Genomic DNA, 57,671 nt, shown 5'->3' on the forward strand with positions numbered 1-57,671 from the left:
CAGCCCCAGCGCATCAAATAGCGCCAGCGGATCCTGCGCCAGCAGCTCAGCGGCGCTTTTGCCTTCTATGGCGGTCAACAGCACCGCCAGCATGCCGCGCACGATGCGGCCTTCGCTATCGCCGAAGAAATGCAGCTTGCCCTCGGCGTCAACAACGTGCCCCAGCCAGACGCGGTTTTCACAACCGGCAATCTCTTTGGCTCGCGCTTTCAGGTCGTCCGGCAGCGCGGGAAGCTGCTTACCCAGTAAAATCAGCTGGCGGTATTTATCTTCCCACTGGCTGAGCGGGGTAAAGGTCTGCCGTAGAGATGCCTCGGTGATGCGGGTACCAAAAGGGTGAGAAGTCGTCATTAATCCACCAGTATTTCCAGAGCGCGGTCCACGGCGTGCACCAGCGCGTAAACATCGTCTTGCGTGTTATAAGGCGCGAAGGAGGCCCGTAGCGTGCCGCTGACGCCAAGCGCCGCCAGCAGCGGCTGGGCGCAGTGCTGACCGGCGCGCAGCGCGATCCCCGACTCCGCCAGCAGCGTCACCATATCGCTATGGTGAACGCCGTCAAAATCAAACGCCAGCAGGCTGGCGTCCTGGCAGCGGAAGGAGCGGAAGCCCGGACGTTTCGCCAGCTCGTCCTCCGCCAGCGTCGCCAGGCCGCGGCTCCAGTTTTCCGCCTGCGCGATGTCCGTCTCCTCCAGCCACTCCAGCGCCGCGCTCAGGCCGATCACCCCGGCGATATTGGGCGTTCCCGCCTCGAAGCGCCAGGGGGCGGGCTGGGTTTTGAAGCCATCGAAGGTGACTTCGGTAATCATTTTTCCGCCGCCGAGCCACGGCGACATCTCCGCCAGCCGTTCGCTTTTGCCATACAGCGCGCCGATGCCGGTCGGCCCGTAGAGCTTATGGCCTGAAAAAGCATAAAAGTCGATATCCAGCGCCTGGACGTCCGCCGGGAAATGTACCGCTCCCTGCGCGCCGTCGACCATCACCACCATCCCGGCAGCGCGGGCCTGGCGTATTGCCAGCGTCAGATCCGGACAGCCGCCGGTGACGTTGGACATCTGGCCAATCGCCAGCACCCGGCTGCGCGGCGTGATAAGCGCGCCAAGCGCCGCCACGTCCGGCAGGCGGTTGCCCGCCAGCGGCAGCTTCACCACCCGCGCGCCGGTTTGCCCGGCAACCATTAACCACGGCACCAGGTTGGCGTGATGCTCTGCTTCGCTGACGATAATCTCATCGCCGGGTTTCAGGCGCGGGCGCACGTAGCTCTGCGCCACCATATTAATGGCTTCGGTGGTGCCGCGCGTCCAGACGATATCCTGGCCGGAAGGGGCGTTGAGCAGCGTTGCCACCCGTTCGCGCGCGTTTTCATAGCGTTCGGTTAGCTGACGGGCGGTGGCGAACTGGCTGCGGTGGACGTTACCGGCGCTAAGGCGATAGAACTGGTCGCTGGCCTCAATGACCGCCAGCGGTTTGAGGGTTGTCGCGGCGCTATCAAGATAGACGCCGGCGTCGGCCAGCGCCGGGAACTGGGCGCGAAATTGGACGGGGTTGAATGCGTTCATGAGATTCCTCGTATCGATATCAGGATCGTCGCGCAAATCGGCGGGTGATACAAGGTTTCTGCTAACGACTGGAATTTTCTGAATATGACTTCGGGTGGGTAAAAGATAGTTATGCTGAATAGTGTTGGGTTTGCGTTTTAACCTGGTACAGAACGAATCATAAACAGTATAAATAGTCGAAAGGAGAGAAAGATGAAAATGAATAAGACTGCCGCAATTATTTCTGCCTGTGTGCTGACCTTTGGCCTGAGCGCCTGCTCCTCCAACTACGTGATGCATACCAACGATGGGCGCACCATCGTGACCGACGGCAAACCGCAAACGGATAATGATACTGGCATGATTTCGTACAAAGATGCCTGGGGTAACAAGCAGCAGATTAACCGTTCTGACGTAAAACAGCTGGGCGAGCTGGATAAGTGATTTCGGTATAGCAGGCAAAAAAAAGCACCGCGCAGTGCGGTGCTACATTAAATCACTATGGACAGACAGGGTAAATGTACAGGAAGTGAAAAGGGGTAGCTGAGCTACCATGGTCCGCAAACCCGGACCAATTGCAAACACAACAACACAACATCACAACCGTAAGCCAAAAGCTTGTTGGAACACGCATTCCAAAAAAAGCTCTTCGTTCCGGCTCAGGAAGTGCCGCCACTATAGGTATTTGCTGGTAGAAGCTCAACGGACAAATTATAATAGCTCAGATAAAAAAAACTAATAGGTTAACTATTGTTTCCCGTTTGTTAAATTGCCTTAACATCTAAGCCAGAATAACTATGTCCAAGCGTTTGCCACCTCTGAATGCATTACGTGTTTTTGATGCAGCCGCCCGCCATCTTAGCTTCACTCGCGCCGCCGATGAGCTTTTTGTGACGCAGGCCGCAGTCAGCCACCAAATCAAGTCCCTGGAGGATTTCCTCGGCCTCAAGCTGTTCCGTCGACGCAATCGTTCTCTTCTTTTGACGGAGGAGGGGCAGAGCTATTTTCAGGATATCAAAGAGATTTTTTCGCAGCTCACCGAAGCGACCCGCAAGCTCCAGGCCCGAAGCGCAAAAGGGGCCTTAACCGTCAGTATGCTCCCCAGTTTTGCCATTCAGTGGCTGGTGCCAAGGCTCACAAGCTTTAACTCAGCTTATCCGGGAATCGACGTCAGGATCCAGGCCGTGGACCGTCAGGAGGATAAGCTGGCCGACGATGTCGACGTGGCGATTTTTTACGGCCGCGGCAACTGGCCGGGGCTGCGGGTGGAAAAGCTGTACGCCGAATATCTGCTCCCGGTGTGCTCACCGCTGTTGCTCACCGGCGATAAAGCGTTGAAAACGCCTGCCGATCTGGCGCAACATACCCTGTTGCACGATGCTTCCCGCCGCGACTGGCAAACTTATACCCGCCAGTTAGGTCTAAACCATATTAATGTTCAACAGGGACCGATATTTAGCCACAGCGCAATGGTGCTGCAGGCGGCAATCCATGGACAGGGGGTCGCGCTGGCCAACAATGTGATGGCGCAGTCCGAGATTGAGGCGGGCCGTTTGGTCTGCCCGTTTAATGATGTTCTGGTCAGTAAGAATGCGTTTTATCTCGTTTGTCATGACAGTCAGGCAGAACTGGGTAAAATAGCCGCCTTCCGCCAGTGGATTCTGGCAAAAGCGGCTAATGAACAAGAAAAATTTCGCTTTCGTTATGAACAATAAATCATCGTAGGGTAAACACATGACCAGCCGTTTTATGCTGATTTTCGCCGCGATAAGCGGTTTTATCTTTGTGGCTTTGGGCGCTTTTGGCGCGCACGTTTTGAGTAAAACGATGGGCGTTGCGGAAATGGGCTGGATCCACACCGGCCTGCAGTATCAGGCATTCCATACGCTGGCTATTTTTGGCCTGGCGGTGGCGATGCAGCGCCGCATCAGCATCTGGTTTTACTGGAGCAGCGTCTTTATGGCGCTCGGTACCGTTCTTTTTAGCGGCAGCCTCTACTGTCTGGCGCTCTCGCATTTACGCCTGTGGGCGTTCGTTACGCCGGTTGGAGGCGTCTGCTTCCTTGCCGGTTGGATATTAATGTTAATTGGTGCAATTCGTCTGAAACGTAAGGGCGTTGTTCATGAATAAAGTTGTCCTCTATTGTCGCCCTGGGTTTGAGAAAGAGTGCGCAGCAGAAATTACCGATAAGGCCTCGCGCCTTGAGGTGTTTGGTTTTGCCCGGGTCAAAGACGACTCCGGCTATGTGATTTTTGAGTGCTACCAGGCCGAAGATGGCGAAAAGCTGGTGCGCGAACTGCCGTTCAGCTCGCTGGTGTTTGCCCGCCAGATGTTTGTGGTTGGCGAACTGCTGCGCGACCTGCCGCCGGAAGACCGGATTTCCCCGATCGTCGGTATGCTGCAGGGCGTGGTGGAGAAGGGCGGCGAGCTGCGCGTTGAAGTGGCCGATACCAACGAAAGCAAAGAGCTGATGAAGTTCTGCCGCAAGTTTACGGTACCGCTGCGCGCGGCGCTGCGCGAAGCGGGCGTGCTGACCAACTATGAAACGCCAAAGCGTCCGGTGGTCCACGTGTTCTTTATCGCCCCCGGCTGCTGCTATACCGGTTACTCGTTGTCTAACAACAACTCGCCGTTCTATATGGGCATTCCGCGCCTCAAGTTCCCGTCCGATGCGCCGAGCCGTTCGACCCTTAAGCTGGAGGAGGCGTTTCACGTCTTTATTCCGGCGGATGAGTGGGACGAGCGTCTGGCGAACGGTATGTACGCGGTGGATCTCGGCGCCTGTCCCGGCGGCTGGACCTATCAGCTGGTGAAACGCAATATGTGGGTCTCCTCGGTGGATAACGGTCCGATGGCGCAAAGCCTGATGGATACCGGCCAGGTGACCTGGCTGCGTGAAGATGGCTTCAAGTATCGCCCGACGCGCAACAACATTTCGTGGATGGTGTGCGATATGGTGGAGAAACCGGCGAAAGTGGCGGCGCTGATGGCCCAGTGGCTGGTGAACGGCTGGTGCCGGGAAACCATCTTTAACCTGAAGCTGCCGATGAAAAAACGCTACGAAGAGCTGTCGCGCAACCTGGCCTATATTCAGGAACAGCTGGACGAGCACGGCATCAACGCGCAAATCCAGGCGCGCCAGCTGTATCACGATCGCGAAGAGGTGACGGTTCACGTTCGCCGCCTGTGGGCTGCCGTCGGCGGTCGCCGCGACGAACGCTAGTTTGATCTGTAGGCCGGATAGGGTGTTAAGCCGCTATCCGGCGCTGCCATAGCCGTTACGACTGCGACACGTCCGAAACAATATGCGTCACATCATCCAGATGGCCGATCCGCGCCTCCCCTGAACGATTAAATTTGCTCTTATCAATCAACAATAACGATTGCGACGCTCGCTTAAGCAGCAGCGATTTGAACTCGGCGTTCACCGTATTTGAGTCCCAGAGCGCGCCGTCGCTGTCGATGCCCTCGCAGGAAAAAATGAACAGGTCGATCTCCAGCGCTTTGAGCTGTGAGATAAGCGACGCGCTGACGTAGCAGCCGTATTTTCGCTGGAGCGTACCGCCGGAGCAGGTAAGCTGAATGTTCTCTCGCTTGCTGAGCTCCTGGCAAATCGGCTGGCTGTTGGTAAAGACGTGAAGGTCGATATCCGGCAGCTGGCGGGCCAGATACCAGCAGGTGGAACTGGCATCAAGGGCGATAACCATCCCCTCTTCTATCCACGCAAGCGCCTCGCGGGCGATGTCCGCTTTGTGCGCGTAGTGGCTTTTCAGACGGATATGAAAAGGGTCGCCGCTGTCACGGCTTTGCCGGTGAATGACTTTTGCCCGACCGTGGTTACGCAGCACTTTCCCCTGGGACTGGAGCTCGCTGAGATCGCGGCGAATGGTTTCTCTGCTGACGTTAAGCTGTAGCGATAAGGCTTCGGTGGTCAGGCTGTTATGGTTAATGAGCAGGTCTAGTATCGCTTGCTGTCGTGCCGCTTTCATTTTTCTCACCCTGGCGTTCGCTGAGCGCCCGCATCAGACGGGCGCTCCGGCATGAGATTACGGCGTTACTCCTTTTTTTAAAAGAATATTCCCGTACTTAGCGCGCTCACCTGTGATAACGATCGCAAAGGCTTTTTGCGCCCGCTCGTAGAAAGCAAAGCGGTCGATGCGGGCGATCTCCGGGCAGGGCGCGGGGCCGGAAAGCGCCTCGCGATAGCGCGTTTCTACCTGAGGGTCGAGGGCGTCGCCTTCCACGGCGGCCATCATCACCAGCGGCGGAGCGTAGCTGTCTAACTCAAACAGCGGAATAATCGCCTGCAGCAGGTCGCTCACCCGCAGGCCGTCGGCGCGAATGACCTGTGGCCCCATGCTGTGGGCCGGGAAGTGGGCATCGGAAAAAATAATCTCATCGCCATGCCCCATTTCCGCCAGCACTTTGAGGAGGTCCGGGGAAATCAACGGGGAAATCGTTTTTAGCATCTCATACTCCCTCAATCAGTTCGGGTTCGGTTTGCGGGTAAAAGTAACGATACCGGTAGCTCACCTGCGCTCTGGCCTGCTCCGGGCTGCTGAATTCACCGACGCCATACCAGCCAAACATGGCGGCGCCGGCGACGGTGGTTTCGGCGTCATCGAGTACTTTAATGGGGATCTCCAGCCTGTTGGCTTTGATCTGATTCCACAGCGCGTTGCGGCTGCCGCCGCCGACCAGCAGCAGCTCGCGGGCTTTGAAGTGGCCGATTTGCTGCAGCGTTTGCAGATTGTGCGCTAGCTGTTCGGCTAATCCTTCCAGCGCGGCGAGGTAGAAATGACCGCGGGTGGTATTCAGCGTTATGCCCTGCCAGCCTGCGGTTGGGCTGGATAGCAGGTCGCACTGCATCTTCACCTTCTGAGCGCCGCGGGGGAGGGCCCGGGCCTCTTCAATCAACGTTTGCCACGGCGTCTCAGGCGTCCACAGCAGCTGGCGTATCCATTCCAGCACGCCGGAGGCCAGCCACTGCATGCCGGGGTTATAGCGTCCCGGCTGACAATCCTGCTCGCAGGTGGAGCCCGCATAGTGGCTGAGCAGCGACGTGTCTACCTGGGCGCTGCGCACCATCAGAATTTCCCAGGTGCCGGACGACAGCACCGGTTCATCCTGCTCCGCGCCCGCGCCAAACAGCGCGAACTGGGTGTCGTGCCCGGCGGAGATAACCGGAATGCCGACGGCTAAACCCAGCATTTTCGCGGCATCGCTCCGCAGCGTGCCAATCTGCTGGCCCGCTTCAACGAGCCGGGGAAACAGGCGGCGCGGCAGCCCCGTGGCCTGCAGAATCTGCGCGCTGAAATCCCGCTGGTGGATATCCAGCATCTGGCTGGTGCCCGCCATGGTGATATCGGTCGTGAATTCCCCGGTCAGACGCTGGTTGAGAAGCGAGGAGATGAACAGCCAGGCGTGGGCTTGCTCCAGCAGCTGCGGGTGGTTCTCTTTCAGCCATATCAGCTTATACAGGGTGTTGAAACCAAATGCGCCGACGCCGGAGATCTGCTGGAGCTGCTGCGCGGGCATAAAGCGGCCGATATTGTCCATCACCGACGCGGTACGCGGACATTTCCAGCTGATGACCGGATAGAGCAGCTTGCCCTGTTCATCCACCAGCGCGCCGTCGACGCCGAAGGTGGTGACCGTGATGCCGCGAACCGTGCAGGATGAGAGCGGGTCGGCAATTTGCCGACAGCATTCGGCGAAGCGTTGCAGGATCGCCTCCAGCGACCACTGGTGCCAGGCGCTGTTCTCCACGGCGATATCGCTGGCGTTGGCCGTTGCGGCGCGGGCGATAATGTTCCCCTGGCGGTCAACGGCAATCGCCCGTACGTTAGTGGCGCCGCAGTCGAGGACCAGGATGACTTCATTCTTCATAATCTCTCCCGAGACGTTGCCGGATGGCGGCGTAAACGCCTTATCCGGCCTGCGGGACGGTATCATCCGTAGGCCGGATAAGCGCAGCGCCATCAGGCATTTTTAACGTTTATACAGCGGGCCGTAGTTCTGGCAGGCGCGGTAATCCTGGCCTTCGCTATCCATCCCGTGCGCAGACCAGCTGGAGGGGCGGTAGATTTTCGCCTCTTCTACGTTATGCATGCACACCGGGATCCGCAGCATCGACGCCAGGGTGATAAAGTCGGCGCCAACGTGGCCGATGGTCAGCACGCCGTGGTTAGCGCCCCAGTTCGCCATCACCGAGTAGACGTCGGAGAACGGGCCTTTACCGGTCAGGCGCGGCGCAAACCAGGTGGTGGGCCAGGTGGAGTTGGTGCGGGCATCCAGCTGGTCATGCATCGCTTTCGGTAGCTCTACGCTCCAGCCTTCGGCAATCTGCAGTACCGGGCCGAGGCCTTTGATGATATTTACGCGGGTCATGGTGAACGGTACGCCGCCTTCGGTCAGGAAGCGGGAGGAGAAGCCGCCACCGCGGAAATATTCATGAATCGCCGGGCACCATTCGGTGGCCGCGAGGCAGGCGTCGGCCTCCTGCTGGCTGATTTCCCAGTGCGGCTTCATGGTTGGCTTGCCTTCCGCATCGAGCTGTTTGCAGGCGCCGTCCAGCGCCGCTGAACCGGAGTTGATCAAGTGGATAATGCCGTGTTCCGCCAGTCCGGTGAGCGGTTGGCCGGTGACGCGTTTAACCGCGTCCGGCGACCAGTAGGTGCGCACGTCGGCAAACACCTGGGCGGTGCCGGTCAGCTGGTGGCCCATCAGCATCGCCACGCCGTTGAGGCTGTCGTTTTCCGTGGCGACGACGAAGGGTTCGCGTACGCCGTTCCAGTCGAACGAGCTATTGAGCAGCGCCTCGGCGGTATCGCCGTTAGGGTATTGATCGGTCCAGTGGCGCTGGCCCTGGAAGCCCGCAGCGATGGCGTTGTAGCCCAGCGACTCTTCGACCAGCCCTTTTTCCGCCAGCTTCTTGTTGCCCTGCATCATGTCGCGGATGCACATCGCCATCAGCAGGCTCTCTTTCAGCACCGCGCGGTTCTGTTCGGCGTTGCGCTTATACTGCTGCGCGTTCTGGTCTTCGCCGTAGCGGAAGTTTTTATCCGCCCACGCCAGCGCCATTTCCAGCTCGCTTTCATCATAGATTTTCTGGTCGATGCGGCGGCGCAGCTCGGTCATGTCCACCGCCTGCACTTTCATACCGAGCCAGGACTCGAAGAAGTTGTGATCGACGATAGAACCGGCGATCCCCATCGACACGCCGCCGACGGAAAGATAGCTTTTGCCCTTCATGCTGGCCACCGCTAAGCCGGCGCGGGCAAAGCGCAGCAGTTTTTCTTCGACATCCGGCGGAATGGAGGTGTCGTCGGCGTCCTGCACGTCGTGACCATAAATGGAGAACGCCGGAATACCCTTCTGACAGTGGGCCGCCAGCGCTGCCGCGAGGTAAACCGCGCCGGGGCGCTCGGTGCCGTTAAAGCCCCAGATGGCTTTTGGCCGCAGCGGGTCCATATCGATAGTTTCGCTGCCGTAGCACCAGCACGGAGTCACGGTAATGGTGACGCCGACGTTCTGGCTGCTGAATTTCTCCTCGCAGGCGGCGGATTCCGCCATGCCCGCAATGCAGCTGTCGGCGATGACGCACTCAATCTGCGCGCCGCAGGCGTGACGCAGTTTTTCCACGATCAGCGCGGCGGTGGCTTTCGCCATATTCATGGTTTGCTCTTCCAGCGACTCGCGCACCCCCATGCGGCGTCCATCAATCACCGGGCGGATGCCAATTTTCGGTAAGCTGATTTTTTTCATTCCAGATTCCTCACGTTATTCGGATAAATGTTTAGTTAGCTGCCGTTTGCGAACGGAAACGGGCAAAGATGAAGATGACGGCAAAGCACAGCGCCGGGACCAGCTCCGCGGTGGGGATGTTGCCGGCTGCGTCGCTGACAAAGCCCATCACCGGGGTGACAATCCCGCCGCCAATAATGGTCATGACGATAAAAGAGGAGCCGTATTTGGTGTCCTGCCCCAGGTTTTTGATGCCCAGCGAGAAGATGGTCGGATACTGAATCGACATAAAGGCGCTGCACAGCGTCAGGGCCAGCAGACCCACGTGGCCGCCGGTGAAAGCGGAAATCAGGCACAGGATCATCGAGAGCAGGGCATAGGCTGCCAGCACTTTATGCGGCGCAAAGCGGCTGATGAGCCAGGTACCGGAGAAGCGGCCGATAAAAAAGCACACCATCGTGCCGGTCAGATAGTTGGCGGCGAAACCGGGCGTCATGCCGGGGATCTCTTCGATAGCGTAGCGAATCAGATAGCTCCAGCAGGCGGTTTGCGCGCCGACGTAGCAGAACTGCGCCAGCACCGCCCAGCGCCAGTGGCGAACGCGGACCAGGCGAGCAAGGGAAGCGGAGAAGGAACTCTGGTTGGCGTCACTATGGTCGTCGCTCTGCAGGGCCGGGAATTTGGTCAACATAATCAACAGAGCGACCAGTAAGACAACCGCGACGATGATCATATACGGGGTTTGCACCGAGAGCACCAGGCTGTGTTTATAGGCGCTAAGCTGCTCCGGAGCCATTTTATCGAGCACATCCTGCGATTGATGCGGCACATTAGACAAAATGAGACTTTGCCCAAAAACCACCGCAATAATGGCGCCAAACGAGTTAAACGTTTGGGCAAGATTAAGCCGGAAGTGACCTCCGCTTTCTGGACCTAAGACGGTAACAAACGGGTTTGCCGCGGTTTCTAAACACCCTAAGCCTGCAGCAATAATAAACAGGCCAATCAGGAATAAGGTGTAATTCATAACTTCAGCGGCGGGCCAGAATAGCGCGGCGCCAAAAGCATATAAGAACAGTCCGGTAATAATGCCGGCTTTATAACTTAACTTTTTCATCAAAATTCCGGCCGGAATGGGAATGACGAAATAGCCGAAATAAAAGGCGGATTGAATCAGTCCAGCCTGGAAGTTGGTTAAGGTAAAGGCTTGTTGAAATTGTGGTAATAAAATATCGTTGAGATTATTTGCGACCGCCCAAAGAAAAAACAGCGAGCACAGCAGGGCGAAGGGAATAATGTAGCGCTTGCTTTGCCCTGTCTCTACCGCACGAAAACTCTGCGTTTGTATTGTTGTGTTTCCCATAGCATCCTCATTGGTTCAGAAGCGTGTTCAGCAGCCGGCTTATGCCCACCAGACCGCAAAAATCAGGCGAGCTCTTGTGACGACATCAACAGTGAAATAAACATCACGGAGTGAACTCATGAATTCATTTTCAAATTAAAAAAGCCTTTTAATATGATAGCGGTCACACTTCGTATCCACTCGGTGGTTTTATGTGATTATCATCACTTTAATAATCAGAAAAACATGACCGTTTGAGAAAGTTAATTGTAAAACCCACAGGCTCGATGACCGATTTATTTTATTATGTGGAAAACGGGCAGTTGTTAAAACTATCAGTAAAATGCCCGTTTTTAAATCTATTAGTAAGAACGGGCATTTTTCAGAAAGCAAAAATCAATGAACGGTTGTTTTTATACTGAAATAAGTGAGAGGAATCACAGAACCGGCGGATGTAAATTCCTTTCTGCTTATTCGGGATGATGATGGTGAGTAATTATTTGAGCTATTCAACAGCGTCGGAGCGTCATCTCCGGCGAGCCGTCTGTTGTCGCATTGCGCATCATAAAGAGAGGTAAAGAATGGAACGAAATAGACTGGCCCGGCAGATTATTGATACCTGCCTGGAAATGACCCGCCTGGGGTTAAATCAGGGAACCGCCGGTAACGTGAGCGTGCGTTATCAAGGGGGGATGCTGATCACGCCAACGGGTATTCCTTACGAAAAGCTGACGGAAGCGCACATTGTGTATATCGATGCCGAAGGTCAGCATGAACAGGGCAAACTGCCGTCCAGCGAGTGGCGTTTTCATATGGCGGCTTATCAGACGCGGCCTGATGCTCACGCGGTGGTACATAATCATGCGGTTCACTCTACGGCGGTGTCGATCCTCAATCGTCCCATTCCCGCCATTCACTATATGATTGCGGCGGCGGGCGGTAACTCTATCCCCTGTGCGCCCTACGCCACGTTTGGTACCCGCGAGCTGTCTGAGCATGTGGCCGTGGCGCTGAAAAACCGCAAAGCTACGCTGCTGCAGCACCATGGCCTGATCGCTTGTGAAGAGAATCTGGAGAAGGCCCTGTGGCTGGCGCATGAAGTTGAGGTGCTGGCGCAGCTTTATCTCAGCACTCTGGCCATCACCGACCCGGTGCCGGTTCTTGGCGACGAGGCCATTGCTATCGTGCTGGAGAAATTCAAAACCTACGGATTGCGTATCGAAGAGTGATGCCGTAAGCGAAGGCTTCTGCCGGCTGCGGTTGGGTAGCCTGGACAGATGCGCAGCATCGCCGGCGGGAAATTCAGCGACTCTGCGCGCTGCTCCCGGGGGCGGCGCAGGACGCGCCTTGCCCGGGCTACAGGTATTCAGCCGTCTGCGGTAGCCCGGGTAAGGCGTAAGCCGCGACCCGGGGAATGCGCTCACCGTCTGCGATCCGGTAGCCCGGACAGATGCGCAGCATCGCCTCCGGGGAAATGGTGCCACGCTGCGCTCTGCTCCCGGGGGCGGCGCAGGACGCGCCTTGCCCGGGCTACAGGTATTCAGCCGTCTGCGGTAGCCCGGGTAAGGCATAAGCCGCGACCCGGGGAATGCGCTCACCGTCTGCGGGCCGGTAGCCCGGACAGATGCGCAGCATCGCCTCCGGGAAGCCGCGCGCACCGCGGCCCGGCGCTACCGGGCCAGCCGCAGCTGCTGCAGGTTGCCGTCCAGCTGTAAATCGGTTTGCAGGCGCGCGATGTCCCGGCAGGTGAAGGCCATCTCTTTCTGTTCTTCCAGCTTCTTGCGCCACTTCTCCGGCACGTCCGCCAGCCGCGCGTAGATCCCTTCCAGATTCTGAAAATCGGTTAACAGCTGGGCGGCGCTTTTCGGCCCAATGCCCGCCACGCCGGGAACCTTTGAGCTGCTGATGCCCGCCAGCCCCCAGTAGTCAGGCAGCTGTTCTGGCGTCACGCCAAACTCTTTGGCGATAAACGGCGCATCAAGCCAGCGCTTCTGAAAATAGTCGCGGATGCGGATCGTTGGCGACAGCAGCTGGCAGTAGCCTTTGTCGGTTGAAACGATGGTTGCCTGATGGCCGGCCTGCGCCACTTTGACCGCCAGGGTCGCGGCAAGATCGTCGGCTTCGCTGCCGCTGAGCGCCCAGCAGCGAAACCCGCGCTGCTCAAACGCCGCCCGCAGCGCCGGCATTTCCGCTTCGAGGGTCTCCGGCATCGGCGCGCGCCCGGCTTTATAATCGGGCAGACGCTGATGTCGCCAGCCGTGGCCGCGGTCTTCATCATCAAATACCGCCACCACGTGGGTTGGCTGGCTATGGACCACCAGCTGTTCAAGCGCATGCAGGCAGGTGTCGACGCAGGGTGACCCCTGCACCGCGTGGATGCGGCGAATCAGATTAAGTGCGTCGACGATTAACAGATGAACGGCCACGAATATCCTCATAAATAGGCTCTTATTGCAGTGCCTTTCAGGGTAACATCGCCGCGCGGATGAGGCTATTGGCGCCAGGGAAATCAGGAAGATGACTCGCAGTTTCCGGCTAATCAACGTGCATCAGCAGGCCGAGATCGCTATTGGTGGCTTCGCCGTACCAGACCGCCTCGCGCACCGAAACCGGTTTGTGGATAAGCCCCAGGGCGTAAAAGCGATCGGCGATACTTTGTTGGGCGCGAATCACGTTGAGATCCATCGGCCGCGGACGATGGCTGCGGCGCGATAAGGCGCGCGTCAGAGAGGCGGCGTTAAGCCCCAGCTCGGCGGAGAGCAGTCCGGCGGCTTGCTCCCGGTGCTGGTCAATAAACTGGCCGGTCTGCGCCAGCTCGGCTAACAGGCGCTGCATGATATCGCTATTGCGGCTGGCGTAGTCGCGGCGCGACAGGTAGAACTGGTGGTTATTGACGCGCCCCTCGCCGCTGGCAACAACCCGTAATTCGCCGCTATATTCCGCGTCGCTGAGCAGCGGATCCCACATCATCCAGGCGTCCACCGCCAGGTAATCGCTGGCGGTCAGCGGATATTTCGGCGGAATATAGACCACTTTGACGTCGTTTAATGCCAGCCCGGCCTCTTCCAGGATATGCAGCAGCAGCCAGTGCACGTTAGAGCCCTTATTCAGCGCTATACGCTTGCCGCGCAGGTCGGCAATGGTGCGAATGTCGCTGTGCTGCGGGACGACCATCGCCACGCTTTGCGGAGCGGGCGGTTCCCAGGCGACGTAGACCAGCTCGCCGTTACTCGCCTGAGCGAAAACCGGCGGCGCTTCGCCGGTGGTGCCAAAATCGATCTCATCGCAGGCGAGAGCGTGCAGCAGCTGCGGCCCGGCGGGGAATTCGCTCCACAGCACGCTGACGCCGCGGCTGGCAAAGGCTTGCTCGAGACTTTGCCGCGCTTTCAGGATGCCAAGATTGCCGAAGCGCTGGAAGCCGATGCGCAGTTCCCGGTCGCGAGAGACGCTGTTGACCGCCGGGCCGAAGAGAGGCTCCTGACGGCGGCGGCTTTTAATGATGCCAAAATTGGCCAGCTGCGTGCGCAGCGTGTGGCGGCTAATACCGAGCAGCGCCGCGGCCTGGCTTTGATTATCGTCACTGTGGGCCATCGCGCCGCGTATCAACGCCCCGGTGACCCTCTCCCACAGCGGCTCGCCCGGCAGGGAAAGCTGACGACGAATAAAATCGTCGAGCTCATTATCGCCCGCCGCCGAGGGCTCATTGTTCAGCGTCGTCAGCCGCAGCTGGGCGGGGCCGATCTCCTCTTCTTTACTCAGCAATACCGCGTTATGCAGGGTGTTTTCCAGCTCGCGAATATTGCCCGGCCAGGGGTACTCCATCAGCCTTGCCAGCGTCTCCGGGGCCAGACGACGAGCCGGGCGGCCCAGGCGGCGGGCGTAGAGCGAGAGAAAATGGTCCGCCAGTACGGGAATATCCTGGCGACGCTGGCGCAGCGGCGGCAGCGGGACGAGGGCGATATTCAGGCGATAGTAGAGGTCTTCGCGGAAACGACGCTCGCGGATGGCCTGCATCAGGTCCACGTGGGTGGCGGCGATCACCCGCACGTCCACCTTAATGGCCTTGCGCGAGCCGACGCGGGTGATTTCGCGCTCCTGCAGAACGCGCAGCAGTTTGACCTGAAGCGGCAGGCTAAGCTCGCCGATTTCATCGAGCAGCAGGGTGCCGCCCTCCGCCGCCTCGAACCAGCCGGGATGGCCTTGTACCGCGCCGGTAAACGCCCCTTTTTCATGGCCGAACAGCTCCGCTTCCGCCAGGCTTTCGCTGAGCGCGCCGCAGTTGACGGCCAGAAACGGCCGGTGGCGGCGCGGGCTATGGTGATGCAGGTAGCGGGCGACGACCTCCTTACCGGTGCCGGTTTCGCCGACAATCAGCACGGTCGCCTCGGTGGGGGCCAGTTTATCCAGCAGGCTCTGAAACGCTTTTGACGCCGGGTCGATCAGCGCGGGCGTAGAGGATGGAAATTCAGGATTCAGCATGGTGACCTCCGGTATTTGATGCCCTGAAGTTATCCTGTGCCGGGGACGGAAACCAGAGGGCTAACTCGCCGGTCTGTTGCAAATGCCGCAGTCCGGACGCATTGGCTGCGGCATTTGCAACAGCGGCGTAAGGTTCGGTTTTTTGTAACTCACTGAATTTATACTGTTAATTTTTTATTCACCATTGGCACGATTATCGCTAACACTCATATAACCAAATTAAAACAACTCTTCGATAAATATCGGATATGGTTATATAGGAAATGGATAATGACGCAAAAAACCGACGATAAAATCAACGTGTTCTGGTTTCTGCCCACCCACGGCGATGGCCGCTACCTGGGCACCTCGGAGGGCGGACGCCCGGTTGATTTGCCTTACCTGCAGCAGGTGGCGCTGGCGGCCGATAGCCTCGGCTACTACGGCGTGCTGATCCCAACGGGGAAAAGCTGCGAAGACTCCTGGCTGGTGGCCTCGGCGCTGGCGCCGTTGACCCGCCGCCTGCGCTATCTGGTGGCCGTTCGTCCGGGCCTGCAGCCGCCGACGCTGGCGGCGAGGATGGCGACGACGCTCGACCGCCTGTCGGGCGGTCGGCTGCTGATTAACGTGGTGACCGGCGGCGATCCGGTGGAGAACAAAGGCGACGGTATTTTCCTCAGCCACGGCGAACGCTATCAGGTCACCCGCGAATTTCTCGACGTCTACTCGCGCCTGCTGAAAGGTGAAAAGGTGGATTATCACGGCGAGCATATCCACGTGGAAGGCGCGGAAGTGCTGTTTCCGCCGGTACAGGAAAACGGCCCGCCGCTGTTTTTTGGCGGCTCCTCTGAGGAAGCCATCGACGTCGCCGCCGATCAAATCGATACCTACCTGACCTGGGGGGAGCCGCCGGCGCTGGTGGCCGAAAAGCTGGCGATAGTGCGCGAGCGCGCCGCCGCCCGGGGCCGCACGTTGCACTACGGGATTCGTCTGCATGTGATTGTTCGCGAAACCGAAGAGGAGGCGTGGGCCGCCGCCGATCGGCTGATTTCACACCTTGATGACGAAACTATCGCCCAGGCGCAGAAAATTTTTGCCCGTATGGACTCCACCGGCCAGGCGCGAATGAGTTCGCTGCATAAAGGATCGCGCGACAATCTGCGTATTGCGCCGAACCTGTGGGCGGGCGTGGGGCTGGTGCGCGGCGGGGCCGGGACGGCGCTGGTCGGCAATCCGCAGCAGGTGGCAGAACGCATTCGTGAATATCAGGCGCTCGGTATCACCAACTTTATCTTCTCCGGCTACCCGCATCTGGAAGAAGCCCATCGTTTCGCTGACCTGGTCATGCCGCTATTGCCGCTGGCAGGCCACGATCAGCCGAAGGCGCGTAGCGTCAATACCGGCCCGTTTGGCGAAACCATCGGCGGCGATAAGCGTCCGGTGAAACAGGTCAGCGCAAGCTGAGGAGGCGCGTATGTTACACCGATTTGTGAAGGCGGTGGGCTATGCAAACTGAACCGCACGTGGTGATTGTCGGCGGCGGATTTAGCGGTGCGGCGGTGGCTATTCATCTCCTGCGCCTGGCGCCGGTTGGCGTGCGGGTCACGCTGCTGGAGCCGCGCGAGGTGCCCGGCGCGGGCGTGGCCTACTCCACGACCGAACCGAGCCATCGGATTAACGTTCCTGCCGCGCGGATGCAGCTTGCCGGTGAAGAGGAGGGCGCGTTCGATCGCTGGTACCGCAGCCAGCCCGCCTTTGCGGATGACCCGCATGCTCTGCTGGCAGACGGCGCGGTCTATCCGCAGCGCGGTCAGTTTGGCCGCTATGTCGCCCAGCGTTTCGCCGAGGAGGCGCGCGCCAGCGGCGGGCGGCTGACGCATCTGCGCGAGCAGGCGCTGAGCGTTAATCATGGTGAAGTTGTCACCGACGGCGGGCGTCGGCTGCAGGCCGATCTGCTGGTGCTGGCCATCAGCCATCCGCCGCCCTCGCTGCCGTCGCTGGCGACGCCGTTCGCAACGCATCCGGCGCTCATCGCTAACCCCTGGCGAGCGGGTGTGCTGGCAACTATCGCCCCGGAAGCGAGCGTCGCGGTCATGGGCACCGGCCTGACGATGGCGGACACCGTCGCGACCCTGACGCGTCTGGGCCATCGGGGGCCGATCGCGGCATTTTCACGCCGCGGGCTGCTGTCCCGCAGCAACCTCAGCGGCAGTAGTGAACCCTGGCCTGGCGAATACGATCGCGGAACGCTGCGCCAGCGGCTGCGGCAAATCCGTCTGGATATCGAGCGCGCGGCGGAGCAGGGACAGGCCTGGCAGGTGGTGCTGGACGCGGTGCGTAATCAGGGGCAGAGCATCTGGCAGGGGCTGGCGGTGGCCGATCGCAAGCGCTTCCTGCGTCATTTGCGCAGCTACTGGGACGTTCACCGCTACCGTATCGCTCCGCAGGTCGCCGGGGTCCTTGAGCAGCGCCAGCGCGACGGCAGCCTGCGGGTGCTGGCGGCCAGGCTGACGGCGCTGGAAGGCGACGCGCAAAAGCTGGCGCTAACCCTGGCTCCCCGGCGCGGTGAAACGCTGCGGGTGAGCGCTGACCACTTTATTTTAACCACCGGCCCGGCGCACGGCGGGTTGACCGACAGCCAGCCGCTGCTGCGTCAGCTGAGCCAGCGTGGGCTGATTCGCGCCGATGCGTTCGGCCTTGGCCTGGACGTCGATCGCCGCTCGCGGGCGATTGGCCGGGAAGGGCGGATTACGCCCAATCTGCTGGTTTCCGGACCCGCCGCGCGGGCGTATTTCGGAGAATTAATGGGGCTGCCGCAGGTGGCCGACCATGCCGCCGCCGTGGCCGACGAAGCGCTGCGGACCCTGGGCGTCAAACAATCCGCCCGATGTCCGGCGTTCTGAACGCCTTTTATCCCCTGATTCCTTTAATGATTATGCGCGCGTCCCGACAGCGGGGCGCGCCGTGGAGAGTGCTATGTTATCACAACGTGAAATTCGTCTGAACGCTTTTGATATGAACTGCGTCGGCCATCAGTCGCCGGGGCTGTGGGCCCATCCGCGCGACCGCTCCTGGCAGTATAAAGACCTCGAGTATTGGGTCGACCTGGCGCGTCTGCTGGAGCGGGGCAAGTTTGACGGGCTATTTATCGCTGATGTGCTGGGAGTCTATGACGTGCTGAACGGCAACGGCGATGCGGCGATCCGCCAGGCGGCGCAGGTGCCGGTCAACGATCCGCTGGCGCTGATTACGCCGATGGCGCTGGTGACGGAGCATCTGGGATTCGGCCTGACCGCTTCGCTCTCTTTTGAGCATCCCTATCCGTTCGCCCGCCGTCTTTCAACCCTCGACCATCTGACCAAGGGGCGAGTGGGCTGGAATATCGTGACCTCCTATCTTGAGGCGGGGCGCGTAATATTGGCCAGAAAGCGCAGACCGACCACGACGCCCGCTACGACTATGCCGATGAATATCTGGAGGTGGTCTATAAGCTGCTGGAGGGGAGCTGGGAGGATGGCGCGGTGCTGCGCGACAGGGAACGTAAGATCTTCAGCGATCCGCGAAAAATTCACCCGATTAACCATCAGGGGAACTTCTTCTCGGTGCCGGGGATCCACCTCTGCGAGCCGTCGCCGCAGCGTACGCCGGTACTCTATCAGGCGGGCGCCTCCAGCCGCGGCAAGCAGTTCGCCGCCGGCCACGCGGAGTGCGTATTTGTCGGCGCGCCGTCGAAAGTGCTGCTGAAAAAGACGGTGGCGGATATTCGCCGTCGCGCCGAGGAGGCCGGGCGCGATCCGCGCAGCATCCTGATCTTCAATATGCAGACGGTCATCGTCGGCGAAACCGATCGTGAAGCTCAGGCTAAATGGCAGGAGTATAAACCGTACGTCAGCTACGAAGGGGCGCTGGCTCTGCTCTCCGGCTGGACCGGCATCGACCTTGGTCAGTATCAGCCGGATCAGGTGCTGGAGTATCTGCATACCAACGCGATTCAGTCGATGGTAGAGGCGTTTTCCACCGCCGATCCGAACAGCCAGTGGACCGTGCAGAAGCTGGCGGACTGGGCGGGGATCGGCGGCTTCGGGCCGCTGGTGGTCGGCAGCCCGCAGACGGTCGCCGATGAGCTGCAGTCCTGGGTCGAAGAGACCGACGTCGATGGGTTTAACCTCGCCTATGCGGTGACCCACGAAACCTTCCGCGACGTGGTGGATTTGCTGGTTCCGGAGCTGCAAAAGCGCGGCGTGTTTAAGCAGGAGTATCGCGAGGGAACCCTGCGCGAGAAGCTGTTTGGCGCCGGCCCGCGGCTGGCTGCGCCGCATCCGGGCGCAGGCTATCGCTACGGCGCGCAGGTCGCGGTCGGGAGTGAAGAGAAGGTGAGTTAATTTTGCCGGTCCCCCTCTCCCCGAAGGGTGAGGGGCTGAACTGTGGGGCGGGAGGTTTTTCCCGGAGGCGGCGCTTGACGCGCCTGTCCGGGCTACGGATCCACCGCCGTCTGCGGGCCGGTAGCCCGGGTAAGGCGCTTGCGCCGCGACCCGGGAAGGGAAGACTTACTGCTTATCCAGCGACCAGGTCGCGCTGCGAACATCGACTTTCACCGGCAGCAGGCCGATACGGGTGAAGGTATCCGCCAGCGCCTGCTGTTCGTTATAGACCGCAGGCGTCATACGCTCGGCACCATAAGGCAGACGCGCCAGCGTCTTCAGCCAGATAGCCTTATCCAGCCCGGTTGAGGTGGAGAGGATCCCGGCGGCATCCTCCTGATGACTGTTGGCCCATTCGCTCAGTTTACCCAGCTCATCCACCACCTGCTTTGCGGTATCCGGATAGGTGTCGGCAAATTTGCGGCTGGCCAGGTAGAAGGTGTAGTGCGGCACCAGCCCTTCGGCATTGCCAATCTGTCGCGCTTTGGCGTTCGTTTCCACTTCGGCGAGGAACGGATCCCAGATAACCCAGGCGTCAATAGCGCCGCGCTGGAAGGCGGCGCGGGCGTCAGCAGGCGGCAGATAGACCGGCGTGATATCTTTATAGCTCAGCCCGGCTTTCTCCAGCGCGGTCACCAGCAGGTAGTTTACGTCGGAGCCTTTATTGAGCCCCACGCGCTTGCCCTTAAGATCGGCCACGCTCTTAATTGCCGAGTTTTCCGCCACCACGATGGCCTCGGTTTTTGGGTTCGCCGGGGAGTGGGCTAAATAGACCAGATCCGCCTGCGCCGCCTGGGCAAAGGCCGGCGGCGCATCGCCGGTGGCGGCGAGGTCGATGCTGCCGACGTTCAGCCCTTCCAGCATCTGCGGCCCGGCGGGAAATTCAATCCAGCGTACGGCGATACCCTGCTTTTTGAAGCTTTCATCGAGGGTGCCGCGATATTTAAGCAGCGCGAAGATATTGGCTTTCTGATAACCGATATTCACGGTCTCCGGCGCTTTCGCCAGCGCGGAAGCGGATAAGCCTGCCAGCAGTAGCAGCAGCGCCGGGCGGGATAATCTGAGCATGATTTGTTCTCCTTGAGCGGTTTTTCCGTAAGGTAACAAATCGTCTTTATAACTAATAAATAACTAAATTATCATTTATATAACATAAATGAAGGAGGAGGGCAGGGAAAAGAAGCCCGGCATGCCGCAGCATACCGGGAGGGGGGCGTTAATCGCAGGCGACAATCTTCATTGCCAGGCCGCCGCGCGAGGTTTCACGATATTTGGCGTTCATATCTTTGCCCGTTTCGTACATGGTCTCGATGACTTTATCGAGGCACACCCGCGGCTCGCTGGTGCGGCGCAGGGCCATACGTGCGGCGTTGACCGCTTTAACCGCCGCGATAGCGTTACGCTCGATGCAAGGCACCTGCACCTGGCCGGCAACCGGATCGCAGGTGAGACCGAGGTTGTGCTCCATACCAATTTCCGCCGCGATGCATACCTGACCTGGACTGCCGCCAAGCAGTTCAGCCAGACCGGCCGCCGCCATTGAACAGGCTACGCCGACTTCACCCTGGCAGCCCACCTCGGCGCCGGAAATCGAGGCGTTCATCTTATAGAGCGAGCCAATGGCGCTGGTGACCAGCATATAGCGCGCCAGCGAGTTGGCGTTCACTTTGCGGATGAACTTGTCGTAGTAGGCCAGCACCGCAGGTACGATACCGCAGGCGCCGTTGGTCGGCGCGGTCACGACGCGCCCGCAGGCGGCGTTCTCTTCGTTAACCGCCAGGGCGAACATGTTAATCCAGTCAACGACCGCCATCGGGTCGCTGTTGGTGTTGTCCTGGCTTACCAGCATCCGGCGCAGCGCGGCGGCGCGACGCGGCACCCGCAGCTTGCCCGGCAGAACCCCCTCGGTGGTGATGCCGCGCTCAATTCCGCTGCTCATCACTTCCCAGACCGCGGCAAAATGCTGCTCCAGCGCTTCTTTACTGTGCAGCGCCAGCTCGTTTTGCATCATCAGCCCGGAGAGCGATAGCCCGCTTTCGCGGCAGTGGCGCTGCAGATCGGCGGCGTTTTTATACGGATAAGGTACGGCGACCGGCGCCTCGCGGGTCACGCCGAAATGGTCTTCATCGACGATAAACCCGCCGCCGATGGAGTAATACGTCTGGCTGTAGAGAACCTTCTCGCCGCCGAGGGCGGTAATACGCATGCCGTTTTCATGCCGCGACAGGTTGTCGGCGTGGAAATTCATGCACTGATCGACCGGGAACGCCACTTCCTGCTGGCCGTTTGCCAGCATCAGGCGGCCATGGGTGTTGACGTCCTGGATAAAGCCGGGAATCGCGTCGATGTCGACGGTATCCGGCAGGTTGCCCGCCAGGCCCATAATAATCGCGATATCGGTATGGTGGCCTTTTCCCGTCAGGGAAAGGGAGCCGTAGACATCGACGACGACTTTGGTTACCTCGGAAAGCAGCCCGCGCTCAATAAGATCGTCCGTGAATTGTTTGCCCGCTTTCATCGGTCCAACGGTGTGGGAGCTGGAAGGGCCAATGCCGATTTTAAAAATATCGAATACGCTGATCATGATGCATCCAGTGCTGTCGGGAGCGCCGCCGTCAGGCGGCGCGGGGGATATTAACTAAACAGAGAGTAGAAAATCGCGGAGATAGCAATCAGGCCCATAATCACCACGAAAACGTTGCTGACGTGGCCGCTGTATTTACGCATCGCCGGGACTTTCTGAATCGCGTACATCGGCATCAGGAACAGAATCATCGCGATAATCGGGCCGCCCAGGGTTTCGATCATCCCGAGGATGCTGGGGTTCAGCGTCGCCACAATCCAGGTGGTGACCAGCATGAACAGGGCGGTGATTTTGTTCAGTTTATTGATTTCGATGGACTTGCCTTTACCGCGCAGGGATTTAATCACCATGCCGTTAAAGCCTTCGCGAGCGCCCAGGTAGTGGCCAAGGAAGGATTTAGTGATGGCGATCATCGCAATGATCGGCGCCATCCAGGCGATGATCGGCGCGTTAAAGTGGTTCGCCAGGTAAGACAGAATCGAGATGTTCTGATCTTTCGCCGCCGCCAGATCCGCCGGGGAGAGGCTCAGTACGCAGCTGAAGACGAAGAACATGACGGTCAGCACCATCATGATGTGCGCGCGGGCCAGAATGCTGGAACATTTTTTCTCTGCGCCCTGGCCGTACTCTTCGCGTTTCGCGACGGCGAAGGAGGAGATGATCGGCGAGTGGTTAAAAGAAAACACCATCACCGGAATCGCCAGCCACAGGGTCATCCACAGGCCGTTGCCGGTCGCGGTCGCGCTGCTCAGGGAGAGGGTTTCCAGCGCCGCGCCGTTCCACTGCGGAATCAGATAAAAGGCCAGAATCATCAGCGCGACCACGAACGGGAACACCAGCACGCTCATCGCTTTCACAATCATCTGCTCGCCGAAGCGCACGATGGTCATCATGCCGACAATCAGAATCAGGGAAAGAATGGCGCGAGGCGGCGGCGTTATGTGCAGCTGGTGCAGCATAAAGCTTTCCACGGTGTTGGTGATCGCCACGCTGTAGACCAGCAGAATCGGGTAGATGGCGAAGAAGTAGAGCAGGGTAATCAGCTTACCTGCGCCAACGCCGAAATGCTCTTCGACCACTTCAGTGATGTCTTCGCCCGGATTCTTACCGGACAGCACGAAACGGGTCATCCCGCGGTGGGCGAAGAAGGTCATCGGGAAGGCCAGAATCGCCATGATGATCAGCGGGATCATGCCGCCGACGCCGGCGTTGATCGGCAGAAACAGGACGCCCGCGCCGATAGCCGTGCCGTACAGGCCCAGCATCCACATGGTGTCCGTCTTACGCCAACCGCTACGGGTAGCATCCGAAACGATGGTGCTGGTTTGAGTGGTTTCCATCTGTATCTCCTGGAGGAAGCAACAAAATCTATTGAATAAAAAAGACCAAATAATATGAAATTCGTTTGTTTACGGTTTTTTAGGCATTTTCTCCGTAACAATTGGTGCGGGAAGATACATTTATATGGTGAATGCATCAGTGATCGCGATCTCAAATGCAATAATCCACTTTAAATGTAAGCAATTTTAGTCCAACAGCCTGTTTCTGGTGATCAGCCAGAGATTTGTGGCGCGGAGGCTATCATTTTCAGCATATGAGAGAATAGTGGCGCGACGTAATAACGAGGTTTTTACTGTAAAAATGCGAAGTTCTCGACGTTTTTACGTTAAAAGGCGTTTTTCCTGGTGATATTTATTGCAGTTTTTGGAAACGCAAACGATTGGCTTTTGTAAAGGCGATGCTAAAAATTCATAAAAGGAATGATTTATCTGGAAAGCATACGGGCGAATGCAGAAGCGAAAAAGCGGAGAAAGAGTGCCGCCCGGGCGGGGAGAAATAGCCCGGGGGCGTAAGCCGCCGCCCGGGAGAAGAGCAGAAGAGAACTCAGGAACAGATTTCGTAGCAGGGGATGTAAGCGGTGCCGCCCGGCAGCTTCATACGATGCTGCGCCACAAAGCCCTGCAGCAGATCGTCCATGCGGCGCATCATTGCCGGGTCGCCGTGAATCTTATACGGGCCGAATTTCTCGATAGCCTGGATACCCACCTCTTTAACGTTACCGGCGACGATACCGGAGAAGGCGCGGCGGAGATCCGCTGCCAGCACTTCCACCGGCTGGTCCGGATAGAGCTTAAGATTGGCCATATTCTCATGGGTCGGATCGAACGGCATCTGCAGGTCCGGCGCAATGCGCATCGACCAGTTGAAGCTGTAGGCGTCGCCGGTCTCGCGGCGATTCTCTTTCACCATCGGCATCGCTTTTTTCATCTGGCGGGCCACTTCCGCGGCGTCGTCAACGATAATGCGATAGTGACGACGGGCGGCTTCACCCAGCGTATGGACGATAAACTCATCCAGCACGCGGAAATAATCGGCGCTCTCTTTTGGCCCGGTGAGAATCAGCGGCAGAACCTGCGACTTGTTCGACGGGTGCATCAAAATGCCCAGCAGATAGAGCAGCTCTTCCGCCGTGCCCACGCCGCCCGGGAAGATGATGATGCCGTGGGCGATGCGCACGAACGCCTCCAGGCGTTTTTCGATATCCGGCATGATGATCAGTTCGTTCACCAGCGGGTTCGGCGGCTCGGCGGCGATAATCGACGGCTCGGTCATACCGATAAAGCGGCTGTCTCTGTAACGCTGCTGCGCGTGGCCGACGGCGGCGCCTTTCATCGGCGCTTCCATCGCGCCCGGTCCACAGCCGGTACAGATATTCAGTTCGCGCAGGCCCAGCTGGGTGCCGACGCGGCGGGCGTACAGATATTCGTTTTCGTTAATCGAGTGGCCGCCCCAGCAGACAATCATGTTTGGCGCTTCGCCGACGTGCAGGGCGCGGGCGTTACGCAAAATGGAGAATACCAGGTTGGTGATATGCACCGAGCTTTCAAGATCGAGATTCGGGAAGCGAACGGTGTTGTGGATCTGGCCGTAGACGAACAGGATATCGCGCAGTACGGCAAACAGGTTGGCCTGCAGGGAACGGATAATACGCCCGTCAACGAAAGCGTCTTCCGGCGGGTTGATCAGTTCCAGCTTCACGCCGCGTTCGCGACGCAGCACGTTAATATCGAAGTTTTCAAAACGAGACAGAAGCTCCTTGCTGTTATCGGTCAGGCTCCCCGAGTTGAGCACAGCAAGCGAGCAGTTGCGAAAGAGTTGATACAGGTCACTGCTGGCGGTGCGTTTAAGCATATCCACTTCCAGCTGCGACAGCATATCCATTGAACCAAGCGGGCTAACATGTGTAATCAAGTGAACTCCTTACAGGACGATTATCGTCTTCCTGTGATTACAATAGCCCTGCTGATGGCGTTTTCACAACCTTGCGCGCGGGTTAACGCGCGCAAATTGTGAAAATGTTTACTATTGACGGGCGAGGCGACCGGTGGCCGGCACAAAATCGGTATTGCTGCGCCACGGGTTGATATCAAGACCGCCTCGTCGCGTGTAGCGCGCATAAACGGAAAGGGCTTCCGGCTGGCAGAAACGCTGAATGTCATTGAAGATGCGCTCTACGCACTGCTCGTGGAACTCGTTGTGGTGGCGGAATGACACCAGATAGCGCAGCAGCTTTTCGCGATCGATTTTCGCCCCGCGATACTGGATTTGCACCGACCCCCAGTCTGGCTGGTGGGTAATCAGGCAGTTGGATTTCAGCAGATGGCTGACCAGGGTCTCTTCGACCACTTTGCCGGCCGCGGCATCCTGCAGGTAATCGGCGCTGAACTGGTAATTATCGATTTCAATATCCTGATCGTCGATGCAGGTACCGTGCAGATGAGCGACCGGCTGGCCTTCGAGCTCATCGAGGCGATACAGCGCTACCTTCACTTCTCCTTGCGCACAGGCGCTGAGATCGCGCGCCAGCGTCGCCTCGACCGCCTGCCAGTCGGCAAAGCGCGTCTGGTTGAAGCTGTTGAGATAGAGCTTAAAGCTTTTTGATTCCACCAGGTTTACGGTGGTATCGCTGAGCTCCACGTGGCCCACGGCGACCTGCGGCAGGCCTTTGGCGTTCAGCCAGGAGAGCTCATACAGCGTCCAGATATCGGCACCGTGAAACGGCAGGTTATCGGCGTGCAGATCCAGCGGGTCGCGGTTCAGGCTGCGCGGGACGCCCTGAAGCAGGCTTGCGTCGTAGGTATCGCGGTAATCGGTTGATTTTCCGAGCGTCAGGCCAGCCAGCGCCTGATGATTATCGTAAGAAGACATGTTTCACCATAGTTAAAGCGGTTACACTATATGCCAAGTGTATCCTGTCTAACGTGAAGAGAGAAACCGGTGGACCAGCAAACCGCAGAAGCGCTACAAGCATTTACCCAACGTTATTGTGAGGCGTGGCAGCAGCAGCGCTCCAGCCTGCCGCGCAGCGAAGAGCTTTACGGTATCCCGTCGCCGTGCGTCAACGGCACGGATGATGACGGCGTTTTCTGGCAGCCGCAGCCGTTTTCATTAGCACAAAATATTGACGCGGTTGAACGGGCGCTGGAGATTGTGGTACAACAACCGCTTCATGCTTATTATACCACTCAGTTTGCCGGTGATATGCAGGCGCGTTTTGCCGATGAAACTGCCGATGAAACCATGACGCTGCTGCAAACCTGGAGCCCGGATGATTTCCAGCGGGTGCAGGAGAATCTGATTGGTCATCTGCTGGTGCAAAAGCGTTTGAAGCTGTCGCCCACGCTGTTTATCGCCACGCTGGACAGCGAACTGGAGGTCATTTCGGTCTGTAATATGAGCGGTGAAGTGATCAAAGAGACCCTCGGCACCCGAAAACGGACGACCCTTTCTCCCTCGCTTGCGAGTTTCCTTAATTCCCTTAAGCCAGTTCTGTAATCCACAGTACCCAAACTTTTGTGAGAGATCTCTTACAAGACCTGTAAGAGATCGTCATCATTTAAGCCGATCCTTCAGGGGGCGTATTTTAAGAAATATAATATTTTTCAAGTGATTAATGATTTTCTCATTAAGGATACTGACGATTAATCTTAAGATATTGTCTTAACAAGGGTTGTAAGACAGGGCGGAATCAGGGATTCTATACACATCGACAGGGAGTTGATAAACGAAGTGAACATCAGGATGATGACGCTTCTGCAGGACCCGCCGGGATGGCGTTGCAAGGACAGGCTTCAGGATGAAGCACAGGATAACGCAGGATTGCGTAAAAGGACACCTCCAGGAAGGAGAACGAGAGCCGAGCGGGACGTTCGGTGGATCAGGAAGATCAGGACAGACTTAAGGATGAGTTATTTCGCATCGGGGTGGTGTGAAAGCAGGATGCAACTGTTTATGGATGAACATGGTCAGGAGACCTCAGGAAAAGTTTTCAAGGACGAGCAGGGAGCACCAATGTAGCTGGATTGCTGCAAAACGAACCGGGAGCACTGTTTTATACAGTGCTCCCTTTTTTTATTTCTCGTCTGAATTTGCTATTCTGCGCCGGTTTTTAACTCACCGAGGTTTCCCATGACTCTTGACCATCGCGTGCGCGAGCGCCTGCTCGCCATTGAAGCGCTGCTGCGCGAAACGGAACACTGGCAGGATAGTGCCCCCGATAGCCGCGCGTTTGCCAGCGAACAGCCGTTTTGCCTCGACACCATGGAGCCGCTTGAATGGCTGCAGTGGGTATTGATTCCGCGTATGCACCAGCTTCTGGAAAGCGGAACGCCGCTGCCGCAGAACTTCGCCGTTGCGCCCTATTATGAGATGGCTCTGGATAATGCTCACCCCGTGCGCGAGCGGGTGCTGGCCGAACTGGTCCTGCTGGATGCGCTGTTTGCCGGCGGCGAAGCCTGATGCTGGAGATTTTATATCAGGACCAGTGGCTGGTCGCGGTGAACAAGCCATCGGGCTGGCTGGTGCACCGCAGCTGGCTGGATCGTGATGAAAAAGTGGTGGTGATGCAGACCGTGCGCGACCAGATAGGCCAGCACGTATTCACCGCCCATCGCCTCGACAGGCCGACGTCCGGCGTGCTGCTGATGGGGCTGTCGAGCGAAGCGGGAAGATTGCTGTCGCAGCAGTTCGAGCAGCATCAAATGCAGAAACGCTATCATGCGATCGCTCGCGGCTGGCTGAGCGACGAAGCGGTGCTTGATTACCCGCTGGTTGAGGAACTGGATAAAATCGCCGATAAGTTTGCCCGCGAAAATAAAGACCCGCAGCCGGCGGTGACGCATTATCGCGGCCTGGCGACGGTAGAGATGCCGGTGGCGACCGGCCGTTACCCCACGACCCGCTATAGCCTGGTGGAGCTTGAACCGAAAACCGGACGTAAACACCAGCTACGTCGCCATCTTGCCCATCTTCGCCATCCGATTATCGGCGATAGCAAACACGGCGATTTGCGGCAGAATCGCAGCGCGGCGGCGCACTTTGGCTGCGATCGGCTGATGCTGCACGCCAGCCAGCTCTCGTTAACGCATCCCTTTACCGGCGAACCGTTGGTTATTCGCGCCGGTCTTGACGACGTCTGGATGCGCGCGCTGTCGCAGTTTGGCTGGCGCGGCCTTCTCCCGCTAAATGAAAGGGTTGAGTTTGCCGACGACTGCGGTCAGGATGAAGAGATACAGGTCAATTCAGGGAGATAGTCATGGCAGAAGTCGGAATTTTTGTCGGCACGATGTATGGAAATTCGCTCCTGGTCGCCGAAGAGGCGCAGGCTATTTTGAGCGGGCTGGGGCATCAGGCGAAAGTCTTTGAGGATCCCGAGGTCAAAGACTGGGAGTCGTATAGCGGTAGATATGTGCTGGTGGTGACATCGACCACCGGACAGGGCGATTTACCGGACAGTATCGTGCCCTTGTACGAAGGCATCAAAGATATGTATCAGCCGCATTTACGCTATGGGATTATCGCCCTGGGCGATAGCACCTACGCTAACTTCTGCGGCGGCGGCTTAAAGTTTGATGCGTTATTGCAGGAACAGGGCGGCACGCGCGTTGGCGAGATGCTGATGATTGACGCCAGCGAAGATCCGGAACCCGAAAGCGTCTCTAACCCATGGGTAACGCAGTGGGCGTCGCTGCTCGATTAAAAAGTTTCGCCCTCTCCCTACACTAGAGGGCGCTCCTTTTTTACTGATGTTCAATGCCAGAGCCAGATTAACGGTCAAAAAGATCGTACCAATTCTCCACGTGGCTGGCTTCGGGCATTTGCCTTAAAACCTGTGTAATGCCAGGGCCTTTACCGGGCTATTTCACGGGGTCAAGAGAGTTGATTCACACTCCTGCCTTTTGCACCGCCGTTTCCGCCTCTGAACGCGCGCGGTTTTTCATTTCCGTGAACCATCCCCCATCTCATTAGGCATACGCCATAAATCACATTTACTCAGCCGGTGAAAGCTGTGTATTTGCACGGTGAGCCCGCCAGCCCCTCTTTTTATACTTTCCCTGCCAGTTCCCAATGCAGTGCCAGATATAACGAAAACAATGAAAAACACTAACACGTCATTCTGAGTACCCTACAGGTTGTGCTGTTCAGAATGAACGTAGCTAACGCTATGATTCAGGAGTGCAACAATGAGTTCATTAAGTCAGGCGGCGAGCGGCGCTGAAAAGCGCACCAATGCTCGCTACTGGATAGTGGTGATGCTGTTTATCGTCACATCCTTCAACTACGGCGACCGCGCCACCTTATCCATTGCCGGATCGGAGATGGCCAAAGATATTGGTCTTGACGCCGTTGGCATGGGGTACGTTTTCTCCGCGTTTTCATGGGCCTATGTGATCGGCCAAATCCCGGGCGGTTGGCTGCTTGACCGTTTCGGTTCAAAACGCGTCTACTTCTGGTCCATTTTTATCTGGTCCATGTTTACCCTGCTGCAGGGCTTCGTCGATATATTCAGCGGCTTCGGCATTATCGTCGCGCTGTTTACCCTGCGTTTCCTTGTCGGCCTGGCCGAAGCGCCATCTTTCCCCGGAAACAGCCGTATCGTCGCGGCGTGGTTCCCGGCGCAGGAGAGGGGCACCGCGGTGGCTATCTTTAACTCCGCGCAATACTTTGCCACCGTTATTTTTGCGCCAATCATGGGTTGGCTGACCCATGAGGTGGGCTGGTCGCACGTGTTCTTCTTTATGGGCGGACTCGGGATTATCATCAGCTTTGTCTGGCTGAAGGTCATTCATGAACCCAACCAGCATCCGGGCGTGAACCAAAAAGAGCTCGATTACATCGCCGCTGGCGGCGCGCTGATCAACATGGATCAGGCGGCGGCCAAAGCCAAGGTGCCGTTTAGCGTAAAATGGGGGCAAATTAAGCAGCTGCTGGGCTCCCGCATGATGATTGGCGTCTATATCGGACAGTACTGCATTAACGCTTTAACCTATTTCTTTATCACCTGGTTCCCGGTTTATCTGGTGCAGGCGCGCGGCATGTCCATTCTGAAAGCCGGTTTTGTCGCTTCGGTGCCGGCTATCTGCGGCTTCGCGGGCGGCGTGCTCGGCGGGATTATTTCCGACTGGCTGATGCGTCGTACCGGCTCGCTGAACATCGCGCGTAAAACGCCGATCGTGATGGGGATGCTGCTGTCGATGGTGATGGTGTTCTGTAACTACGTCAACGTGGAGTGGATGATCATCGGCTTTATGGCGCTGGCCTTCTTCGGTAAAGGCATCGGCGCGCTGGGCTGGGCGGTCATGGCGGATACGGCACCGAAAGAGATCAGCGGGCTGAGCGGCGGTCTGTTCAACATGTTCGGCAATATCTCCGGCATCGTGACGCCGATTGCGATTGGCTACATCGTTGGCACCACCGGTTCGTTTAACGGCGCGCTGATTTATGTGGGCGTCCATGCGCTGGTGGCGGTGCTGAGCTATCTGGTTCTGGTCGGCGATATTAAGCGTATTGAACTGAAACCTGTGGCAGGACAATCATCATGACAACGCAATCGAGCCCCGTTATCACGGACATGAAGGTTATCCCGGTGGCCGGGCAGGACAGTATGCTGCTCAATATCGGCGGTGCCCATAACGCGTACTTTACCCGTAATATCGTGGTGCTGACCGACAGCGCCGGCAATACCGGCGTCGGCGAAGCGCCCGGCGGCGAGGTGATTTATCAGACGCTGGTGGAGGCGATCCCGATGGTTTTGGGGCAGGAAATCGCCCGCCTGAATAAAGTGGTTCAGCAGGTGCATAAAGGCAACCAGGCCGCGGATTTTGACACCTTTGGTAAAGGCGCCTGGACGTTCGAACTGCGGGTGAACGCGGTGGCGGCGCTGGAGGCTGCGCTGCTGGATCTGCTGGGCAAGGCGCTCAACGTGCCGGTTTGCGAACTGCTGGGGCCGGGCAAGCAGCGCGATGCGGTGACCGTGCTGGGCTACCTGTTCTACGTGGGCGATCGTACGAAGACCGATCTGCCCTATCTGGAAAGCACGCCGGGCAGCCACGCGTGGTATCGCCTGCGTCATCAGGAAGCGCTGAACAGCGAGGCGGTGGTGCGGCTGGCGGAAGCCGCGCAGGATCGCTACGGCTTTAAAGATTTCAAACTCAAGGGCGGCGTGCTGCCCGGCGAGCAGGAGATCGAAACCGCCCGCGCGCTGAAGAAGCGTTTCCCGGATGCGCGCATTACGGTCGACCCAAACGGCGCCTGGCTGCTGGATGAAGCCATCGCCCTGTGCAAAGGGCTGAACGATGTGCTGACCTACGCCGAAGACCCCTGCGGCGCCGAGCAGGGCTTTTCCGGCCGCGAAGTGATGGCGGAGTTTCGCCGCGCCACCGGTTTGCCGGTGGCAACTAACATGATCGCCACCAACTGGCGCGAAATGGGCCATGCGGTGATGCTGAACGCCGTGGATATTCCGCTGGCCGATCCGCACTTCTGGACCCTGTCCGGCGCGGTGCGCGTGGCGCAGCTGTGCGATGACTGGGGCCTGACCTGGGGCTGTCATTCCAATAACCACTTTGATATTTCACTGGCCATGTTCACCCACGTCGGCGCGGCGGCGCCGGGTAACCCCACGGCCATTGATACCCACTGGATTTGGCAGGAGGGAGATTGCCGTCTGACCAAAAATCCGCTGGAGATTAAGCACGGAAAAATTGCTGTTCCGGACGCGCCAGGACTTGGCGTTGAGCTGGACTGGGAGCAGGTACAGAAAGCGCATGAGGCGTATAAAAAGCTGCCCGGCGGCGCGCGTAATGACGCAGGCCCAATGCAGTACCTGATCCCCGGATGGACTTTTGACCGTAAACGCCCCGTTTTCGGCCGTCACTGATTTGAATAAGGACTAAATTATGAGCGCACAATTTTCGACCCCCGTTGTTTCTTCTATGCAGGTCATTCCGGTCGCGGGCCACGACAGCATGCTGATGAACCTGAGCGGCGCGCACGCCCCGTTCTTCACGCGCAATATCGTGGTGATCAAAGATAATTCCGGCCATACCGGCGTCGGTGAAATCCCCGGCGGAGAGAAAATCCGCACTACCCTGGAGGACGCGATCCCGCTGGTGGTCGGTAAGACGCTGGGTGAATATAAAAACGTGCTGACCGCCGTGCGCAATACTTTCGCCGACCGCGACGCCGGTGGACGCGGTTTGCAGACCTTCGATCTGCGTACCACAATTCACGTAGTGACCGGGATCGAAGCGGCGATGCTTGACCTGCTGGGCCAGCATCTGGGCGTGAACGTGGCGTCTCTGCTGGGCGATGGCCAACAGCGCAGCGAAGTGGAAATGCTCGGCTACCTGTTCTTCGTCGGCAACCGTAAAGCCACGCCGCTGCCGTATCAGAGCCAGCCCGATGACAAATGCGACTGGTATCGCCTGCGTCATGATGAAGCGATGACCCCGGATGCGGTGGTGCGCCTGGCGGAAGCGGCGTATGAGAAATATGGCTTTAATGACTTTAAACTGAAAGGCGGCGTACTGGCCGGGGAAGAGGAAGCGGAGTCCATCGTTGCGCTGGCGAAGCGCTTCCCGCAGGCGCGCGTGACCCTCGATCCGAACGGCGCGTGGTCGCTGGATGAAGCGATCAAAATTGGCAAATACCTGAAAGGCTCTCTGGCCTATGCGGAAGATCCGTGCGGCGCAGAACAGGGCTTCTCCGGACGCGAAGTGATGGCGGAGTTCCGCCGCGCCACCGGCCTGCCGACGGCGACCAATATGATCGCGACCGACTGGCGTCAGATGGGCCACACGCTGTCGCTGCAGTCCGTCGATATTCCGCTGGCGGATCCGCACTTCTGGACCATGCAGGGTTCCGTCCGCGTGGCGCAGATGTGCCACGAGTTTGGCCTGACCTGGGGCTCGCACTCTAACAACCACTTTGATATCTCGCTGGCGATGTTTACCCACGTGGCAGCGGCAGCGCCGGGTAAAATTACCGCCATCGACACCCACTGGATCTGGCAGGAGGGTAACCAGCGTCTGACCAAAGAGCCCTTTGAAATTAAAGGCGGGATGGTACAGGTACCGGCGAAACCGGGTCTGGGCGTGGAGCTCGATATGGATCGGGTGATGAAAGCCCATGAGCTGTACCAGAAACACGGCCTGGGCGCGCGCGATGACGCGATGGGCATGCAGTATTTGATCCCGAACTGGACGTTTGATAACAAGCGTCCATGCATGGTGCGCTAAAGAAATACCGGTCCCTTCGGGGACCGGTTTCCTGCACGGCGTCGGGTAATCGTTCATTTTAAGGACAGCATATGAAGATAGTGATCGCACCGGATTCATACAAGGAGAGCCTGAGTGCGCTGGATGTCGCAACCGCGATAGAACAAGGTTTTCGGGAAATTTACGCCGATGCGGAGTACGTCAAGCTGCCGGTTGCCGACGGTGGCGAAGGAACCGTTGAAGCCATGGTTGCCGCGACCCAGGGATGCCGGATTGCGGTCACCGTCACCGGTCCGCTCGGTGAACCCGTGGAGGCCTTCTATGGCCTGTCGGGCGACAGGCAGTGCGCGTTTATTGAAATGGCGGCGGCAAGCGGCCTGGAGAGCGTACCGCCGGCGCGGCGAAATCCTTTGCTGACCACTTCATGGGGGACCGGCGAGCTGATTCGCCATGCGCTGGATGCCGGAGTGAGGCAAATTATTATCGGCATCGGCGGCAGCGCGACGAACGACGGCGGAGCCGGGATGGTGCAGGCGCTGGGGGCGAAACTGCTGACCAAAGATAACCAGCAGATTGCCGCCGGCGGACGCGCGCTGGAGAGCCTCGCGCGCATCGACGTTAGCGAACTTGATAAACGCCTGGCCGGCTGTCGTATTGACGTCGCTTGCGATGTTACCAACCCGCTGACGGGACCACAGGGTGCGACGGCGGTATTTGGGCCGCAGAAAGGGGCGACGGCGGAGATGATCCCCTGCCTTGACAACGCGCTGGCCCATTTTGCCGATATTATCCATCGCGATTTAGAACTTGATGTGCTGCATCTTGAAGGCGGCGGCGCGGCGGGGGGAATGGGCGCGGGCCTGTACGCCTTTTGCGGCGCAAAGCTGCGGCCGGGCATTGAGATTGTGACCGATGCGCTCCATCTTGCCGATATCGTGGCGGATGCGGACCTGGTGATCACCGGCGAAGGGCGTATCGATAGCCAGACGGTTCACGGCAAAGTGCCGGTTGGCGTGGCGAGGGTGGCAAAACGCTACAACCTGCCGGTCATCGGCATTGCCGGGAGCCTGACGGCTGACGTCGGCGTCGTGCATCAGCACGGCCTGGATGCGGTATTCAGCGTGATTTATTCCGTTTGCACCCTGGAGCAAGCACTGGAAAATGCCGCCGAAAACGTGCGTATGACGGCGAGAAACGTCGCCGCTGTGCTGAAAATGGGCCGGCTATTATAGGTTTTCCCCCGGTCGCGAAGCGCAGACCGGGGCTCGCGTTTTATATCCTCTAAATCCCCAACAGCTTACAGGCTTCGCGCGCGACGTTGTCCATTTCATCCAGCAGCTCCAGAAACTCCGGCTCCATCTCCTCGGCGGCGGTGCCCGCGCGTAGCTGGCTCTCAAGGGTGTGACACAGTTTTTTCAGCCGCGGCACGCCGCTATAGCTACAGCTGCCGTGAAGCTTATGAATAAGATCCAGCACGCCTTCCGGCTGTTCTCCCACCAGCTGTTCTTCTACCTTGTTACGCACCTCCGGCATAAAGGCGAGCAGCATCTGCAGCATTTCCCGCGCCAGATCCGGTTTCATCGCCGCCTGACGCAGCGCCAGCTGCCAGTCGAGGGTGATGTCATGGTTAACGGGCGGCTCAACAGGCTCCGCGGCGACCTGCGGCGGTAGCGTCTTTCCCGGCTGGTAGCGCAGCAGCAGGCTGTAGAGCTTATCCTCCTCAATGGGTTTCGCCAGATAGTCGTTCATCCCCGCGCTGAGTAATTTCTCTCGCTGCCCTTCCAGGGCGTGGGCGGTCACGGCGATCACCGGCGTTTGCTGTTGATGAGGGAGCTGGTGAATCAGTTCGCAGGCGCGGATCCCATCCATCTCCGGCATCTGAATATCCATCAGAATCAGATCCTGCTGCGTTTCTCTGGCCCGCTCGACGGCGTGCTGGCCGCTGTCGCAGAGGATAACGTGCTGGACTAAATCCTCAAGCAGGGCGCCGATAAGCTTGAGATTCGCCGGATTGTCATCAACGGCCATGACCGTCATCGGAAGCTTCTTACTATCGGAACGCGGCGGCAGAACCGTCGGCTGCGTCTGGCAGGAGGCCGTCAGCGCCGGCAGTAAGCGCGTTGAGGTCAGTGGCTTAAGCAAACAGGCGGCAATGCCGTCCTGGCGCAGCGTTTCGGCGCTGACCTGGGCGTGGCACGGCAGGGCCAGCACCAGATGATCGGCAAGCTTGCTGGCTCTTTCCAGCTTATCGCGATGCTGGCTCAGGTCGCGTATTGATACGGGAATGCCGGCCAGCAGGATATCGTAGTGAGCATCCGGTAGGGCGGTCATCGTCGGACTGTAAACCACCTCCAGCGGCGTTGTCGCCAGTAGCTCCATCGTACACTGCGCCGCCGCCGCGTTGGCCTCGATATAGGCCAGCTTTTTACCCGCCAGGCACTGGGTTGGCACGCTGTCGGGAACCGCGTTGGGGTTGAGGTCGAGGCTGATATGGAACCAGAACGTCGAGCCGCGATTAGGCTGGCTATGGAAGGAGATATCGCCGCCCATCTCTTTCACCAGCCGCTGGGTGATGACCAGCCCAAGTCCGGTTCCGCCGTGGCGACGGGAGATGCTGGCGTCGGCCTGGCGGAACGCCTGGAACAGACGCGACTGATCGCGTTCAGGAATTCCGATACCGGTATCGTGGATCTGGACTTCGATTTGTACCCTTGAGTTGCTGATGGCGCGCTGTTCCACCAGCACGTCGATATTGCCGTGTTCGGTAAACTTGATGGCGTTGCCCATCAGGTTGGTAATAATTTGCTGCAGGCGCAGCGGGTCGCCAATGACGTTATCCGGCACATCGTTTTTGATATTCAGCGTCAGCTCCAGCCCCTTATCGTGCGCCGAGTGCGCCAGCAGCGTGACCACCTCGTCCAGCGAAGTGCGCAGCAGGAACGGAATACTCTCCAGAATAAGCTTCCCGGTTTCGAGCTTAGAGAAGTCCAGAACATCGTTAATGATGGCCAGCAGATTATTCGCGGAACGCTCAATGGTCGTCAGGTGATCGCGCTGGGTGGTGTTTAAGTCGGTCTTCAGCGTCAGGCGGGTAAAGCCAATGACGCCGTTGAGCGGTGTGCGCAGTTCATGGGACATGTTGGCGAGGAATTCGGATTTGATTCGCGCCGCTTCCTGCGCGCGTTTTTTCGCCAGATCCAGCTCGACGTTCTGGATTTCCATCTGTTCAAGCGTTTCCCGCAGATCCGATGTCGCCTGATCGACGTTATGCTGCATCTCTTCGTGGTAGGCCGCCAGCGACATGGCCATGGAGTTGATGCCGTTTTTCAGCATATCCAGCTCGCCGAGCATAAAGCCTTCGACGCGGCTATCAAGCTGGCCCCGGCGGATGCGGTCAACGGTGTTCACCATATTGCGGATCGGCCCGGTCACGTCGCGCATCAGACGCCAGCCGAAGATCAGCGCAATACCGATACAGAACAGCATCATCACGCTGGAGATAAAGATCTCTTTGTACTGCTGTAGCCGCACCGATTTGAGATCCATCTCAAGCGCCACGTAGCCCAGCATATTGTCCGGCATCTTGGCATCGCTTCCCGGCGATTCATCCGGTGAATAGCTTTCCGAGATAATAGGGGTACGCAAAATCATCAAATCGCCGTGGCGCACCACGCTCAGGCGGCGGGGAAAGGGTTCCCCTTTTGGCAGCTGAAGTTCGCCGGGATCGAGCTGAAAGTTAGAGGTGACAAACAGCCTGTTGTGCGAGTCGTAGATGGAAATGGCGCGCACAATATCGGAGTGGCGGCGGTGCAGCACGCTGATGAGCTGCCCGATTGACTCGCGGTTTTGCAAATTCATGCCATATTCACTGGAGACCGCCAGCGGTTCGATAATACTGGCGCCGGCATCCTCCAGCTGGCGCTGTAGGTCGTTATAGCGGTGTGCGACGAAGAAAATACTGAGCAGCAGACCGATCAGAACGGTAGGCGCCAGAATAAGAATCATCATGCGGGCACGAAGGCTGTAGTTGGTCATGCGGTTCCATTATGGGAGAATATACACATCATCTTTCAGGCGGCTGGTGCGTTGTTACCCTGGCTCATCCTGACCGAACTCTTATTCAGAGTCAGTATATTTAATTGAGACAAATCTCTACGATGGCGCAATTCTACTCTGCAAAACGGCGTGTGACGACGCGCCAGATCATAACCGTTACAGTAAATGACCTTGACCCCTTCGGCCAGGGCGTTGCGCGTCATCAGGGTAAGGCGCTGTTTATCAGCGGTTTATTGCCACAGGAGCAGGCTAACGTTGTTGTGGTCGAAGATAAAAAACAGTACGCCCGCGCCCAGGTTAAACGCCGTCTTAGCGATAGCCCGCAGCGGCAGGCGCCGCGCTGCCCGCATTTTGGCATCTGCGGCGGGTGCCAGCAGCAGCACGCCAGCATTGAACTGCAGCAGCAGAGCAAACGCGCCGCGCTCGCGAGGCTGATGAAGCGCGAGGTTGATGACATTATAGCCGCTTCGCCGTGGGGCTATCGCCGCCGGGCGCGTCTGAGCTTGAATTATCAGCCAAAGTCCCAACAATTACAGATGGGCTTCCGCAAGGCTAACGCCAGCGAGATCGTCGATGTGGTGCGGTGCCCCGTTTTGGTGCCCACTCTTGGTGCGCTATTGCCCGCGGTACGTGAATGTCTTAGCGAATTGAAATCGGTGCGTCAGCTTGGCCACGTTGAGCTGGTGCAGGCGGATAACGGCCCGCTGATGGTATTGCGCCATACGGCGGCGCTTCCCGCGGCAGATAAAGAAAAGCTGGAACGTTTTTCGCAATCTCACGGTCTTTCCCTGTACCTCGCCCCGCAAAGCGAGATACTGGAACATATTCGCGGGGAAGCCCCCTGGTATACCTCGGACGGTCTACGCTTAGTGTTCAGTCCGCGCGATTTTATCCAGGTGAACGATGGCGTAAACCAGCTGATGGTGCGCACGGCGCTGGAATGGCTGGATATCCAGCCTCAGGATCGGGTGCTGGACCTCTTTTGCGGCATGGGCAACTTTACCCTGCCGCTGGCGAAGCGTGCGGCGCAGGTGGTTGGCGTTGAAGGGGTTCCCGCGCTGGTGGCGAAGGGCCAGGAGAACGCGGCGTTGAACGGGTTGCATAATGTGACTTTCTTCCATGAGAACCTGGAAGAGGACGTCACCCGCCAGGCGTGGGCGAAGCACGGTTTTGATAAGGTCTTGCTCGACCCGGCGCGCGCCGGCGCGGCGGGCGTTATGTTACATATTATAAAATTAGCGCCGCGTCGGGTGGTGTATGTTTCATGTAACCCGGCGACCCTGGCGCGCGATAGCGACGTTTTATTGCAGGCGGGATATACCATTCAACGCCTGGCGATGCTCGATATGTTCCCGCATACCGGACATCTGGAATCAATGGTGTTGTTTGAGCACAAGAATCATTCAAATCGCAGTGAAGCGGCATCCTCAGAAGCAGGTGACTGAGATAAAAGACGAACGCCAGCGTTGACGCGGTTTGAAGGATGAAGTGTAAAAGTTGAGGCTTGCCGACTTCGGCAGGCGGTCCCTTAAGGAGAGGACAATGGTTGCGGTAAGAAGTGCACATTTAAATAAAGCTGGTGAATTTGACCCGAAGAAATGGATCGCGAGTCTGGGAATTTCCAGCCAGCAGTCGTGTGAACGCTTAGCCGAAACCTGGGATTATTGTCGAGAGAAAACGCAGGGGCATCCGCAGGCCGATCTCCTGCTATGGCGCGGCGTGGAGATGGTGGAAATTCTCTCCATGTTGAGCATGGATATCGATACGCTGCGCGCGGCGATGCTTTTCCCGCTGGCGGACGGTAACGTCGTCAGCGAAGAGATCATGCAGGAGAGCGTCGGGAAATCGGTCGTCACCCTGATCCACGGCGTGCGGGACATGGCCGCGATACGCCAGCTTAAAGCCACCCATACGGATTCGGTCTCCTCTGAACAGGTGGACAACATTCGCCGCATGCTGCTGGCGATGGTCGATGACTTCCGCTGCGTGGTGATTAAAATCGCCGAGCGCATCGCCCATCTGCGTGAAGTGAAAGATGCGCCGGAAGATGAGCGCGTACTGGCGGCAAAAGAGTGTACCAATATTTACGCGCCGCTGGCCAACCGCCTGGGGATCGGCCAGCTGAAGTGGGAGCTTGAAGATTACTGCTTCCGCTATCTGCATCCGGCGGAATATAAGCGAATCGCTAAGCTGTTACACGAGCGGCGCATCGATCGTGAACATTATATTGATGAATTCGTCAGCCATTTACGCACGGAAATGAAAACCGAGGGCGTCAAGGCTGAGGTCTACGGGCGTCCCAAGCATATCTACAGCATCTGGCGCAAAATGCAGAAAAAACATCTCGCCTTCGACGAGCTGTTTGACGTGCGGGCGGTGCGTATTGTCGCCGAGCGCCTGCAGGACTGCTATGCCGCGCTGGGGATCGTGCATACTCATTACCGCCATCTGCCGGATGAGTTCGATGATTACGTCGCCAATCCCAAGCCTAATGGCTACCAGTCAATTCATACCGTCGTGCTTGGCCCCGGCGGAAAAACCATTGAAATTCAGATCCGTACCCGCCAGATGCATGAAGATGCCGAGCTGGGCGTGGCCGCGCACTGGAAGTATAAAGAGGGCGCCAGCGCAGCGGCCAGCGGCGGGCGCGGCTATGAAGATCGCATTGCCTGGCTGCGTAAACTGATCGCCTGGCAGGAAGAGATGGCCGATTCCGGCGAGATGCTGGATGAGGTGCGTAGCCAGGTCTTTGATGACCGGGTTTATGTCTTTACGCCGAAGGGCGACGTGGTGGATTTGCCTTCGGGTTCGACGCCGCTCGATTTTGCTTACCATATACACAGCGATGTCGGCCACCGCTGCATCGGGGCGAAAATCGGCGGGCGTATTGTGCCGTTCACCTATCAGCTGCAGATGGGCGACCAGATTGAAATCATCACCCAGAAGCAGCCCAACCCTAGCCGCGACTGGCTGAACCCGAACCTTGGCTACGTCACCACCAGCCGCGGGCGTTCCAAAATTCACGCCTGGTTCCGCAAGCAGGATCGCGACAAGAATATTCTTGCCGGGCGACAGATCCTTGATGATGAGCTCGAGCATCTCGGCATCAGCCTGAAGGACGCGGAAAAGCATCTGCTGCCGCGCTACAACTTTAACGAGCAGGACGAACTGCTGGCGGCGATTGGCGGGGGCGATATTCGCCTCAACCAGATGGTTAATTTCCTGCAGGCGCAGTTTAATAAACCCAGCGCGGCGGAGCAGGATGCGGCGGCGTTAAAGCAGCTGCAGCAGAAAACCCACGCTCCGCAGAATCGCAGCAAAGACAATGGTCGCGTGGTGGTGGAGGGCGTCGGCAATCTGATGCACCACATTGCGCGCTGCTGCCAGCCGATTCCCGGCGACGAGATCGTGGGCTTTATCACCCAGGGCCGCGGGATCTCGGTGCACCGCGCGGATTGCGATCAGCTCGCGGAGCTACAGTCTCATGCTCCCGAGCGCATCGTTGACGCGGTGTGGGGAGAGAGCTACTCGGCGGGCTACTCGCTGGTGGTGCGCGTCCAGGCCAACGATCGTAGCGGCCTGCTGCGCGACATCACCACCATTCTCGCCAATGAGAAGGTCAACGTGCTGGGCGTTGCCAGCCGCAGCGATACTAAACAGCAGATGGCGACGATCGATATGACCATTGAGATCTACAACCTGCAGGTGCTGGGGCGCGTACTGGCGAAGCTGAATCAGGTACCTGACGTCATCGACGCCCGTCGTCTGCACGGCGGATAAACTCCCACGCTTATGTCAGCCGGGTCAGGCGCTACCGCCACCCGGCATTTTTTTATCAGGACAGACTTATGACTCAAATCGAACGCCTGCTCGGCATTATGCGGCGTCTGCGCGATCCGGAAAACGGCTGCCCGTGGGACAAAGAGCAGACCTTTGCCACCATCGCGCCGTATACCCTTGAAGAAACCTATGAAGTGCTCGACGCTATCGCCCGCGAAGATTTTGACGATCTGCGCGGTGAGCTGGGCGACCTGTTGTTCCAGGTCGTCTTCTACGCTCAGATGGCGCAGGAAGAGGGGCGCTTTGATTTTAACGATATCTGCGCCGCCATCAGCGACAAGCTGGAGCGCCGTCATCCGCATATTTTCGGCGAGGCGAGCGCCGGTAGCAGCAGCGAAGTGCTGGCCCGCTGGGAACAGATCAAAAGCGCTGAGCGAGCGGAAAAGTCCCAGCACTCCGCGCTGGACGACATCCCGCATAGCCTTCCGGCGCTGATGCGCGCGCATAAAATCCAGAAACGCTGCTCGGCGGTAGGCTTTGACTGGACCTCTCTGGGGCCGGTGCTGGATAAAGTGCACGAAGAAATAGATGAAGTGATGCACGAAGCGCAGCAGGCCGTGGTGGATGAAGCTAAACTGGAGGAGGAAGTGGGCGACCTGCTGTTTGCGACGGTCAATTTATCCCGCCATTTAGGGGTAAAAGCCGAAGTTGCGCTGCAAAAAGCCAACCTGAAGTTTGAGCGCAGGTTCCGCGAAGTTGAGCGGATTGTCGCCGCGCGCGGCCTGGAAATGACCGGCGTTGACCTCGATACCATGGAGCTGGTGTGGCAGGAAGTAAAACGCCAGGAAACTGATCTCTAAAGAGTTTTCGTGATCAAGCGCTATTTGTGTGATTTTTTAAATAACAAGCGCTTGATTTACGTCAAAAACATTTCGCCAAAAGCGGCTATTTTCTCACTCCCTGCGTTTGTGTGGGCCTGATGAAAAGGAGGGATAATGAAAGTTTGTGGCGTCAGTCATGATCGGGTATACTGCTTTCCCGTCCTGGTTATTCCATCGTCTTTTAAACCTAACTTCTCAGGTTCAGCATGACAACGAACTATATTTTTGTGACCGGCGGGGTCGTATCCTCTCTGGGTAAAGGCATTGCCGCAGCTTCCCTCGCAGCCATTCTCGAAGCCCGCGGGCTTAACGTGACCATGATGAAACTGGATCCGTACATCAACGTCGATCCGGGCACCATGAGCCCAATCCAACACGGGGAAGTGTTCGTTACTGAAGACGGCGCTGAAACCGATCTGGACCTGGGTCACTACGAGCGTTTCATTCGCACCAAGATGACCCGTCGCAACAACTTCACCACGGGTCGTATTTACTCTGACGTCCTGCGCAAAGAGCGTCGCGGCGACTATCTGGGTGCCACCGTTCAGGTTATTCCGCACATCACCAACGCGATCAAAGAGCGCGTGCTGGCCGGCGGTGAAGGCCATGATGTGGTGCTGGTTGAAATCGGCGGCACCGTTGGCGATATTGAATCGCTGCCGTTCCTTGAAGCGATTCGCCAGCTGGCGGTGGATATCGGTCGTGAAAACGCGCTGTTTATGCACCTGACCCTGGTGCCGTACATGGCCGCCGCGGGTGAAGTCAAAACCAAGCCGACCCAGCACTCCGTTAAAGAACTGCTCTCCATCGGTATTCAGCCTGACATTCTGGTCTGCCGCTCCGATCGCGCTATTCCGGCGAACGAACGTGCCAAAATTGCATTGTTCTGCAATGTGCCGGAAAAAGCCGTTATTTCGATGAAAGATGTCGATTCCATTTATAAAATCCCGGGCCTGTTGAAATCTCAGGGTCTGGACGATTATATTTGTAAACGATTCAGCTTAAACTGTCCGGAAGCGAACCTGGCCGAATGGGAACAGGTTATCTACGAAGAAGCGAACCCGGCAGGTGAAGTCACCATTGGTATGGTCGGCAAGTACATTGAACTGCCGGACGCCTACAAATCGGTGATTGAAGCGCTGAAACACGGCGGTCTGAAAAATCGCGTCACCGTCAACATCAAGCTGATTGATTCGCAGGATGTGGAAACGCGCGGCGTCGAAATTCTGAAGAATTTAGACGCAATCCTGATTCCTGGTGGCTTCGGCTATCGCGGGGTTGAAGGTAAGATTGCCACCGCGCGCTACGCGCGTGAAAACAACATTCCATACCTGGGCATTTGCCTGGGGATGCAGGTCGCGCTGATTGAGTTCGCGCGCAACGTAGCGGGGATGGAAAACGCCAACTCAACGGAATTTGTGCCAGACTGTAAGTACCCGGTCGTGGCCCTGATTACCGAATGGCGTGATGAAGACGGTAATGTCGAAGTCCGCTCTGATAAGAGCGATCTCGGCGGCACGATGCGCCTCGGCGCGCAGCAGTGCCAGCTGGCTGAAGATAGCCTGGTGCGCCAGCTGTACGGCGAGCCAACCATTACCGAACGCCATCGTCACCGCTACGAAGTCAACAATATGTTGCTGAAGCCGATTGAAAATGCGGGCCTGCGTATTGCGGGCCGTTCCGGGGATGATCAGTTGGTCGAGATCATCGAGGTGCCTAACCATCCGTGGTTCGTCGCCTGTCAGTTCCATCCGGAGTTTACTTCGACGCCGCGTGATGGCCATCCGCTGTTTGCTGGCTTTGTGAAAGCCGCTGGCGAGTACCAGAAGCGTCAGGCGAAGTAAAAGAGTTAGAACGGCAATGCACCCATCCGGGTGCATTGTTTGTCTGGAGTTTTAGTTTAACTTGTACTGAGGAAAACCTAATGTCCAAAATCGTTAAAGTCATCGGTCGTGAAATCATCGACTCCCGTGGTAACCCGACTGTTGAAGCCGAAGTACACCTGGAAGGTGGTTTCGTCGGTATGGCAGCTGCTCCGTCAGGTGCTTCTACTGGCTCCCGCGAAGCGCTGGAACTGCGCGATGGCGACAAATCCCGTTTCATGGGTAAAGGCGTACTGAAAGCTGTTGGCGCGGTTAACGGCCCGATCGCTCAGGCAATCCTTGGCAAAGATGCCAAAGATCAGGCTGGCATCGACAAAATCATGATCGACCTGGACGGTACTGAAAACAAATCTAACTTCGGTGCGAACGCCATCCTGGCCGTCTCTCTGGCTAACGCCAAAGCTGCCGCTGCTTCTAAAGGTCAGCCGCTGTACGAGCACATCGCTGAGCTGAACGGCACCCCGGGCAAATACTCCATGCCGGTTCCGATGATGAACATCATCAACGGCGGCGAGCACGCTGACAACAACGTCGACATCCAGGAATTTATGATTCAGCCGGTTGGCGCTAAATCCCTGAAAGAAGCCGTACGTATGGGTTCTGAAGTGTTCCACAACCTGGCTAAAGTTCTGAAAGCTAAAGGTATGAACACCGCTGTTGGTGACGAAGGCGGCTACGCGCCGAACCTGGGCTCCAACGCTGAAGCGCTGGCTGTTATCGCTGAAGCGGTTAAAGCTGCTGGCTACGAGCTGGGCAAAGACATCACTCTGGCGATGGACTGCGCGGCTTCTGAATTCTACAAAGACGGTAAATACGTTCTGGCCGGCGAAGGCAACAAAGCGTTCACCTCTGAAGAATTCACCCACTTCCTGGAAGAGCTGACCAAACAGTACCCGATCGTCTCCATCGAAGATGGCCTGGACGAATCTGACTGGGACGGTTTCGCATACCAGACTAAAGTACTGGGCGACAAAATCCAGCTGGTTGGTGACGATCTGTTCGTAACCAACACCAAGATCCTGAAAGAAGGCATCGAGAAAGGCATCGTTAACTCCATCCTGATCAAATTCAACCAGATTGGTTCTCTGACCGAAACTCTGGCTGCGATCAAAATGGCGAAAGACGCTGGCTACACTGCCGTTATCTCTCACCGTTCTGGCGAAACTGAAGATGCGACCATCGCTGACCTGGCTGTGGGTACCGCTGCAGGCCAGATCAAAACTGGTTCTATGAGCCGTTCTGACCGCGTTGCTAAATACAACCAGCTGATTCGTATCGAAGAAGCGCTGGGCGAAAAAGCACCGTACAACGGTCGTAAAGAGATCAAAGGTCAGGCATAAGCCTGTCTTAATCTGATATGAAAAAGCCAGCCTTCGGGCTGGCTTTTTTTATACCTGCAAAAGCGGCTACTTAAAATCTACCGCCATTTGCTGCGGGATAGAAAGCCCGCGCGTGGTCTGTACGCAGCGGTCAATGTAATCGGTAAAGCGCGGCGGTTTTGGCATACCCATGCTGAGCAGCTTGTCGTTGCTGAATCGTACGTTAAGCGTGGCGAAGGCGCCGTATAGGCGCATGGCTTTTAGCATCAGCCGTTCGTTGCAGGGGCCAAAAATAGCCTTCAGCTCACGGCGCATTTTGACCAGCGTTTCATAGCTGACCTGCGCGTATTTATCGCCGACCGGCGCCTGCTCGAGGGCGGAGGCCATCGCGTTATCGATATCCGCAAACCTTACGCTGTTTTCCTCTCCCGCGGAAATATGCACCACCTCTCCGCGCGCCAGCGGGCTGGTAAGCAGCATCAGCAGCGCATCGGCGCAGTAATCGACGGGGATTACATCGATGCGGTCTTCCATCGAACACATAAATTTTTGCAGCATCAGCCCCATGCTGAACACCCAGAAGATGCTGCTGGAGGGCTGACAGCCGTGATGAGTGTGGCCAACAACAATAGAGGGACGGGCGATCGCCAGCGGTAGCGTTGGGCACTCCTGCCGCATGAGACGCTCAATTGTTGATTTAGAGTGGGTGTACTCGACCAGATGCTCGGCGCGTTCACGAAACGCCGTGCTTTCCGCTACCAGCGAATCGGGGTCTGGCGAGCAGGACATCGCGGTGCCCACGTGCAGAAAGCGCTCAAGGCCGCCGACCTGAGCCATCCGCCGGGCAAACTGCAGCGTGCCTTCGACGTTGACCTTCCAGATAAGCGGATTATTACCAAATGAGGCGACGGCGGCGCAGTTGAGCACGTGGGTAACCTGATTCAGGCGCGGGTCGTCGAGAAAGGGCTGCGGATTGGCCAGATCCCCCAGCAGAATGTTGCCGGGCGTCAGGGCCGTTAATCTCTCTTCGCTAATATTGAATTTTCGCAGGTTTTCCTTTACCCGTTCTACGGCAGCTACACTATTATCTGCACGAACTAACAGTAATAGATTAGGCGCATTCTTTTTATTCAGAATGCTTTCTAACACTGCTCCACCGAGAAAACCGGTCGCGCCAGTAATTAATAATGTATTCATGAATGCAGTCTCATTATGGTTGGTTGACTGGATTCTAGGCGCGGAAAATTAAACGGATATTAAATGGAAAATGAACATAAGGTGCGGTTTATTAAGGTTATTTTAAGATAATTTAGCGTCGTGGATCGAATTTGACCCTAAGCTATGACAATAAATTCATTATTTCGTGTATCCATTTGTACATCGTTGAAATTTATTATTTTTAAGTTTGTTATTTTATTTTTGGCTTTCAAAATTATACATGTTTTGTTACACCAAAAATTTTAGCCGTGCCGCTTAATAGTCGCCTGATGATTATCAGGCTAATTAAATCAGCCGGTGCGGGATAATGGAATCGGCCAGCTGCCGGAGGTTTATCATTAAGGTTTAGGTTCTACCCACCACGCGGCGCAGCGCGGGACAAGATCTGCGCGGGCAAATCTGCGATAATGCGCGCTCACAACCCTAAGCAGAGATGATTATGCAGTACCCGATTAACGAGATGTTCCAGACCTTGCAAGGCGAAGGTTACTTCACCGGCGTTCCCGCCATTTTTATTCGTTTACAGGGATGCCCGGTTGGTTGCGCCTGGTGCGATACCAAACATACCTGGGATAAGCTTGCCGATCGGGAAGTGTCGCTGTTCAGCATTCTGGCAAAAACCAAAGAGAGCGATAAATGGGGCCCGGCGAGCAGCGAAGATCTGCTGGCTATCATCGGGCGTCAGGGCTGGACGGCCCGCCACGTGGTCATTACCGGCGGCGAGCCCTGCATTCATGATTTAACGCCGTTAACCTCTTTACTGGAGCAAAACGGATTTAGCTGCCAGATTGAAACCAGCGGCACCCATGAAGTGCGCTGCACGCCGCATACCTGGGTGACGGTGTCGCCAAAGGTGAACATGCGCGGCGGCTATGACGTACTCTCTCAGGCGCTACAGCGGGCTGATGAAATTAAACATCCGGTTGGACGCGTGCGCGATATCGAAGCGCTGGATGAGCTGCTGGCAACGCTGGCCGATGAAAAGCCGCGTATTATCGCGCTTCAGCCGATTAGCCAGAAAGATGACGCGACGCGCCTGTGCATCGAAACCTGTATCGCCCGCAACTGGCGCTTATCGATGCAGACGCACAAGTACCTCAATATCGCGTGATATAAAAAACCCTGATAGCGCAGGGCTATCAGGGTCTTATTCAGCTAAAGGCACTATCACTCGCCGCGATAGACGCAGCCCGCGGTGCAGGTTTCTTTGATCATCACCGCGCTCAGCAGCGGTACCCGCGGTTTCATCTGCTCCCAGATCCATTTTGCCAGCACTTCGCTGGTCGGATTGGACAGCCCGGGAATATCGTTTAGGTAGTAATGGTCGAGGCGATCGTAGATGGGTTTAAACGCGGCCTTCAGCTCGGCAAAATCCATGATCCACCCGGTATGGGGATCGACTTCACCGGTAATCTCCAGGCGCACCATAAAAGAGTGGCCGTGCAGGCGACCGCACTTATGACCTTCCGGCACGTGCGGCAGGTGGTGAGCGGCTTCAAAGGTGAAATCTTTAAACAGCGTGGTGGACATCTTTTCTTCTCAATATGGCAAAAAACCGCCGTAGGGTACCGGAAAGCACATTTTTTCGCATTAACTAAAACGGCCCTGAGCGGAAAATAGCCACATTCATCCAGCCTGTTCAAATTAATTGCCTATATTTCATGGGCTTATTTAATCGATTTTGTTGTTAATAACTATAACTAAAACAGGTTAGTCCATTTGGTTATTTGTTATTTCCATCCTTTATTTAGTTGTTACTATTTGCACCGTTAACCTACTCACTCGTCATACTTCGAGCCGCATGTGCGTTGGCAATAACTCGGCCCAGCCTTGGGCTTTGCCCTGATGGGCGCTGTGTCGCTGCCTGCAACTCGAATTATTTAGAGTAAATACATTATCTTCTGTTTATCACGCTGACAGGGCGTGAATCACAGCTTTGCTTACTGGAACATAACAACGCATGACGACACAGGCCCCACCTTCCAATTTGCTACCGCTGAGTCCGGAGCAAATGGCGCGCCTTCAGGCGGCCACGACTGACTTCACGCCCACCCAGCTGGCCTGGGTTTCCGGCTATTTTTGGGGGGTGCTGAACCAGCAGCCCGGCGCGGCGGTTGTTGCGCCAGCCCAGGCGGCTGAAGTACCGTCCATTACCCTGATTTCGGCATCGCAAACCGGCAACGCCCGCCGCGTCGCTGAAGCGCTGCGCGACGATCTGCAGGCCGCGCAGCTGAACGTGAAGCTGGTCAACGCAGGCGACTATAAATTCAAACAAATTGCCTCCGAAAAGCTGCTGGTCGTGGTGACGTCAACGCAGGGGGAAGGTGAGCCGCCGGAAGAAGCCGTCGCGCTGCATAAATTCCTGTTTTCGAAGAAAGCGCCGAAGCTGACCGATACCGCATTTGCCGTGTTTGGCCTCGGCGATACCTCCTATGAATTCTTCTGCCAGTCCGGCAAAGATTTTGATAATAAGCTGGCCGAACTGGGCGGCGAACGCCTGCTCGACCGGGTTGATGCTGATGTAGAGTATCAGGCCGCCGCCGCCGAATGGCGCGCTCGGGTGGTTGAGGCGCTGAAAGCGCGCGCCCCTGCCGCCGTCCCGTCTCAGCTGATTGCCAGCGGATCGGTGAACGAGATCCACACCAGCCCCTATACCAAAGAAGCGCCGCTGACCGCGACGCTGGCGGTGAATCAAAAAATTACCGGTCGCGATTCTGAAAAAGATGTGCGCCATATTGAAATCGACCTCGGCGACTCCGGCCTGCGCTATCAGCCGGGCGATGCGCTGGGCGTCTGGTACCAGAACGATCCGGCTCTGGTGAAAGAGCTGGTAGAGCTGCTGTGGCTGACGGGCGAGGAGCCGGTCACGGTTGACGGCAAAACGCTGCCGCTCGCCGAAGCGCTGGAGTGGCACTTTGAGCTGACGGTCAACACCGGTAACATCGTGGAAAATTATGCCACCTTAACCCGCAGCGAATCCCTGCTGCCGCTGGTGGGCGATAAGGCACAGCTCCAGCATTACGCCGCGACCACGCCGATTGTCGATATGGTGCGTTTCTCCCCGGCGCAGCTGGATGCACAGGCGCTGGTCGACCTGCTGCGCCCGCTGACCCCGCGACTGTACTCGATCGCTTCTTCGCAGGCGGAAGTGGAAAGCGAAGTCCACGTCACCGTTGGCGTGGTGCGTTATGACATCGAAGGCCGCGCCCGGGCCGGCGGCGCTTCCAGCTTCCTGGCTGACCGCGTCGAAGAAGATGGCGAAGTGCGCATCTTCATCGAGCATAACGATAACTTCCGTCTGCCTGCCAACCCGCAGACGCCGGTGATCATGATTGGCCCCGGCACCGGCATCGCGCCGTTCCGCGCTTTTATGCAGCAGCGCGCGGCGGAAGGCGCGGAAGGGAAGAACTGGCTGTTCTTCGGCAACCCGCACTTTACCGAAGATTTCCTTTATCAGGTGGAGTGGCAAAGCTACGTCAAAGAAGGCGTGCTGAGCCGCATCGACCTGGCCTGGTCCCGCGATCAACAACAAAAAGTCTACGTTCAGGACAAGCTGCGCGAGCAGGGGGCCGAACTGTGGCGCTGGATTAACGACGGCGCCCATATTTATGTCTGCGGCGATGCCAATCGTATGGCAAAAGACGTTGAGCAGACGTTGCTGGAAGTGATTGCCGAATACGGCGCGATGGACGCCGAAGCGGCGGACGAATTTTTAAGTGAGCTGCGCGTTGAGCGCCGTTATCAGCGAGATGTCTACTAATGAGCGAAAAACATCCAGGCCCGCTGGTGGTCGAAGGTAAACTGACTGACGCCGAGCGCATGAAGCTCGAAAGCAACTACCTGCGCGGCACCATTGCGGAAGATTTGAACGACGGCCTGACCGGCGGTTTTAAAGGCGATAACTTTCTGCTGATCCGTTTTCACGGTATGTACCAGCAGGATGACCGCGATATCCGCGCCGAGCGCGCGGCGCAGAAGCTGGAGCCGCGTCACGCAATGCTGCTGCGCTGCCGCCTGCCGGGCGGGGTGATCACCACCAAACAGTGGCAGGCGATCGATAAATTCGCCGCCGATAACACCATCTACGGCAGTATCCGTCTGACCAACCGTCAGACCTTCCAGTTCCACGGCATTCTGAAGAAGAACGTCAAGCCGGTGCACCAGATGCTGCATTCGGTCGGGCTGGACGCGTTGGCCACCGCCAACGATATGAACCGTAACGTGCTGTGTACCTCTAACCCGTACGAGTCCCAGCTGCATACTGAAGCCTACGAATGGGCGAAGAAGATCTCCGAGCACCTGCTGCCGCGCACGCGCGCCTACGCCGAGATCTGGCTGGATCAGAAGAAAGTCGCCACCACCGATGAAGAGCCGATCCTCGGTCAGACCTATCTGCCGCGTAAGTTCAAAACGACCGTAGTGATCCCGCCGCAGAACGATATCGATCTGCACGCGAACGATATGAACTTCGTGGCCATCGCTGAAAACGGCAAGCTGGTCGGTTTCAACCTGCTGGTCGGCGGCGGTTTATCGATTGAGCACGGCAATAAGAAAACCTACGCCCGTACGGCGAGCGAGTTTGGCTATCTGCCGCTGGAGCACACTCTGGCGGTGGCGGAAGCGGTGGTCACGACCCAGCGCGACTGGGGTAACCGTACCGATCGTAAAAATGCGAAAACCAAATACACCCTCGAACGCGTTGGCGTTGAGACCTTTAAGGCGGAAGTGGAACGTCGGGCGGGCATCAAGTTTGAGCCGATCCGTCCGTACGAATTCACCGGCCGCGGCGATCGTATCGGCTGGGTGAAGGGTATCGACAATAACTGGCATCTGACGCTGTTTATTGAAAATGGTCGTATCCTTGATTATCCGGGTCGTCCGCTGAAAACCGGCCTGCTGAAGATTGCGAAGATCCACAAAGGCGAATTCCGCATTACGGCGAACCAGAACCTGATTATTGCCAGCGTACCGGAAGATCAGAAGGCGAAGATCGAGAAGCTGGCCCGCGATCACGGCCTGATGAACGCCGTCACGCCGCAGCGCGAAAACTCTATGGCCTGCGTGTCGTTCCCGACCTGCCCGCTGGCGATGGCGGAAGCCGAGCGTTTCCTCCCGTCGTTTATCGATAAAGTCGAGGCGGTGATGAGCAAACATGGCGTTGGCGACGAGCATATCGTTACCCGCGTTACCGGCTGCCCGAACGGCTGCGGCCGCGCGATGCTGGCGGAAGTGGGGCTGGTCGGTAAAGCGCCGGGCCGCTATAACCTGCACCTTGGCGGCAACCGCAGCGGGACGCGTATTCCGCGTATGTATCGGGAAAATATTACCGAGTCGGAAATTCTCGATTCGATCGACGAACTGGTAGGGCGCTGGGCGAAAGAGCGTGAAGCGGGTGAAGGCTTCGGCGACTTTACGGTGCGTGCGGGCATCATTCGCCCGGTGCTCGACCCAGCCCGTGATTTCTGGGAATAACATCCAGGTGCCCGGTGGCGAGCAGCGATCCGGGCCTGTGGGTTTTGTAGGCCGGGCAAATGCAGTACCGCCCGGCGAAACAGGCAAGCGAGGTTCTTATGTCCGTACTCGATCTAAACGCGCTGAACGCATTACCGAAGGTCGATCGTGTTTTGCAGCTGGCGGAAACCAATAGCCAACTGGAAAAGCTGAGCGCGGAAGCGCGCGTCGCGTGGGCGCTGGAAAACCTGCCGGGCGAATATGTGCTCTCTTCGAGCTTTGGTATTCAGGCGGCGGTGAGCCTGCATCTGGTCAATCAGGTGCGCCCGGATATTCCGGTCATTCTGACCGATACCGGCTATCTGTTCCCGGAAACCTACCAGTTTATCGACGAGTTAACGGACAAACTCAATCTGAACCTGAAGATCTATCGGGCGAAGGAGAGCGCCGCCTGGCAGGAGGCGCGCTACGGTAAGCTGTGGGAGCAGGGCGTTGAGGGTATTGAAAAGTACAATGATATTAACAAGGTCGAGCCGATGAACCGGGCGCTGGAAGAGCTGAATGCGCAAACCTGGTTTGCGGGCCTGCGCCGCGAGCAGTCCGGCAGCCGCGCCCACCTGCCGGTGCTGGCGATCCAGCGCGGCGTGTTTAAGGTGCTGCCGATCATCGACTGGGATAATCGTACCGTCTATCAGTATCTGCAAAAGCACGGCCTGAAGTATCACCCGCTGTGGGATCAGGGCTATTTGTCGGTGGGGGATACCCACACCACCCGGAAATGGGAGCCGGGGATGGCGGAGGAAGAAACGCGCTTCTTTGGCCTGAAAAGAGAGTGCGGGCTGCACGAAGGCTAATGTAGCCCTGTGGGATTTCCACAACATCCGGCTAAAACAGCAGAACCCTTTTTTGACCTGGTAAGCCATATTGGCGACGATTTTACAGTAAAAAGGGTATCTGCTATCTAATTCTTCCGGCTTCAGCACACTGTTGTCATGGTGAAGCCTGGCGCTATGGTTATCTACCAGAATATAACCGCTGACTTGTCGCCGGGCCTCGTCCTTGTCTGCGTGGAAGGCTGAAAGATGGGCTGCCGGGATTTGCCTCGATTTTCAGCCTCCCGGCGTCATGGATTTTTCTGCAACTACAAATCTGCTTTGACAAAATCTCCATCGATCATGAACTATTATTCCTGGTCTTTTAAACTATACCCATTAAGAATATAAGTGATTTATGTTTAATTACGATATTATCTCATAATTATCCGTTGTGATTGAGGTTCTCATTTGTACCTGGCTTGACACAGGCCACAAATTGTATTTATATTTTTGAGTCAGGGCGAATGCAGAAAGAATATATTTCGGATTTTCTCTCATCATTCGAATACCACAATATTTTCTGAACGCCTCGATTTCCCCGTTTTTACTGGCTGTTGCTGGGGAGTTTTTTCTTAAATAAAGCGCAAGGTAGCGTCATGTCATTAGAAAAGGAAATAGTACCTAAAGGTGATTATCATTCTTCCCTGGAAGTTATAATCGAAAATAGTTACGCCACAAGTACCGGTAAGCTCGTTGTCTACCTCGAAGGCGGTCATTTCAATCGGCAATTTGGCGCAGACGAGTTTGCGCTTAACACGCTATCTGATGCCGTTGCTTTCGGAAAAAAACTTATCAGTAAATATCAAAAAAATATCAAACTCGTTTACGGTATTCTGGTAGACGATCTCGGGATTGCCTGTTCTGAAGATAGCTGTACTCTCCCTCAACTCGAAAAGATATCAGAACCGCAAACGGCTGGAGAACTTCCTGAGGAAATTGAATTTTTTATCCAAAAAAATACTCTCATCAAACGCGATAAATTAATGGTTTTTTCCGAGCGAACCAGTAAAAATCGGTCCATCGAAAGTATAAAAAAGAAACTCAAGGACAATACGGAAGGATTATTGATTACTGAAAATGTATCTCATACTGAAATAAAGTTATCAGTCCCTGATGTCATTCCTTTTGTCTTAGCAAGAAAAAATGGTGACGTTTTTACTGCTAAATGTCCAGCTATCATTTTCCAACACTATAAAGATATACTTTTCAAACTGAAACAGCGATTTACAGAAGCCCGTGACTTTGTGATCATCGACTGGTCTGATTTTTCAGATCACAATAAGGTGGTACAAGGCCGCACCGCATTAACTGTTATGCAAAAACCGCAAAATCATAATCTCACCATCGCTAATATATTTTTTGGCGATGATGAAGGCCACATCGCTAAAATGGAATACAGTGCCGTATCGTCTATAAAAGCAGACCCTATGGTTGTCTAACAGGAAGTGGATATAAACATGATTTATCTGGATAATAACGCAACAACCAACATGGCTCCTGAAGTCCGCGCTACTGTTATACACTGCTTTGACGAATACTTCGCCAATGCATCTTCTGTCAGTCATTATGAAGGGATCAGAGCGCAAAATTATTTAGAAGAGTGCAGGGCCATTGTGGCACAAATGATTGGGGCTAATGCGGAATTTATCACTTTCAATTCTGGTGCTTCTGAAGCAAATAACACGGTTATTCGAGCGGTGTCTGATTACTTCTTACACACCGGCAAGGTTCATATCATTACCAGTTCGATCGAGCACGAATGCCTGCTAAAAGTTTGTGAGTATGTCAGGCGACACGGTGTCGACATTACTTTTCTGCCTGTCGATCGTCTGGGACGCGTCTCCATTGAGGCTCTAAAAGAGGCTATCCGTCCAGAAACTCGACTAATTTCTGTCATGGCAGCGAATAATGAAACTGGTGTTCTACAGCCTCTGGATCAAATTGGAATTATAGCGCGCCAGCACGGTATATTATTCCATAGCGACGCCGCCCAGCTCGTGGGGAAACTCCCCTTCTCGGTGACACAGTCCAGCCCTGATTTTGTCAGTTTTTCAGCTCATAAATTCTATGGCCCCAAAGGCGTCGGCGCACTCTACAGCTCACGGCCTGACATCCTTCGGCACTCGCCACTCATTCATGGAGGAGGTCAGGAGTCAGGCATCCGTAGCGGCACAGTGAATCTTCCGGCTATTGCTGGAATGGCAAAGGCTGCTGAGCTGTTTATCTCCTCATATCCGCAGCGCATTGCGTTTCAAAAAGAGATGAAGAGTTATTTTATCGATCTCCTCGAATCAATAATGCCGGACGTTGTGATAAATGGCTGTAGGACGCAAAGCCTGCCTAATACCGTGAACTTCTCTTTGCCTGGCATTAAGTCCAGTATGCTTCTGAAAAAACTCAAAATGAAAGTTGCGCTCAGTAGTGCCTCAGCCTGTCATTCAACGGAACAAAAACCCAGCCATGTTTTAAGCGCTATGGGGCTGGATGATGCCTTGCTTCAAGGGGCAATTCGCATGAGCTTTAGCCATATGACGGAGCGTGAAGAACTTAAAACAGCAGTGGAGTTGCTTGCCGGTACAGCACAGCGCCTGGGGGGGATTAAATGAAGCCCAGAGTGCCAAAACGCTGGGTTGCCGAGCTATTGCTGGCCGTTGTCGCGGCGGGTTGGGGGATTGGTTTTCCGGTTATGAAAATGGTGGTCAATACCTATCCGGTAATGATGGTGTTAGGGCTACGCTTTCTGCTTTCGGCCTTCTTTTTGCTGCCGTTCAGCTTGAGAGGATTGGGAACATTATCGCGACAAACATTGCTGTCTGGTCTACTACTGGGTCTGCTATTGGGAACTTCATTTGTGTTCCTTATTTATGGTCTTCAGTTAACAACGGCCTCAAATACCGGTTTTCTTGCGGGGCTCAGCGTCATTTGGGTGTTATTGCTCACGGGACCATTGATGGGGAAACGCCCCTCTTTTGACGCGATATTAGCGACATTGTTTGGTCTTGCGGGTTTATATCTGATGGCCGATATCCAGGGATGGCAGCTCCATCTGGGAGATGGGTTGGTCGTTATTGGATCGTTGTTCACCGCCATACATATTATTGCGCTCGATCGTTTCTGCGCGCGTCATAATAATATGACACTAACGTTTTTACAGATCTCTACGATGGCCGTAATCTTTCTGGGACTACAGCACATCAGCGGAGGTGAGATTCTCCCTCGTAACTGGAGTAGCAAGCTTGTCATCGCGTTAGGGATAACGGCAGTCTTTTCTACTGTCATTGCTTTTTGGGTTCAGGCGCATTTCCAGCGGTATTCAACGCCAACGCGAGCCGTTCTGATTTACAATCTGGAGCCGGTGTTTTCCGCACTATTCGCACTCTGGTTATTGCATGAAACGTTTTCCGCCAATGTTATTTTCGGGGAGGATTGATTCTGATAGGGATGTGCCTTCCGGGTATTCTGAAGGTATTTTCGAAGCGCTCTAACGTAAATCCAACGGATCGGTTACGCGGATTGTAGCGGTGTGTTCAGACGGTGCTTGCGCCGTCCAGGCAACAGGACGGTGCCCAGCCAACGGTACAGGAAAACCCCTTTTCCCCGCAGGTTGACCAGCAAGCTGAATGACTTCTGGCAGTGGAGACGGTGAGAGACATACCGCCTGCTGATTGAGCGAGGATTGTTAAAAAAGCACTCCCGGAGAAGTGCTAGCGGTATTAAAAAATGAAAACGCATCATGGCGACAGTCCTTGTTGCCGGATTTTTATCGTTAGTCTATTTTGAGGCGGGTCTCTTCTCCGCCTTCGCCAGCTCTTTCACCAGCGGCAGCATCACTTTCATCACATCGCGTCCGCGATGCTCAATACGCCCCGGCAGCGCTTTATCAATATACTGTAGGTTATCCAGCTGTACGTCATGCCAGCTCGTGCCCTGCGGGAAGCTGCGTGATTTGCTCCGCTGCTGATAACCGTCTTTCTTACCTAATGACCAGTTGGTCGCTTCCACCGACAGTACCGGGATCCCGGCGCTATCAAAAACGCTGGCGTCGTTGCAGCAGCCGGTGCCTTTCGGGAAGTCCCGGTTCATCCCAGGATTGGTGAAGGCCGCGATGCCGTGGCTACGGGCGATAGCCAGCGCCCGGTCGCGGGTGAGCTTGCGCACCGATGCTGGCGTGCTGCGGCCGCTATTAAAGTACAGCTTATCGCCCACGACCAGGTTATCGAGATTAATCACCAGCAGGGTGTTTTTCTTTTCCGCGTCGCTCATGCGCTTAAGCAGATTCTGCGCACCCAGCCGGCCTTCTTCTTCACCGCTGGTGGCGACGAAGCGAATACCGTAACGGGTAGGAACGTTCTTTAACTGTTCAGCAAGTTCCAGCATGACGCCGAGACCCATCGCGTTGTCGTCTATCCCCTGCAGGGTCAGGCCGCCGAGGTTGTTTTCAACATCTTTATCGCTCTGCGGCGCGTAGGTATCCAGGTGCGCCATGATAATAATCTGCTGGCGAGATTGGCCTTCATGAGCGGCGATCACCGTACTGCCGGTGGCGTTATGCCAGTTTTTACGC

The 57,671-nt window shown here is 56.8% G+C and carries 45 protein-coding genes and 1 pseudogene (1 of these 46 running past the window's edge); 28 read left to right on the top strand and 18 right to left on the bottom strand.

Features of this window, described 5'->3' with window-relative positions; genetic code table 11:
• Both csdE and csdA read right to left on the bottom strand, forming a co-directional pair.
• On the bottom strand, nucleotides 1–351 hold a 351-nt coding region (gene csdE, locus CDA56_RS26055), incomplete at its 3' end, for a cysteine desulfurase sulfur acceptor subunit CsdE (RefSeq protein ID WP_104011461.1).
• The gene (gene csdA, locus CDA56_RS26060) at nucleotides 351–1,556 is read right to left on the bottom strand and encodes a cysteine desulfurase CsdA (RefSeq protein WP_014226621.1); all 1,206 of its coding nucleotides are present in this window, start codon (nucleotides 1,554–1,556) and stop codon (nucleotides 351–353) included. The genes csdA and csdE, both read right to left, overlap by 1 nt.
• A 198-nt stretch (nucleotides 1,557–1,754) precedes the next feature.
• On the opposite strand from csdA, the gene CDA56_RS26065 reads away from it, so the two are divergent.
• From CDA56_RS26065 to rlmM, 4 genes are all read left to right on the top strand, one after another.
• Nucleotides 1,755–1,979, top strand: a complete 225-nt coding sequence (locus CDA56_RS26065; RefSeq protein ID WP_014226620.1) for a YgdI/YgdR family lipoprotein — start codon at nucleotides 1,755–1,757, stop codon at nucleotides 1,977–1,979.
• Nucleotides 1,980–2,332: 353 nt separating this feature from the next.
• Complete coding sequence (gene gcvA, locus CDA56_RS26070) at nucleotides 2,333–3,250, top strand: glycine cleavage system transcriptional regulator GcvA (RefSeq protein ID WP_004114967.1); 918 nt, start codon at nucleotides 2,333–2,335, stop codon at nucleotides 3,248–3,250.
• A 19-nt stretch (nucleotides 3,251–3,269) separates the two neighbouring features.
• Nucleotides 3,270–3,665 carry a DUF423 domain-containing protein gene (locus tag CDA56_RS26075; RefSeq protein ID WP_004853688.1) on the top strand — a complete coding sequence of 132 codons (396 nt, stop codon included), beginning with the start codon at nucleotides 3,270–3,272 and terminating at the stop codon, nucleotides 3,663–3,665.
• A complete protein-coding gene (gene rlmM, locus CDA56_RS26080; RefSeq protein WP_014226619.1) occupies nucleotides 3,658–4,758 on the top strand; it encodes a 23S rRNA (cytidine(2498)-2'-O)-methyltransferase RlmM in 1,101 nt (366 codons plus the stop codon). Before CDA56_RS26075 ends, rlmM begins: the two co-directional genes overlap by 8 nt.
• Nucleotides 4,759–4,813: 55 nt before the next feature.
• Here the strand turns inward: rlmM and fucR are convergent, their stop codons facing one another.
• From fucR to fucP, 5 genes are all read right to left on the bottom strand, one after another.
• The gene (fucR, locus tag CDA56_RS26085; RefSeq protein WP_014226618.1) at nucleotides 4,814–5,524 is read right to left on the bottom strand and encodes an L-fucose operon activator; all 711 of its coding nucleotides are present in this window, start codon (nucleotides 5,522–5,524) and stop codon (nucleotides 4,814–4,816) included.
• A gap of 57 nt (nucleotides 5,525–5,581) precedes the next feature.
• On the bottom strand, nucleotides 5,582–6,004 hold the full coding sequence (gene fucU, locus CDA56_RS26090) for an L-fucose mutarotase (protein ID WP_004853682.1): 423 nt from the start codon (nucleotides 6,002–6,004) through the stop codon (nucleotides 5,582–5,584).
• 1 nt (nucleotide 6,005) lies between these two features.
• A complete protein-coding gene (gene fucK / locus CDA56_RS26095; protein WP_064378221.1) occupies nucleotides 6,006–7,424 on the bottom strand; it encodes an L-fuculokinase in 1,419 nt (472 codons plus the stop codon).
• Nucleotides 7,425–7,526: 102 nt separating this feature from the next.
• Nucleotides 7,527–9,302, bottom strand: coding sequence for an L-fucose isomerase (gene fucI / locus CDA56_RS26100; RefSeq protein ID WP_064378220.1), 1,776 nt, complete (start codon nucleotides 9,300–9,302; stop codon nucleotides 7,527–7,529).
• 31 nt (nucleotides 9,303–9,333) lie between these two features.
• Complete coding sequence (gene fucP, locus CDA56_RS26105; RefSeq protein ID WP_004853675.1) at nucleotides 9,334–10,644, bottom strand: L-fucose:H+ symporter permease; 1,311 nt, start codon at nucleotides 10,642–10,644, stop codon at nucleotides 9,334–9,336.
• A gap of 560 nt (nucleotides 10,645–11,204) precedes the next feature.
• Between fucP and fucA the strand changes: the two genes are divergently transcribed.
• Nucleotides 11,205–11,852 carry an L-fuculose-phosphate aldolase gene (gene fucA, locus CDA56_RS26110; protein WP_004853673.1) on the top strand — a complete coding sequence of 216 codons (648 nt, stop codon included), beginning with the start codon at nucleotides 11,205–11,207 and terminating at the stop codon, nucleotides 11,850–11,852.
• A 441-nt stretch (nucleotides 11,853–12,293) separates the two neighbouring features.
• Here the strand turns inward: fucA and xni are convergent, their stop codons facing one another.
• The gene (xni, locus tag CDA56_RS26115) at nucleotides 12,294–13,049 is read right to left on the bottom strand and encodes a flap endonuclease Xni (protein WP_102803704.1); all 756 of its coding nucleotides are present in this window, start codon (nucleotides 13,047–13,049) and stop codon (nucleotides 12,294–12,296) included.
• 109 nt (nucleotides 13,050–13,158) lie between these two features.
• Nucleotides 13,159–15,102, bottom strand: coding sequence for a sigma-54-dependent Fis family transcriptional regulator (locus CDA56_RS26120; RefSeq protein WP_014226612.1), 1,944 nt, complete (start codon nucleotides 15,100–15,102; stop codon nucleotides 13,159–13,161).
• Between the two features lie 270 nt (nucleotides 15,103–15,372).
• On the opposite strand from CDA56_RS26120, the gene ssuD reads away from it, so the two are divergent.
• The 3 genes and pseudogenes from ssuD (at nucleotide 15,373) to CDA56_RS26135 (ending at nucleotide 19,463) form a co-directional block, all read left to right on the top strand.
• Nucleotides 15,373–16,545: an FMNH2-dependent alkanesulfonate monooxygenase gene (ssuD, locus tag CDA56_RS26125; protein ID WP_102803705.1), complete on the top strand. Its 1,173-nt coding sequence runs from the start codon at nucleotides 15,373–15,375 to the stop codon at nucleotides 16,543–16,545.
• A gap of 41 nt (nucleotides 16,546–16,586) precedes the next feature.
• A complete protein-coding gene (locus CDA56_RS26130; RefSeq protein ID WP_102803706.1) occupies nucleotides 16,587–17,984 on the top strand; it encodes an FAD/NAD(P)-binding protein in 1,398 nt (465 codons plus the stop codon).
• Between the two features lie 73 nt (nucleotides 17,985–18,057).
• Nucleotides 18,058–19,463: pseudogene (locus tag CDA56_RS26135) on the top strand (LLM class flavin-dependent oxidoreductase).
• 165 nt (nucleotides 19,464–19,628) lie between these two features.
• On the opposite strand, the gene CDA56_RS26145 reads toward CDA56_RS26135, so the two are convergent.
• From CDA56_RS26145 to queF, 5 genes are all read right to left on the bottom strand, one after another.
• The gene (locus CDA56_RS26145) at nucleotides 19,629–20,570 is read right to left on the bottom strand and encodes an aliphatic sulfonate ABC transporter substrate-binding protein (RefSeq protein WP_042945985.1); all 942 of its coding nucleotides are present in this window, start codon (nucleotides 20,568–20,570) and stop codon (nucleotides 19,629–19,631) included.
• 148 nt (nucleotides 20,571–20,718) lie between these two features.
• Nucleotides 20,719–22,086, bottom strand: coding sequence for an L-serine ammonia-lyase (locus tag CDA56_RS26150; protein ID WP_102803709.1), 1,368 nt, complete (start codon nucleotides 22,084–22,086; stop codon nucleotides 20,719–20,721).
• A 50-nt stretch (nucleotides 22,087–22,136) separates the two neighbouring features.
• The gene (locus CDA56_RS26155; protein ID WP_004124376.1) at nucleotides 22,137–23,426 is read right to left on the bottom strand and encodes an HAAAP family serine/threonine permease; all 1,290 of its coding nucleotides are present in this window, start codon (nucleotides 23,424–23,426) and stop codon (nucleotides 22,137–22,139) included.
• 544 nt (nucleotides 23,427–23,970) lie between these two features.
• Nucleotides 23,971–25,338 carry a nucleotide 5'-monophosphate nucleosidase PpnN gene (ppnN, locus tag CDA56_RS26160; RefSeq protein WP_004853652.1) on the bottom strand — a complete coding sequence of 456 codons (1,368 nt, stop codon included), beginning with the start codon at nucleotides 25,336–25,338 and terminating at the stop codon, nucleotides 23,971–23,973.
• Nucleotides 25,339–25,449: 111 nt separating this feature from the next.
• Nucleotides 25,450–26,295, bottom strand: a complete 846-nt coding sequence (gene queF, locus CDA56_RS26165) for an NADPH-dependent 7-cyano-7-deazaguanine reductase QueF (RefSeq protein WP_004853651.1) — start codon at nucleotides 26,293–26,295, stop codon at nucleotides 25,450–25,452.
• Nucleotides 26,296–26,364: 69 nt separating this feature from the next.
• Between queF and syd the strand changes: the two genes are divergently transcribed.
• The 8 genes from syd (at nucleotide 26,365) to CDA56_RS26210 (ending at nucleotide 34,876) form a co-directional block, all read left to right on the top strand.
• Nucleotides 26,365–26,922 (top strand): SecY-interacting protein, encoded by a 558-nt coding sequence (syd, locus tag CDA56_RS26170; protein ID WP_014226606.1) that lies wholly within the window; start codon nucleotides 26,365–26,367, stop codon nucleotides 26,920–26,922.
• A gap of 633 nt (nucleotides 26,923–27,555) precedes the next feature.
• The gene (locus CDA56_RS26175) at nucleotides 27,556–27,885 is read left to right on the top strand and encodes a YqcC family protein (protein WP_014226604.1); all 330 of its coding nucleotides are present in this window, start codon (nucleotides 27,556–27,558) and stop codon (nucleotides 27,883–27,885) included.
• Nucleotides 27,885–28,679 carry a tRNA pseudouridine(65) synthase TruC gene (gene truC / locus CDA56_RS26180; protein ID WP_032720181.1) on the top strand — a complete coding sequence of 265 codons (795 nt, stop codon included), beginning with the start codon at nucleotides 27,885–27,887 and terminating at the stop codon, nucleotides 28,677–28,679. The genes CDA56_RS26175 and truC overlap by 1 nt, the downstream gene beginning before the upstream one ends.
• Before the next feature lie 2 nt (nucleotides 28,680–28,681).
• Complete coding sequence (locus tag CDA56_RS26185) at nucleotides 28,682–29,125, top strand: flavodoxin (RefSeq protein ID WP_014226602.1); 444 nt, start codon at nucleotides 28,682–28,684, stop codon at nucleotides 29,123–29,125.
• A gap of 484 nt (nucleotides 29,126–29,609) precedes the next feature.
• The gene (gene gudP, locus CDA56_RS26195) at nucleotides 29,610–30,968 is read left to right on the top strand and encodes a galactarate/glucarate/glycerate transporter GudP (RefSeq protein WP_004124361.1); all 1,359 of its coding nucleotides are present in this window, start codon (nucleotides 29,610–29,612) and stop codon (nucleotides 30,966–30,968) included.
• Entirely contained in the window at nucleotides 30,965–32,305 is a 1,341-nt protein-coding gene (locus CDA56_RS26200) for an enolase C-terminal domain-like protein (RefSeq protein WP_014226601.1), read from the top strand. Before gudP ends, CDA56_RS26200 begins: the two co-directional genes overlap by 4 nt.
• Before the next feature lie 19 nt (nucleotides 32,306–32,324).
• Nucleotides 32,325–33,665 carry a glucarate dehydratase gene (gene gudD / locus CDA56_RS26205; protein ID WP_014226600.1) on the top strand — a complete coding sequence of 447 codons (1,341 nt, stop codon included), beginning with the start codon at nucleotides 32,325–32,327 and terminating at the stop codon, nucleotides 33,663–33,665.
• Between the two features lie 71 nt (nucleotides 33,666–33,736).
• A complete protein-coding gene (locus tag CDA56_RS26210; protein ID WP_014226599.1) occupies nucleotides 33,737–34,876 on the top strand; it encodes a glycerate kinase in 1,140 nt (379 codons plus the stop codon).
• Nucleotides 34,877–34,925: 49 nt separating this feature from the next.
• Here CDA56_RS26210 and barA read toward each other — a convergent pair whose 3' ends face one another.
• Nucleotides 34,926–37,679: a two-component sensor histidine kinase BarA gene (barA, locus tag CDA56_RS26215; protein WP_103813888.1), complete on the bottom strand. Its 2,754-nt coding sequence runs from the start codon at nucleotides 37,677–37,679 to the stop codon at nucleotides 34,926–34,928.
• 122 nt (nucleotides 37,680–37,801) lie between these two features.
• Here barA and rlmD point away from each other — a divergent pair, with 122 nt between their 5' ends.
• From rlmD to eno, 5 genes are all read left to right on the top strand, one after another.
• Nucleotides 37,802–39,145: a 23S rRNA (uracil(1939)-C(5))-methyltransferase RlmD gene (rlmD, locus tag CDA56_RS26220; RefSeq protein ID WP_102803711.1), complete on the top strand. Its 1,344-nt coding sequence runs from the start codon at nucleotides 37,802–37,804 to the stop codon at nucleotides 39,143–39,145.
• A gap of 97 nt (nucleotides 39,146–39,242) precedes the next feature.
• Nucleotides 39,243–41,480, top strand: coding sequence for a GTP diphosphokinase (gene relA, locus CDA56_RS26225; RefSeq protein WP_004853643.1), 2,238 nt, complete (start codon nucleotides 39,243–39,245; stop codon nucleotides 41,478–41,480).
• Between the two features lie 68 nt (nucleotides 41,481–41,548).
• Nucleotides 41,549–42,340 (top strand): nucleoside triphosphate pyrophosphohydrolase, encoded by a 792-nt coding sequence (gene mazG, locus CDA56_RS26230; RefSeq protein ID WP_048260291.1) that lies wholly within the window; start codon nucleotides 41,549–41,551, stop codon nucleotides 42,338–42,340.
• Nucleotides 42,341–42,567: 227 nt separating this feature from the next.
• Nucleotides 42,568–44,205 (top strand): glutamine hydrolyzing CTP synthase, encoded by a 1,638-nt coding sequence (pyrG, locus tag CDA56_RS26235; protein WP_004105009.1) that lies wholly within the window; start codon nucleotides 42,568–42,570, stop codon nucleotides 44,203–44,205.
• Between the two features lie 80 nt (nucleotides 44,206–44,285).
• Nucleotides 44,286–45,584 carry a phosphopyruvate hydratase gene (gene eno, locus CDA56_RS26240; RefSeq protein ID WP_004124327.1) on the top strand — a complete coding sequence of 433 codons (1,299 nt, stop codon included), beginning with the start codon at nucleotides 44,286–44,288 and terminating at the stop codon, nucleotides 45,582–45,584.
• A 66-nt stretch (nucleotides 45,585–45,650) separates the two neighbouring features.
• Here eno and CDA56_RS26245 read toward each other — a convergent pair whose 3' ends face one another.
• Entirely contained in the window at nucleotides 45,651–46,760 is a 1,110-nt protein-coding gene (locus CDA56_RS26245; protein WP_025106430.1) for an SDR family oxidoreductase, read from the bottom strand.
• A 460-nt stretch (nucleotides 46,761–47,220) separates the two neighbouring features.
• On the opposite strand from CDA56_RS26245, the gene queE reads away from it, so the two are divergent.
• Nucleotides 47,221–47,892: a 7-carboxy-7-deazaguanine synthase QueE gene (gene queE / locus CDA56_RS26250; RefSeq protein WP_004124321.1), complete on the top strand. Its 672-nt coding sequence runs from the start codon at nucleotides 47,221–47,223 to the stop codon at nucleotides 47,890–47,892.
• A gap of 56 nt (nucleotides 47,893–47,948) precedes the next feature.
• On the opposite strand, the gene queD is transcribed toward queE, so the two are convergent.
• Nucleotides 47,949–48,311, bottom strand: coding sequence for a 6-carboxytetrahydropterin synthase QueD (queD, locus tag CDA56_RS26255; RefSeq protein ID WP_004853637.1), 363 nt, complete (start codon nucleotides 48,309–48,311; stop codon nucleotides 47,949–47,951).
• A 430-nt stretch (nucleotides 48,312–48,741) separates the two neighbouring features.
• Here queD and cysJ point away from each other — a divergent pair, with 430 nt between their 5' ends.
• The 6 genes from cysJ (at nucleotide 48,742) to CDA56_RS26300 (ending at nucleotide 56,537) form a co-directional block, all read left to right on the top strand.
• Nucleotides 48,742–50,541 (top strand): NADPH-dependent assimilatory sulfite reductase flavoprotein subunit, encoded by a 1,800-nt coding sequence (cysJ, locus tag CDA56_RS26265; protein WP_025106432.1) that lies wholly within the window; start codon nucleotides 48,742–48,744, stop codon nucleotides 50,539–50,541.
• Nucleotides 50,541–52,253, top strand: a complete 1,713-nt coding sequence (gene cysI / locus CDA56_RS26270) for an assimilatory sulfite reductase (NADPH) hemoprotein subunit (RefSeq protein ID WP_004853633.1) — start codon at nucleotides 50,541–50,543, stop codon at nucleotides 52,251–52,253. Before cysJ ends, cysI begins: the two co-directional genes overlap by 1 nt.
• Nucleotides 52,254–52,351: 98 nt before the next feature.
• Nucleotides 52,352–53,086, top strand: coding sequence for a phosphoadenosine phosphosulfate reductase (gene cysH, locus CDA56_RS26280; RefSeq protein ID WP_014226592.1), 735 nt, complete (start codon nucleotides 52,352–52,354; stop codon nucleotides 53,084–53,086).
• 617 nt (nucleotides 53,087–53,703) lie between these two features.
• Nucleotides 53,704–54,546, top strand: coding sequence for a hypothetical protein (locus tag CDA56_RS31380; RefSeq protein WP_225623241.1), 843 nt, complete (start codon nucleotides 53,704–53,706; stop codon nucleotides 54,544–54,546).
• An 18-nt stretch (nucleotides 54,547–54,564) separates the two neighbouring features.
• Nucleotides 54,565–55,713, top strand: coding sequence for a cysteine desulfurase family protein (locus tag CDA56_RS26295; protein ID WP_025106434.1), 1,149 nt, complete (start codon nucleotides 54,565–54,567; stop codon nucleotides 55,711–55,713).
• Entirely contained in the window at nucleotides 55,710–56,537 is an 828-nt protein-coding gene (locus CDA56_RS26300) for a DMT family transporter (RefSeq protein WP_242446378.1), read from the top strand. Before CDA56_RS26295 ends, CDA56_RS26300 begins: the two co-directional genes overlap by 4 nt.
• Nucleotides 56,538–56,878: 341 nt before the next feature.
• Here CDA56_RS26300 and CDA56_RS26305 read toward each other — a convergent pair whose 3' ends face one another.
• Nucleotides 56,879–57,671: the 3' portion of an aminopeptidase gene (locus tag CDA56_RS26305; RefSeq protein ID WP_025106436.1), read on the bottom strand. 263 nt of this gene lie beyond the right edge of the window; the window shows 793 of its 1,056 coding nt (coding positions 264–1,056); the start codon falls outside the window, past its right edge — the gene reads right to left on this strand; its stop codon occupies nucleotides 56,879–56,881.

This window comes from Klebsiella michiganensis (assembly GCF_002925905.1).
GTDB classification, from domain to species: domain Bacteria; phylum Pseudomonadota; class Gammaproteobacteria; order Enterobacterales; family Enterobacteriaceae; genus Klebsiella; species Klebsiella michiganensis.

Bases quoted from the DNA above. Each gene is read 5' to 3' on its own strand.
- rlmD (WP_102803711.1), top strand. From the start codon at position 37,802: ATGGCGCAATTCTACTCTGCAAAACGGCGTGTGACGACGCGCCAGATC.
- fucI (WP_064378220.1), bottom strand. From the start codon at position 9,302: ATGAAAAAAATCAGCTTACCGAAAATTGGCATCCGCCCGGTGATTGAT.
- cysI (WP_004853633.1), top strand. From the start codon at position 50,541: ATGAGCGAAAAACATCCAGGCCCGCTGGTGGTCGAAGGTAAACTGACT.
- gcvA (WP_004114967.1), top strand. From the start codon at position 2,333: ATGTCCAAGCGTTTGCCACCTCTGAATGCATTACGTGTTTTTGATGCA.
- pyrG (WP_004105009.1), top strand. From the start codon at position 42,568: ATGACAACGAACTATATTTTTGTGACCGGCGGGGTCGTATCCTCTCTG.
- queD (WP_004853637.1), bottom strand. From the start codon at position 48,311: ATGTCCACCACGCTGTTTAAAGATTTCACCTTTGAAGCCGCTCACCAC.
- CDA56_RS26185 (WP_014226602.1), top strand. From the start codon at position 28,682: ATGGCAGAAGTCGGAATTTTTGTCGGCACGATGTATGGAAATTCGCTC.
- csdA (WP_014226621.1), bottom strand. From the start codon at position 1,556: ATGAACGCATTCAACCCCGTCCAATTTCGCGCCCAGTTCCCGGCGCTG.
- CDA56_RS26295 (WP_025106434.1), top strand. From the start codon at position 54,565: ATGATTTATCTGGATAATAACGCAACAACCAACATGGCTCCTGAAGTC.
- CDA56_RS26065 (WP_014226620.1), top strand. From the start codon at position 1,755: ATGAATAAGACTGCCGCAATTATTTCTGCCTGTGTGCTGACCTTTGGC.
- mazG (WP_048260291.1), top strand. From the start codon at position 41,549: ATGACTCAAATCGAACGCCTGCTCGGCATTATGCGGCGTCTGCGCGAT.
- CDA56_RS26300 (WP_242446378.1), top strand. From the start codon at position 55,710: ATGAAGCCCAGAGTGCCAAAACGCTGGGTTGCCGAGCTATTGCTGGCC.
- queF (WP_004853651.1), bottom strand. From the start codon at position 26,295: ATGTCTTCTTACGATAATCATCAGGCGCTGGCTGGCCTGACGCTCGGA.
- fucR (WP_014226618.1), bottom strand. From the start codon at position 5,524: ATGAAAGCGGCACGACAGCAAGCGATACTAGACCTGCTCATTAACCAT.
- barA (WP_103813888.1), bottom strand. From the start codon at position 37,679: ATGACCAACTACAGCCTTCGTGCCCGCATGATGATTCTTATTCTGGCG.
- fucP (WP_004853675.1), bottom strand. From the start codon at position 10,644: ATGGGAAACACAACAATACAAACGCAGAGTTTTCGTGCGGTAGAGACA.
- fucA (WP_004853673.1), top strand. From the start codon at position 11,205: ATGGAACGAAATAGACTGGCCCGGCAGATTATTGATACCTGCCTGGAA.
- gudP (WP_004124361.1), top strand. From the start codon at position 29,610: ATGAGTTCATTAAGTCAGGCGGCGAGCGGCGCTGAAAAGCGCACCAAT.
- CDA56_RS26200 (WP_014226601.1), top strand. From the start codon at position 30,965: ATGACAACGCAATCGAGCCCCGTTATCACGGACATGAAGGTTATCCCG.
- CDA56_RS26075 (WP_004853688.1), top strand. From the start codon at position 3,270: ATGACCAGCCGTTTTATGCTGATTTTCGCCGCGATAAGCGGTTTTATC.
- CDA56_RS26150 (WP_102803709.1), bottom strand. From the start codon at position 22,086: ATGATCAGCGTATTCGATATTTTTAAAATCGGCATTGGCCCTTCCAGC.
- ssuD (WP_102803705.1), top strand. From the start codon at position 15,373: ATGACGCAAAAAACCGACGATAAAATCAACGTGTTCTGGTTTCTGCCC.
- gudD (WP_014226600.1), top strand. From the start codon at position 32,325: ATGAGCGCACAATTTTCGACCCCCGTTGTTTCTTCTATGCAGGTCATT.
- eno (WP_004124327.1), top strand. From the start codon at position 44,286: ATGTCCAAAATCGTTAAAGTCATCGGTCGTGAAATCATCGACTCCCGT.
- CDA56_RS26130 (WP_102803706.1), top strand. From the start codon at position 16,587: ATGCAAACTGAACCGCACGTGGTGATTGTCGGCGGCGGATTTAGCGGT.
- CDA56_RS26120 (WP_014226612.1), bottom strand. From the start codon at position 15,102: ATGCTGAATCCTGAATTTCCATCCTCTACGCCCGCGCTGATCGACCCG.
- truC (WP_032720181.1), top strand. From the start codon at position 27,885: ATGCTGGAGATTTTATATCAGGACCAGTGGCTGGTCGCGGTGAACAAG.
- relA (WP_004853643.1), top strand. From the start codon at position 39,243: ATGGTTGCGGTAAGAAGTGCACATTTAAATAAAGCTGGTGAATTTGAC.
- CDA56_RS26155 (WP_004124376.1), bottom strand. From the start codon at position 23,426: ATGGAAACCACTCAAACCAGCACCATCGTTTCGGATGCTACCCGTAGC.
- queE (WP_004124321.1), top strand. From the start codon at position 47,221: ATGCAGTACCCGATTAACGAGATGTTCCAGACCTTGCAAGGCGAAGGT.
- CDA56_RS31380 (WP_225623241.1), top strand. From the start codon at position 53,704: ATGTCATTAGAAAAGGAAATAGTACCTAAAGGTGATTATCATTCTTCC.
- fucU (WP_004853682.1), bottom strand. From the start codon at position 6,004: ATGCTAAAAACGATTTCCCCGTTGATTTCCCCGGACCTCCTCAAAGTG.
- cysJ (WP_025106432.1), top strand. From the start codon at position 48,742: ATGACGACACAGGCCCCACCTTCCAATTTGCTACCGCTGAGTCCGGAG.
- fucK (WP_064378221.1), bottom strand. From the start codon at position 7,424: ATGAAGAATGAAGTCATCCTGGTCCTCGACTGCGGCGCCACTAACGTA.
- CDA56_RS26245 (WP_025106430.1), bottom strand. From the start codon at position 46,760: ATGAATACATTATTAATTACTGGCGCGACCGGTTTTCTCGGTGGAGCA.
- CDA56_RS26175 (WP_014226604.1), top strand. From the start codon at position 27,556: ATGACTCTTGACCATCGCGTGCGCGAGCGCCTGCTCGCCATTGAAGCG.
- cysH (WP_014226592.1), top strand. From the start codon at position 52,352: ATGTCCGTACTCGATCTAAACGCGCTGAACGCATTACCGAAGGTCGAT.
- CDA56_RS26145 (WP_042945985.1), bottom strand. From the start codon at position 20,570: ATGCTCAGATTATCCCGCCCGGCGCTGCTGCTACTGCTGGCAGGCTTA.
- CDA56_RS26210 (WP_014226599.1), top strand. From the start codon at position 33,737: ATGAAGATAGTGATCGCACCGGATTCATACAAGGAGAGCCTGAGTGCG.
- rlmM (WP_014226619.1), top strand. From the start codon at position 3,658: ATGAATAAAGTTGTCCTCTATTGTCGCCCTGGGTTTGAGAAAGAGTGC.